This window comes from Lichenibacterium ramalinae, from assembly GCF_004137085.1.
Classification (GTDB): domain Bacteria; phylum Pseudomonadota; class Alphaproteobacteria; order Rhizobiales; family Beijerinckiaceae; genus Lichenihabitans; species Lichenihabitans ramalinae.
The window spans coordinates 56,105-111,620 of the sequence record NZ_QYBC01000004.1; the positions used below are offsets into that span (position 1 = coordinate 56,105).

The following is a 55,516-nucleotide window of genomic DNA, read 5'->3' on the forward strand; positions in this document are numbered from 1 at the left end:
TGGTCGCCGACTGGCTGACGCGCAACGCCCGGCAGAAGGACATGCCGAGCGAGCGCATCGCGCTGCTCTGCGACAAGCTGCTGACGCTCGGCCTGCCGCTCGACCGCTACGGTTCCTCCACCGAGGTGCTCGACGCGGAGCACGATTCGGTGTCGCGCCTCTGGGTGCGGGGCCGGGGCGTCACGACGCGCACTTACGTGCGCAACGGGGACGACGATTCGGGCTACCTCGCGTCGCCCTTCTACGAGGCGGCGCGGACGGGACGGGCGGTCGAGATGCACCTCGCCGAGACGAACCCGTCCCGGTTCGGCATCGTCGAGGAGCTGCAGCGGGACGGCTTCACCCATTACCTCTGCGTGCCGATCCCGCTGATGAACGGCGGGCACGGCTGGGTCACCTTCGCGACCCGCTACCCGTCCGGCTTCACGCCGCGGGACGTGGCCGCCATGGCGCGGCTCCTGCCCGCCATCGCCATCCTGATCGACCTGCGCTCGACGTGGCTGTCGCTCGACAAGCTGCTGCGCACCTACGTGGGCGACGAGCCGCACCGCGCCATCCTGAGGGGCAACACGAAGCGCGGGCAGGTGTCCACGATCCGCTCCGCCATCCTCTTCGCCGACATGCGCGACTCGATCGGCCGAACCGCGGACCTCGACGCCGTCGCGGCCGTCGGCGTCTTCAACGCCCTGTTCGACTGCCTGGTGCCGCCCATCGAGAGCCGCAAGGGCGAGGTGCTGAAATACATGGGCGACGGCCTGCTGGCCATCTTCCGCGACGGCCAGGACGGGGACGCGGCCGACAGGGCTCTGGCGGCCGGCCAGGACGCGCTGAACACGCTGCGCGCCCGCAACCTGAGCCACCCCGAGGAGCCGCCGATCGAGGCCGGCGTGGCCCTGCACTACGGCGAGGCCGCCTACGGCAACGTGGGCTCGGGGCTGCGGCTCGACTTCACCGTGATTGGCAAGGATGTCGGCCTGACGAGCCGCATCGCCAACCTCAACCGCCCGCTCGACCAGCCCGTGCTCATGTCGCGCGACTTCGTCGCCCGCCTGCACAGCGCCACCGCGCCGGTGGGGGCCTTCGCGGTGCGGGGCTTCAAGGACCTCGTCACGGTGTTCCGCCCGGTCTCGCCCGACGAGGCCGTGGCCATCCTGCCCGGAGCCGATGCGGCATGATCGACGGTCGCGACCACGACGCGCTGGACCCGGTGCCGGGCGCCCATGCCGGAGCCCGTCGGCGCCGCTTCCGCAACGTGCCGCTGCGGATCGTGCTGCCGAACCTCATCACGCTGCTGGCGCTGTGCCTCGGCCTCACCGCCATCCGCTACGCCACCGAGGGCTCCTTCGAGAAGGCCGTCTTCGCCATCGTGGCGGCGGCGGTCTTCGACGGCGTCGACGGGCGGCTCGCCCGCGCCCTGAAGGGAACCACGCGCTTCGGGGCGGAACTCGATTCGCTGGCCGACTTCGTCGACTTCGGCGTGGCGCCGGCGCTGACGCTGTATTTCTGGAACATGCACGAGATCAAGAGCTTCGGCTGGTTCGCCGCCATGGTCTTCGCCATCGCCTGCGCGCTGCGGCTGGCCCGGTTCAACGTCGGTCTCGACGACCCCGACAAGCCGGCCTGGGCGTCCAACTTCTTCACCGGCATGCCGGCCCCGGCCGGCGCCATCGTGGCGTTGCTGCCCCTCTACCTGCACCTGTCGGTGCTGGGCTGGAGCTTCGAGCGCTGGGCCGTCGGCATCGAGATCGTATACCTGCTCGGCGTGGCCGGCCTGATGGCGAGCGCCATCCCGCATTATTCGGGCAAGTCGATCGGCCGCGTGCCGCGCGAACAGGTCATCCCGGTTCTCTTCGCCATCGCGGTCTTCGTGCTGCTGCTGGTGACCTTCCCGACCGAGCTGCTGGCGGCGCTCGTTGTGGTCTTCCTCGGCCTGATCCCCTTCAGCATCCGCTCGCACCGCGCCCACCTGCGGCGCGACGCGGAGCGGCTGAAGCCCGCCGCTGTTCCGACCGCGGCAGCGGGCGGGGACGCCTGATCCCGCGTCGGCGCGGGCAGGACGGGCGCGTCGCGCCGACGGGTCTCGATCATGGACCGGAGCGAAATCGCCGAAGGCGAGAGCGCCCCAGTCGTTCGGCATTGGCCTTCACGGTGCGCCGCGCCGGCCGGGATGCCGCCTCGGCGACCGCCACCAGGTCGGCCATGGCGCCGGCCGGCGTCACCGCCTTCGGGTCGGCCATGCGGCGTGCCGCGACCCGGGTGGCCGCCGCCATGCCTGCCGCGGCCCCGTCGATCGCCGCTGCCGCTTTCTCGGCGACCATGCGGGTCGATTCCGCCCGGCTCATCGTGCCGGTGGCGATCCGAGGCAGCCGCACCGAAAGGGTCGCCACCGTGGCGGCGCCGGCCAGCATCATGTCGGCCCAGAGAGCGGGCCCGAACCCGGGGCTGCTGCGTCGGCGTCGGCCCATCGCGTCGACTCCCCGGCGCCCCTTCCGGAAGGGAGCCGCGCTCCCCATCCTCTGTTCCCAAACGCGGCATTCTCGATTAGGGTCCCGCCGCTCTCTGACGCGCCCTCCGGCGCGCCATGGCCTGTCGTCGCCGTGCGGCGGCGCAACGCATCGTGGAGGATTATCCGCGGCGCTCGAAAGATCGGATCATATGGCGAAGGAAGAATTGCTCGAGTTCCCCGGCACGGTGACGGAGTTGCTGCCCAACGCGATGTTTCGCGTGAAGCTCGAGAACGAACACGAGATCACGGCCCATACCGCGGGCAAGATGCGCAAGAACCGGATCCGCGTGCTGACGGGCGATCGCGTGCTTGTCGAGATGACGCCCTATGATCTGACGAAGGGCCGGATCACGTACCGGTTCAAGTGAGGGCTTCGGCGTGATCGGACGTCCGCGCCCCGCAGCCTCCGAGGCGCCGCGTCTGATCCTGGCTTCGGCCTCGCCACGCCGCCTCGCGCTGCTGCAGCAGGTCGGCATCGAGCCCCATGCGCTGCTGCCGGCCGATGTCGACGAGACGCCGGAGCGGGCGGAACTGCCGCGCGTGCTGGCGGCCCGCCTCGCCGCCACCAAGGCGGAGGCCGCGGCCGCCCTGTCCGACGCTCGCGGCGAGACCGGCCCCCGCTTCATCCTCGCCGCCGACACGGTGGTGAGCGTCGGGCGGCGCATCCTGCCGAAATGCGAGACGCAGGACGAAGCCGAGGCCTGCCTCCGGCTGCTCTCGGGCCGCGCCCATCGCGTCTACACGGGCGTCACCCTGCTCACGCCCCGGGGTGCCAGGCGCCACAGGCTGGTCGAGACGCGGGTCCGCTTCAAGCGTCTGTCGCTCCTCGACATGGACAGCTACCTCGCCAGCCGCGAATGGAGCGGCAAGGCCGGCGGCTACGCCATCCAGGGCTTTGCGGCGAGCTTCGTCGTGCGCCTCGTGGGGTCCTATTCCGGGGTGGTCGGGCTGCCGCTGCACGAGACCGTGTCGCTGCTCGCCGGGGAAGGTTTTCCGGTCCAGGCGGGTTGGGCGGAGCCGCAGCGTCTGTGAGACGCATCGCTCCCGCTCGGAGGCGAGGCCTCAATGCGGGCGTGTGGACGGGCGTGCCGCTTTTCAACTGGAGTGTGTCGGCGGCGGCATGACATACTCCGGCGGGTATCGGGCCGCGTGTCGCTCGCGCGCTGCCGGCGGAACTGCTCCAGGCTTTCGACGCCTGCCGGGCTCGATGACCGCAGGGTTGTGATTTTTGCCGGGTACCGCGTCCCGGTGTTCGCGCCGCCGGTTCGAGGGCAGGCACGGGGAGACCGACATGGACGAGCCCGCAAACGATAATTCCGGCCCGGTGCCGGCGTCCAAACGCCGGTGTCCCATCTGCGGCCGGCCGGCGGCGCCCGACATGACGCCCTTCTGCTCGAAACGCTGCGCCGACGTGGACCTGCACCGCTGGCTCGGAGAGGGTTATCGAGTTCCCGTCGAGGTCGACGACGACATGCGGGACAGCCCCGACGGCGAGTGAGCGGCCCGGGGATCTCCCAGGCCGCCCGCCGCGGCGCCGATGGCGCCGCCGCTCAGTCGTCGTCTTGGCCCTGGGGTTTCGCCGCGGTCGCCGGGCGCGAGAAGACCGTGCGGCAGGCGGGGCTGAGCTGCGGCTTATGCTGCTGCAGGCAGGCCGTGATGGCGTCCTCGTCGGGAATAAACGAGCTGCAAAGCCGGTAGACGTCGGGGGTGCAGGCCAGTTGATCGTCGGCACTGCCCCGGTTCTCGGCCCAGGCCGCCGTCGGCAGCGCCAAAGAGACGATGAGCGCCAAGTAAGCTGTTCTTTTCACGGCTACGAAGCCTTCCTGTTGCTGTCGGTCGTCAACGCCGCCTCCGGGGAATGGATCCTGCCCGGTGGCCGGCCCTGCCGCGAGGCCGTCACGACTTGCGGATGACGAAGCGCATCTCGGCGCCGTCCCGCGTCGCCGCCACGAGGTGATCGCCTGTCTCGCGCAGCAGGTGCGGAATGTCGACCCCGGCGAGCGGGTCCGTGCACCGCACCGCCAGCGTCCCGCCGGGCGCCGTCCGCGCCAGGGCCCGCCGCGCATGCAGGACCGGCAGCGGGCATTTCAAGCCGCGCAGGTCGAGCATCTCGGAGGGTTTCGCGGTGCCGTCATCCATGCCCGCCACTGTCTACCGGTGTCCCGGTCCCGTCCAGTGCGGGCCCGGCCCGGCCCTTCCGCACGGGCGGCAGAATCGGCTGGACAAGCCCCGGAACCCTTCCTATAAGCCCGTCAGTCGCGGCCCCGAGGGGTCCCGAGACGCCCGGGTAGCTCAGTTGGTAGAGCATGCGACTGAAAATCGCAGTGTCGGTGGTTCGAATCCGCCCCCGGGCACCATCTCATGGCGTCGTTCCCGAACGACCGGCTCCCATCTAGTCCCACCTCGATCGTTCGTGCCGGCCGTCGCAGGCATGCGCGCCTGGCAGCCGCGGGCCGCGTTCGTTGCTTGGCGGCTGCATGCCGTGCCGGGATCTGTTAAGCCCCGGTCTTCCCCGCGCGCAGGGCCGGGCAGGTGACCGTCGGGGCCGAGCGTCCCGGGTCCGGAGTTCCATGATGACTGCTGATACGTCGAGCCTTCCAGCCCATTTCGAGCCCGAGGCGATCGAGCCGAAGCTCGTCGAGCGCTGGCTCGAGACCGGGGTGGGCCGCGCCGACGTCACGTCGTCGCGTCCGAAGTTCTCCCTGATCATGCCGCCGCCCAACGTCACGGGCCAGCTCCACATCGGCCACGCGCTCGACATGACGCTGCAGGACGTGGTGGTGCGCCACAAGCGCCAGCGCGGCTTCGACGTCCTGTGGCTGCCCGGCACCGACCATGCCAGCATCGCCACGCACTTCGTCGTCGAGCGCGAACTCGCCAAGACCGGCGAAACGCGGTTCACGCTCGGGCGGGACGCCTTCCTGGCGCGTGCCGATGCCTGGCGCGACCAGACGGCCGGCGCCATCCAGGCGCAGTTGCGCCGCCTCGGCTGCACGCCCGACTGGTCGCGCGAGCGTTTCACGCTCGACCCCGTGATCAGCCGGGCCGTGAAGCGGGTCTTCGTGTCGCTGCACCGCGACGGGCTGATCCATCGCGGCACCCGGCTCGTCAACTGGGACCCGAAGTTCCGCACCGCCGTCTCGGATCTCGAGGTCGAGACGCGCGAGGTCGACGGGCACCTCTGGTACATCCGCTACCCGCTCGCCGACGAGCCTGGGCGGCACGTCGTGGTGGCGACGACCCGGCCCGAAACGCTGTTCGGCGACCAGGCCGTGGCGGTGAACGCCGCGGACCCGCGCTACCGCGACCTCGTCGGGCGCCACCTCGCCCTGCCGCTGACCGGCCGCACCATCCCGGTCATCGCCGACGACCACGCCGATCCCGAGCAGGGCACCGGGGCCGTGAAGATCACGCCCGCCCACGACTTCAACGACCACGCGGTCGGCCTGCGCCACGGCCTCGTGCCGCTCGACGTCATGACGCCGGACGGGCGCATGAACGACCTCGTGCCCGAGCCCTTCCGCGGCCTCGACCGGTTCGACGCGCGGGCCCGGGCGGTGGAGGCGCTCGAAGCGCTGGGCGCCATCGAGAAGATCGAGCCCAAGGTCATCGCCCAGCCCTTCGGCGACCGCTCGGGCGTCGTCATCGAGCCGCGCATCACGGACCAATGGTTCCTGAAGACCGAGGGCATGGCCGCCGCTGCGGCCGAGGCCGTGCGCCGCGGCGACACGCGCTTCGTCCCGGCCAACTGGTCCAACGTCTTCTTTCGCTGGATGGACAACATCGAGCCCTGGTGCATCAGCCGGCAGCTCTGGTACGGCCACCAGATCCCGGCCTGGTACGGCGAGGACGGCGAGATCTTCGTGGCCGAGACGGCCGAGGAGGCCGCCGCGGCGGCGCGGCACCACTACGGCCGGGACGTGACGCTGACGCGCGACCCCGACATCCTCGACACCTGGTTCTCCTCGGCGCTGTGGCCCTTCGCGACGCTGGGATGGCCGGACGAGACGCCGGACCTCGCCCGCTACTATCCGCAGGACCTGCTGGTCACGGGCTTCGACATCATCTTCTTCTGGGTCGCCCGGATGATGATGCAGAGCATCGCCTTCGAGACGGTGCCGCCCTTCCGCGACATCTACATCCACGGCCTGGTGCGCGACGCGTCCGGGCAGAAGATGTCGAAGACCAAGGGCAACGTGATCGACCCGCTCGATCTCATCGCCCAATACGGCACCGACGCCACCCGCATGACCATGATGACCCTGTGCGGGCACGGGCAGGACATCCGCATGTCGGCGGATTCGGTCCGGCCGGCGCGGCTCTTCGCCAACAAGTTGTGGAACGCCGCCCGCTTCGCCGCCTTCAACTGCTGCTTCGACGCGCCGACGCCGCTGCCGGCCTCGCCCCGCAACGCCATCGACGCCTGGATCGTCGCGGAACTCGCCGGCGTGGCGCGACAGACGCTGGCCTCGCTCGACGACTACCGCTTCAGCGACGCCGCCACGGGCCTGCAGGCCTTCGTGCGCGACACGTTCTGCGATTGGTACGTCGAGTTCTCGAAGATCAGCATGAACGGCTCCGACGCCGCGGCGGCGGCGGAAACGCGGGCCGTGGTGGGCTGGTGCCTCAAGACCATCCTGCAGCTGCTGAACCCCTTCATGCCCTTCGTCACCGAGGCGCTGTGGGACGGCTGCGGCACCGGCGAGGCCATCACGGCCGCGCAGTTGCCGGACTTCGCCGCCCTGCCGGCCCGGGCCGAGGCCGCCGCGGCGGTCGAGGGGGCCATCGCGCTCGTGTCGCGCATCCGGTCGGTGCGGAGCGAACTCAAGGTCCCGCCCGGACGGCCGGTCCCGCTGCTGGTGTCGGCGCCCTCGACGGCCGCCAAGGCGCTGCTCGACGGCTTCGGTCCCCACATCCGGCGCCTCGCCAACCTGTCGTCGATCGAGGAGGCGGGCGCCCCGCCCGAAGGCGCCGTGCGGCTCGCCGTCGACGGCACCGACTACCTGCTCCCGCTGGCCGACGTCGTCGACTTCGCCAAGGAGCGGCAGCGCCTCGAGAAGGAGCTGAAGAAGAACGACAACGACCGCGCCGGCATCGCCCGCCGCCTCGCCGACCCGGCCTTCATCGACAAGGCCAATCCCGAGGTGATCGAGACCAACCGGTCCCGCCTCGCCGCCGCCGAGGTGGAACGCGAGCGCCTCCTGGCGGCGCTCGCCCTCATCTGACGGCGCGCCGGGGCCGGCCTCATCCGATGCCGGCCCGGCCCTCCCGCCGCCCCGATCCCGACACAGGTCCATACCGGGGCGACATGGCGGGGCGGTCGCCGCCCCGTTTCCGCCCCGGCACGGGTGACGCCGCCCGGGCTCTTCGCTATAAGCGCGGCCGGCGGCTTCGCCCTTCCACCATCACGACCAACAGGCACGAGGGCAGAGCCATGCCGTCCTATCTCGATCTGGCTTTGCTGGGCATCGTCGTCGTTTCGGCGCTGCTGTCCATGGTCCGGGGGTTCACGCGCGAAGTCCTGGCCATCGCCTCCTGGGGGGCGGCCGCGGTCGCCGCCTACCTGCTTTATCCGCGCGTGATGCCCTATCTCGAGCATTACATCGCCAAGGACACGATCCGGATGATCGCCGCGATCGCCATCGTGTTCTTCGCGACGCTGATCCTCGTCTCCATCATCACGGTGAAGTTGTCCGACGCCATCCTGGACAGCAAGGTCGGCGCGCTGGATCGGACCATGGGCTTCCTGTTCGGCGCCGCCCGCGGCTTCCTGCTCGGCGTCGTGGCCTTCCTGTTCTTCAACTGGCTGGTGCCGCCGAAGTCGCAGCCCGAATGGGTGGCGTCGGCGCGCTCGAAGCCGCTGCTGCAGGCGACCGGCGACGAGATCGTCGCCATGCTGCCCGAGGATCCGGAAAACACCTTCCTCAAGCGTTTCAAGCGCGACAAGCCGGCGCCGAGCGAGGACCTCCCCGCCGATGCCGACGCGCCGGGCGGCGCCGACACGGCACCGGCGCCGGCACAGCCCGCCGCCCCGGCCCGCAGGACCGAGGCCGTGCCCGGGACGACGCCGCGGTCGGCGGCCGCCACCCCGGCGCCCACCGTCGATCGCCAGGGCCTCAACGCCATCCTCAACGGCACGCCGGCGGCCAAGATACCCACCAAAAAGCAGTGAGGCGCGGGAACCGGCCTTAAAAAGCTCCGCAATGCGCTCCATCTGAAGACGGGAATGGCGTAGGATCTTCGCTCCCATTCCCCTCGCCGCCCGGCTTCGCCAGCCGAAGGCCAGGGCGTCCCGGCTTGAGGATGGACCATTGAGCGATCTCGAAACCGAATCCCTCCGTGAAAAATGCGGTGTCTTCGGCATCTTCGGCCACCCCGACGCGGCCGCCATCACGGCCCTCGGCCTGCATGCCCTGCAGCATCGTGGACAGGAGGCGGCGGGCATCGTCGCCTTCGACGGCCGCCAGTTCAACTCCGAGCGCCGCCACGGCCTCGTGGGCGACCATTTCTCCAATGAGCGCGTCATCAAGCGGCTCGCCGGCTCGGCCTCCATCGGCCATGTCCGCTACGCCACGACGGGCGAGACCGTGTTGCGCAACGTGCAGCCGCTCTTCGCCGAGCTCGAGGGCGGCGGCTTCGCCGTGGCGCACAACGGCAATTTCACCAACGGCCTGACGCTGCGTCGGCAGCTCGTCCGCGACGGCGCCATCTGCCAGTCGACGTCGGACACCGAGGTGATCCTCCACCTCGTGGCGCGGTCCCGCAAGCTGCGCTTCGTCGAGCGCTTCGTCGAGTCGCTGCGCCAGATCGAGGGCGCCTATGCGCTCGTCGCCCTCACCAACAAGAAGCTCGTCGGCGCCCGCGACCCGCTCGGCATCCGGCCCCTCGTCCTCGGCGAGCTGAACGGCCGCTACATCCTGGCCTCCGAGACCTGCGCGCTCGACATCATCGGCGCGCGCTTCGTGCGCGACATCGAGAACGGCGAGGTGGTCATCATCTCGGAAAGCGGGATCGAGAGCCTGAAGCCCTTCGCCCCCCAGCCGGCGCGGCCCTGCATCTTCGAATACATCTACTTCGCCCGGCCCGACTCGGTCGTGAACGGCCGCTCGGTCTACGACGTGCGCAAGCGGATGGGGGCCGAACTCGCCGCCGAAAGCCCGGCCGAGGCCGACGTCGTGGTGCCGGTGCCGGACAGCGGCGTGCCGGCGGCGCTCGGATACTCGCAGGCTTCCGGGGTCCCCTTCGAACTCGGCATCATCCGCAACCATTATGTCGGCCGCACCTTCATCCAGCCGAGCCAGGCGATCCGCGAGATCGGCGTCCGGATGAAGCACAGCGCCAACCGCGGCGTGATCGAGGGCAAGCGCGTCGTCCTTATCGACGATTCGGTCGTGCGCGGCACGACCTCGGTCAAGATCGTGCAGATGATGCGCGACGCCGGCGCCAAGGAGGTGCATTTCCGCATCGCCTGTCCGCCCATCACGCACCCCGACTACTACGGCATCGACACGCCGGAACGGGACAAGCTGCTCGCCGCCCAGATGGACCTCGAGGGCATGCGGGCCTATATGGGCGCCGATTCGCTCGCCTTCCTGTCCGTCGACGGCATCTACCGCTCCATGGGCCTCGCCCGTCGGGACCCCGTGCGGCCGCAGTTCACCGACCATTGCTTCACGGGCGACTACCCGACCCGGTTGACCGACGTGCTCGCCGAATCGAGCCCCCGGCAGTGGGCCATGCTGGCCGAGGCCAGCTGAGCCTCAGGGACGGCTCGCCGCCGCGGCGGCGAGCGGTTCCGTCTCGTGGAACCGGGCGTAATCCAACACGGTGTGGCCGGCGACGGGCGTCGACAGGATGTCGACGAAGCGATGGTTCCAGCGGATGTCGTCCGGAAGGTAGGATTCCCGCGCCTCGACGGTCTGGCCCGACGTGTCGTCGTGGCCCGTGATGGTCAGCAGGAACAGCGCGTCCTCCCGCTCGAGGTCTTCCGCGCTTCGGCCGAAGAGCGGGCTCGCCGCGTCGATCGGATGCAGGATGGTCCAACTCAGCGCGAAGGCGGGGTTCTCGGCGCGGACGAGCCTCAGCTCGACGTAGCGCCGAAACTTCTGCCCCTCCGCCGTCGTCTCGGACAGCAGCACCCACAGGCGGGCCGTGGCGCTCGACAGGATGTTCAGCCGAGCGTTGGCGACGCGGGCGAAGAGCGTGCGCCCGCCCTCGTAGGGACCGACCGCCAGGCCGCGCGCGAAGACGAGCCGGGCCCGCGGGCGCGACATGCGGGCGAAGATCAGGCCCAGCATCGTGGCGGTGAAGAACAGCCCCGCGAACACCTCGGTGCCCACCACCAAGTGGGCGTAGCGCGTCTGCGGGTAGAACTCGCCGTAGCCGACGGTGGTGATGGTTTCCATGCTGAAGTACAGCAGGTTCTCGAAGGCGCCGCGGCTGTTGGCGATGCCCTGCGGGTCGACGGCGTAGAGCAGGGCGAAGCCGAAGTTGACGAGCAGGAAGGCCGCCGCCAGACCGCCGACGAAGGCGGGAAGGCGGGCCGTGAGGGCGATGTGGTAGGCGTCGTTCCAGAAGCTCGGCTGGAGGCCGGCCGTGAAGACGGCGCGCTTGCCGATCATGACCTTGCGCAGCCGTCGCGCACCGGGGCGCGGCGCCGTGCGGGTGAGATCGAGGTCGGGCCTGGCGTTCATGGGGGTCGTTCAGCCTGTCGCGTGGCGCCTCGGCTTGCCTGCCGAAAGCCTGGGGTCTAGAGCAGTATCGTCTTTCGCGGAATCGTCTCGGCGATTCCAGGCCGATGAAACTGCTCTCGATTCGGAGCCGGAGCACAGTCGCCGAAGGCGACGGCGCTCCAGCAAAGCACATTCCCGCCGATGCCGCGCGGCTCCCGCGGCCAACTCCGTCAGGCAGACCTCATGACTCTCAGCTTGGAGGGCCGGCTGGCCCTGGTCACGGGTGCGTCCCGCGGCATCGGCCGCGCGGTCGCGCTGGAACTGGCCGGCGCCGGCGCCCATGTGGTGGCGCTGGCCCGCACGCAGGGCGCGCTCGAGGAACTCGACGACGACATCCGGCGGCTGGGCGGAGAGGCGACGCTGGTGCCCTGCGACGTGAAGGATTCGGAGGCGATCGACCGGCTCGGCGCCGCCCTGCACGACCGCTGGGGCCATCTCGACATCCTCGTCGCCAACGCCGGCGTGCTGGGGCCCATCACGCCCATCGGCCACGTCGACCCGAAGCAGTGGGACAACGTCTTGGCCGTGAACCTCACCGCCAATTATCGGCTGCTGCGCTCGCTCGACCCCCTGCTGCGCGCTTCCGACGCCGGCCGCGTCGTCTTCGTCTCCTCCGGGGCCGGACACCGGGCCGAGATGCGGCCCTACTGGGGCCCCTACGCCATCACCAAGGCGGCGCTCGACGCCATGGCCCGCACCTACGCGGCCGAGACCGCCACCACGTCCAACGTCGTCGTCACTGTCGTCAACCCGGGCCCGCTGCGCACCCGCATGCGGGCGGCCGCCATGCCGGGCGAGGATCCCGAATCGCTGAAGACCCCGGAGGACCTCGCGCCCGTGCTGGTCGCGCTGTGCGCGCCCGAGCATCGCGACACCGGCAAGCTCTACGACTTCCCCACCGACCGCATGCTGAGCTTCCAGGGCCCGGCCTGACGGCCGGTCCCGGGGAACCGCTCCCAAACCGCCGAGGCGGTTTCGAGACGTCCGACCCGCTCTACACCGCCAGGGCCGCCAGCACGCGCTCGCGCGTCAGCGGCAAGTCGCGCAGCCGTGCGCCCGTGGCGTCCGCCACGGCATTGGCGATGGCCGCCGCGGTGGGGCCCTGGCCGCACTCGCCGCAGCCCAGGAAGGGCTGGCCGGGCCGGTCGACGAGATGCACCTCCACGGTGTCCGGCACGGCGTCGAAGCGCAGGATCGGGTAGGTTGCCCAGTCGACCGACGTGACGCCGGCCGCGTCGAAGCCGACCTCCTCGTACAGTGTCCAGCTCATCGACTGCAGGATGGCGCCCTCGATCTGGTTGCGCAGCCCGTCGGGGTTCACCACCTGCCCGCCGTCGACGGCCGCGACGGCACGGGCGAGGCGGAGGCGGCCGGTGTCCCGATCGACCTCGACCTCGACGGCCACCGCGCAATAGGCGGCGAGGTTCTTGTAGCGGGCGAAGGCGAACCCCCGCCCGCGGCCGGGCACCCGCGGCCGGCCCGTCCAGGCGGCCTCGTCCCGCGCCCGCGCCACCACGTCCCGGGCACGGGGGTCGTCGAGGTGGCGCAACCTGAAGGCGATCGGGTCCTGGGCCGAAGCCCGCGCCAGCTCGTCCATGAAGCTTTCGATGGAGAAGACGTTGGCATAGGCGCCCAACGCCCGCATGGCCGAGACCCGCAGCGGCATGTCGGGCACGAAGTGATGGGTCACGCGGGCGTTCGGCAGGGCGTAGAGCGGAATGGCGTTGCGGTCGCCGCCGCCTTCCGGCTGGGGGATGGGTTTTGGCTCGGGCGGCGCGAAGGGCTTCGCCAGCAACCGGGCCGCCAGCAGCGCGCCGGCGCCGCCCGGCCGCATGTTGTGGGTGTTGCTCCACACGCCGTAGGACCAGTCGGCGATGCGGCCATCGGCGTCGAGGGCCGCTTCCGCCCGGGTCAACATGGCGGGTCCGAAGGGCTCCCAGGCGGCCTCCTGCTCGCGCATCAGCTGCAGGCGCACGGGCCGGCCCGGCAGGGCACGGGCGACCAGGGCGGCGTCGCCGGCCGCGTCGTCGGCGCCGTTGTGGCCGTAGCAGCCCGAGCCCTGGGTGTGGATGCAGCGCACGCGTGCGGGCGGGAAACCGAGCATCTCGGCGATGGCGGCCCGGTCCGGGAAGACGCCCTGGGTGTGGGTCCAGACCGTGAGGGTGTCGCCGTCGAGATGCGCCACGGCACAGGAGGGGCCGATGGAGCCGTGCGCCTGGTAGGGACGCGTGAAATCCGAAGCGAACCGGCGCAGCCCGTCGCCCGCCGGCGGGGCGCCGCGGTCGAGGATCACGGTGTCGCGCGCGGGCAGGGCCCGGATGGCCCGGCCCGCCGGCCGGTCTGTCGGCAGGCTCGCCGCGGGCGTCGACCAGCGCGCCGCTGCCGCGAGCCGGCGCATGGCCTCCACGGCGCCCCATTCCGTCTCGGCCGCCACGGCGAGGAAGTCGCCGTCCCGCACCACCGCGACGACGCCGGGCGTCGCCCGCACCGCCGCGTCGTCGAGCGACTGCAGCCGGGCGCCGGGGGCGGGTGGGCGGATCACCCGGGCATGGACCATACCGGCAGGCCGGAGGTCCTGCACGTAGATGGCGCCGCCCGTGACCTTGGCGGGGATGTCGCGCCGCGGCACGGCCTGGCCCACGACGGCGTAGCGGCCGGGCGGCTTCAGGGCCGGATGCGGCGTGGCTTCGACGTGGAGCAGCGTCGCCGACACGAGGTCGCCGAAGCCGAAACGCCGCCCGTCGGGGGCCAGCACGGCCCCGCCCTCGACCCGCAGGGCCTCGGCCGGCACGGCCCAGCGCGTCGCGGCCTCGCCGACCAGCAGCCCGCGGACCTCGGCCGCGGCGGCCCGGATGGCGCTGCCGCTGTCCTGCATGGAATGGCTGCCGGCCGTATAGCCCTCGTCGGCCGTTGTGGCGGTGTCGGCGGTGCGGATCGTCACGCGCGCGAGCGGCAGGTCGAGCTCCTCGGCGGCGAGCTGCACGAGGGCCGTGGCGATCCCCTGGCCGAGCTCCGCCTTGCCGGTCAGCACCTCGACGTTTCCGTCGGCGGCGACCCGGATCCAGCTGTCGACGAGGGGCGTCGTCTTGAGGCTGCCCGGCAGGTCGCGCGGGCCGGTGGCACCACCGCCCTCTCCGGCGGGTTCGGCGGCTTCGGCGGCTCCGACCGGGCGCAGCGCGAAGCCCAGCACCAGCGCCCCGGTGCCGCGCAGCACGGTGCGGCGGTCGATCACCAGCGGGGCCGTCACCGCGCGTCCCCCAGGCGGACCGGTCGGGCAGCGGGCGGCGACGCCGCCCGCATGGCGTCGGCCCCGCGGCGCACGGCCTTGAGGATCCGCATGTGGGTTCCGCAGCGGCACAGGTTGGTCTGCAGCGTCGCGCGGATCTCGGCATCGGAGGCGTCGGGCCGCCGGGCGAGCAGGGCCTCCGCCCTCATGATCATCCCGGGGATGCAGAACCCGCACTGGGCCGCCTGCTCGTCGATGAAGGCGCGCTGCAGCGGGCCGGGCGCGTCCGCCGTGCCGAGCCCTTCCAGCGTAGTGACGTGCTTGCCGTCGAGCGCCACCACCGGCACCACGCAGGACATGACGGCTTCGCCCTCGACCACCACCGTGCAGGCGCCGCATTGCCCGAGGCCGCAGCCGTATTTGGCACCGTTGAGGCCGAGCGCGTCGCGCAGCCAGTAGAGTAGCGGCGTGGTGGGGTCGACCGCCACCTCGTGGGCGGAGCCGTTCACCGTGATGGTGGTCATCGTGCGATCCTCACCTGGGGGTCGGCCGGAGCGGTGCCGGTCCCGTCGCTCGCCACCAGCGTGGCGTCCCGGGCGCGGACCCGTCGGATGGTTGCGGGAAGGTCCGGCCAGGCCGGCGCCTTGGCGATGTCGCCGCGCAGGTAGGACAACAGCGCCGCGAGGTCGTCGTCGTCGAGCGCCCCGGCGAAGCCCGGCATGATCGGACCGCCGGCGCCGACGGGGGCGGCGAGGCCGTGCAGCGTCACGACGACGAGGTTGGTCGGGTCGGGCGCGTGGAGGGCGGTGCTGAGCGCCAGCGCCAGGCCGCCGTAGGGCAGGGCGCGCCCGGCCTCGTGGCAGGACGCGCAAGCGCCGGCGTAGAGGGCGGCTCCCCGCCCATTCCCGGCCGCCACGGCGACCTGGCTGCCGGCGCTGGCGGGCGGCAGGCCGGGCTTGGCGGCGGGCGGCGCGGGCTCGGCCCCGCGGCCCATCAGCGACACGAGATAGGTGGCCATGGCCCGCGCATCGGCCTCGGGCACGCGGCCGAGGTTGGCCGTCACCAGCGCCATGGGGCCGCGCGCCACGCCGTGTTCGGCCTGCCAGCCGTGGCGCAGGTAGAGCGCCATGGCGTCGACCGTCCAGGGCACGGGGGCCGGCGAGGCGCCGTTCAGCGCATAGGCGGTCCAACCCTCGGCGGCTCCTCCGGCGAGATGCTCGCCGGCCTTCTCCTCCCCGAGCGGGCCGTGGGGCGTGTGGCAGGCCCCGCAATGGCCCAGGCCCTCGACGAGATAGGCGCCGCGGTTCCAGTCCGGTCCCCGCGCCGGGTCGGGCGCATAGGTGCCGGGGCGGAAGAACAGGAGGTTCCAGCCCGCCATCACGGCCCGCACGTTCAAGGGAAAGGGCAGGGCGGGCGACGGCACGGCCGAGTCCGCGGCCTCGCGCGTCATCAGGTAGGCGTAGAGCGCCGCGTCGTCGTCGTCCGTCACCAGCGTGTAATGGTTGTAGGGGAAGGCCGGGTACAGGTTGCGGCCGTCCCGGTCCACCCCGTCGCGCATCGCCCTGCGGAACGCCGCCTCGGACCAGTGCCCGATGCCGGCCTCGGTGTCCGGCGTGATGTTGCTGGCGTAGACGGCTCCGAACGGCGTCTCGACCGGCAGTCCGCCCGCCAGGGGAGGGCGCCCGGGCGCCGAATGGCACCCCGCGCAATTGCCCAGCGCCGCCAGGGTCGCGCCCCGTTTCACGAGCGCGGGATCGAAGCTCGCCGCCGCCGGGCGCTCCGCGGGGGGCAGGGCCGGATGCCACGCCAAGGCGGCCGCGGCCCCGCCGACCCCGATCACGACGAGAGCGGCGAGGGAAACGAGCAGGGACCTTCGAGCCATGGCCGGCCTTGTGCTGGGGGCGCGGGCGGCCGCGCCGGCGATAACGGCCGAGCGCCTATTCCGTTGCGGCACCCCGCCCGTGGAGCGGGCGCCGCTTCGGGCGCCGGGCCGGCCATGGCATTAACCTTCCGTTGACCGTCATCCGTTTAGGTTCTGTTCTCATCGAGCCAGCGAACAGGAGCTGAACATGAGCGGATCGGTCGGGATCGCCGGGGAGCGCATCCGCTCCTTCATCGAGCGCGTCGAGCAGATCGAGGAGGAGCTCAAGGCCCTGAACGAGGGCAAGAAGGAGGTCTTCGCCGAAGCCAAGGGCGAGGGCTTCGACGTCAAGGTCCTGAAGGAGATCCTGAAGCTCCGCAAGCAGGACAAGGACGAGCGCGACGAGCAGGAATCGCTGCTCGACCTCTACATGCAGGCCATGGAACAGGGCGAGGAGCCGTTGCAGAAGGCGGCCTGACCGGAGCGCCGCGCCCGCCCCACCCGCCGCGCACGGCGGGATGGGTGGGCGGGAATCGTGCGTCGCCTGCCCGAGAAACGGGCGGCGCGCCTTCCCCAGCTGCGCCGGATCGGCTACCAGCGGGATCATGCAGCCGATCCTGTCGATCACCGACCTCACCAAGACTTACGCGACCGGCTTCAAGGCCCTGAAGGGCATCAGCCTCGATATCCGCGAGGGCGAGATCTTCGCGTTGCTCGGCCCCAACGGCGCCGGAAAGACGACGCTGATCTCCATCGCCTGCGGCCTGGTGCGGCCCTCGGGCGGCCGCGTCACCGTGGGCGGCCACGACATCACCGCCGACTACCGGTCCGCCCGCGGCATGATCGGCCTCGTCCCCCAGGAACTCACCACCGACGCCTTCGAGACCGTGTGGGACACGGTCACGTTCAGCCGCGGCCTCTTCGGCAAGCGGCGCGACCCGGCCCATATCGAGAAGGTGCTGCGCGACCTGTCGCTGTGGGACAAGCGCGACGCGACGCTGCGCACGCTGTCGGGCGGCATGAAGCGCCGGGTGCTCATCGCCAAGGCCCTGTCGCACGAGCCGCGCCTGCTCTTCCTCGACGAGCCCACCGCGGGCGTCGACGTCGAACTGCGGCGCGACATGTGGCGGCTCGTGCGCGCGCTGCGCGACGACGGCGTCACCATGGTGCTGACGACCCACTACATCGAGGAGGCCGAAGAGATGGCCGACCGCGTCGGCGTGATCCGCGGCGGCGAGCTCATCCTGGTCGAGGAGAAGGCCGCGCTGATGCGCCAGCTCGGCCGCAAGCGCCTCGTGATCGACCTCGCCGCGCCGGTCCCGGGCCTGCCCGAGACCCTGGCCCGCCATCGGCTGAAGGCTTCGGCCGACGGCGCGCAGCTATTCTACACCTACGAGGCCGCGGCTGCCGGGGCGCCCGACCTCGGCGGCCTGATGCAGGACCTCGCGGGGGCGGGCGCCGTCGTGCGGGACGTGACGACGAGCCAGAACACGCTCGAGGAGATCTTCGTGGACTTGGTGAGCCAGCGCGCATGAACATCCACGCCGTCCGGGCGATCTACGGCTTCGAGATGGCGCGCACGCTGCGCACCCTCACCCAGAGCATCGTGTCCCCGGTCCTCTCCACCGCGCTGTATTTCGTGGTCTTCGGCGCGGCGCTGGGCTCGCGCATCCCGTCGGTCGACGGGGTCAGCTACGGGGCCTTCATCGTGCCCGGCCTCGTCATGCTCTCTCTGCTGACCCAGAGCATCGCCAACGCGTCCTTCGGCATCTATTTCCCGCGCTTCACCGGCACCATCTACGAGATCCTGTCGGCGCCGATCTCGGCCTTCGAGATCGTGGCGGGCTATGTCGGCGCCGCGGCCTCGAAGTCGATCGTGCTCGGCCTCATCATCATCGCCACCTCGGCGCTCTTCGTGCCGCTGCATGTCGAGCACCCGGTCTGGATGGTGGCGGCGCTGGTCCTGACCTCCGTCACCTTCAGCCTGTTCGGCTTCGTCATCGGCATCTGGGCCGACGGCTTCGAGAAGCTGCAGCTCGTCCCGCTGCTCGTCGTGACGCCGCTGACCTTTCTGGGCGGCAGCTTCTACTCGATCGAGACCCTGCCGGCGCCCTGGCGGCAGATCGCCTATCTCAACCCCGTCGTCTACCTGGTGAACGGGTTCCGCTGGAGCTTCGTGGGCCGGGCCGACGTGCCGCCCGAGGTCAGCTTCGGCATGACCCTGGCCATCCTGGCGCTCTGCGCGGCATTGATCGCCTGGATCTTCCGCACCGGCTACCGGCTGAAGACGTGACCCGGGACGCCGGACCCGCCGTCTTTCCATCTCTCCTCCGCTGTGGAAGGATGCCGCGACCAGCAGAGGCCGTAGATGATGTCAGGTGAAGAAATCGACGCGCTGCGGCATCCGAGGATCGTCGCCTTCCACAAGTTCTTCTCGGAATACCACCTCTTCTTCGAGGTCGGCCGGGAGCGGTTCCGCGTGGCGATTCGCGTCTACGAGACGGACGACGGGCGTTTCTTCTTCGAGCAGAGCCACTACATCCGCACGCCGGTGCAGGATTCCGCGCATGTGCTGGGCGCCGAGCGCCATCCGCGCCCTTATCTGGCGCTGACCCACGCGGTCGAATCGATCACCACCTATTACGAGGACGCGGTGAGCAAAGGGCACGAACCCCGCACCGACTGGTTCGTGCGCAACGATCTTTACTGAATATTTCCGATCCGCCGCGGTCTCGACGCTCCCGAAGGAACCCCGGACTGCCCGAAAGACTTGACCCGCGCTAACACAGGTTGGAGTCATCGATCGTGTCACGTTCCATCGTCACCGCATTCGCCGCTGCCCTGGCCCTCGGCGCCGTCGCTCTCGCGGCCGAGCCCGCCGCCGCCATGCCGGTCGCCGGAGCCTCGGCACTCGAGAGCGCCGCGCCCGTCTCGGGCGTCGAGGATGTCCGCTTCTTCCGCCACCGCGGTTTCCGTCGCGGCTTCGTGCACCGCGGCTACGGCTTCCGTCGCGGCTACGGCTATCGTCGTGGCTTCGGATATCGCCGCGGCATCCCCGGCCACCCGATCCGCCGCATCCTCCGCGCGCTCTGATCCAGCGGCCCGTCCGGTCGCCGGACGGGACCCTGCATCGCAAAGCTGAAGGCCAGAGCGCCGCCCGGGCCTGAAATGGCCCGGGCGGCGCTTTATCGCGTGCGGTCGGTCGTCGGGCCCCGGACACGCCCCCGCCCTCTGGGCTAAACCCGTGTCATCGCGGATCGCCGTCGAACCTCAAGGCTCGGCGGGGAGGCGATCCTCGAGGCGCAGCAGCGCGATCCGCTCGACTTCGGCGAGCGCGCGGGCGAACTCGGCCTCGGAACTGTTCTCCAGGCGTGCCACGAAGGCCGCCAGGATGTCGTCCTTGCTCCGGCCCCGGACCGCCATGATGAATGGGAAGCCGAACCGCGCCCGATAGGCCGTGTTGAGGTCGGTGAACCTAGCCATCTCGTCGACCGACAGGCGGTCCAGGCCCGCGCCGGCCTGCTCGCCCGCCGAATCGGCCGTCAGCGATCCGGCGAGGGCCAGCCGCCCGGCGAGATCGGGATGGGCGTCGAGCAGGGCCCGCTTGGCACCGGCGTCGAGGTCGCGGACCGCGGCGACCATCGCCGCATGCAGTCCCGCGGCAGTGTCCTGCGCCGCCGTGAAGCCCCGGCGGTGGGCCGTGCGGGCGACCTCCGGCGTGTGTTCGAAGACGTCGCCGAAGCCTTCGACGAAGAGCGCTTCACCCATGCGGCTCGGCCGATAGCCGCCGGCCGGCGGGTGATGGCGGATCCAGTGGCGGGCGATGTCGACCCGTCGCGCCACCCAGACGCGGTCGTGCGCCGTGACGTAGTCGAGGAAGCGCGCCAGCGCGGCGGCCCGGCCCGGCCGGCCGACGAGCCGGCAGTGAAGCCCGACCGACAGCATCTTGGGCGCCGTCTCGCCTTCGGCGTAGAGCGTGTCGAAGGAGTCCTTCAGGTAGGCGAAGAACTGGTCGCCGCTGTTGAACCCCTGCGGTGTCGCGAACCGCATGTCGTTGGCGTCGAGCGTGTAGGGGACGACGAGCTGCGGCCCGCGCGCCCCGTCGATCCAATACGGGAGATCGTCGGCGTAAGCGTCCGAAAGATAGAGGAAACCGCCCTCCTGGCAGCCGAGCGACAGCGTGTTGATCGAGCTGCGCCCCTGGTAGAGGCCCAGCGGCCGCGCGCCGGTGAGCTCCGTCTGGATGCGGACCGCCGCGTCGATGTCGGCGCGCTCCGCTTCGGGGGCGTGGTCGCGGTAGTCGATCCATTTCAGGCCGTGGGATGCGATCTCCCATCCGGCGCGCTGCATCGACGGCACGATGCCGGGGTAGCGCTGGAGCGCCGACGCGACGGCATAGACCGTCACGGGAAGGCCGCGCTCGGAGAACATCCGGTGCAGGCGCCAGTAGCCGGCGCGCGAGCCGTATTCGTAGATCGACTCCATGTTGGCGTGGCGCATCCCCGGCCAAGGCTGCGCCCCGACGATCTCCGACAGGAAGGCCTCGGACGCGGCATCCCCGTGCAGGACGTTGTTCTCGCCGCCCTCCTCGTAGTTGATGACGAACTGCACGCAGACCCGCGCGTCGGCGGGCCAGCGGGGGTGGGGCGGATGCTCGCCGTAGCCGACGAGGTCGCGCGGATAGGCGTCTGGCACGGTGCTCAGGATCCCCGGTAGGTGGAATAGCTCCAGGGCGAGACCAGGAGCGGGACGTGGTAGTGGCCGTCGGCCTCCGCCAGCGTGACGCGCAGCGGGACCGTGTCGAGGAAGGGTGCGCCGGGCGCGACGTCGTCGAAATAGCGGCCGACCGCGAAGGTCAGCTCGTAGGTGCCCGGCACGAAGGCGGGGCCGGCCAGCAGGGGAGCGTCGGTGCGGCCGTCGGCGTTGGTGACGGCCTCGGCGACGGCGATGCGGGCACCGTCCGCGGCGAGGCGGTGCAGCGTCACCGGCACGCCCGCGGCGGGCCGGCCCCGGGCCGTGTCCAGCACATGCGTCGACAGTCTTCCCATGGCGCGGCACTCCCCCGGCGGGCATCGACGCCGCGCCGCCGCCACGATAGGGCGGGCGCCGCGGGGTGAGAAGGGCGGGCGAGCCGCCTCCCGGTGCCGGGCTTCACGGCTCCTTGAAGCCGTAGTCCGGCACGCCGTCCTCGTTGCCGTAGTATTTGTAGGGCAGGAACTTGCCCGACATGCCGAGCTTCACCCGATCCCCCTTGGGGTTGGGCTCGCGCTCCATCGTCATCTCGAAGTCGATGGCCGACATGATGCCGTCGCCGAAATCCTCCTGGATCAGTTCCTTGAAGGTGGTGCCGTAGACCATGATGAGTTCGTAGAAGCGATAGATCAGCGGGTCCGTGGGCGGCAGCTGCGGGATCGAGCCGCGGTAGGGCGCCTCGTTCAGCATGCGCTCCTCGGCGGGGGTGAGGCCGAAGAGTTCGGCCGCCCTGCGCGCCTGGGCCTTCGGCAGCTTCATCTGCCCCATGCAGGCGGCCGTGATGAGGATCGGCGACAGGCCGCCGATCTCGGCCTGGATGTGTTTCCACGTCCACCCGTTCTCGCGCTTGATGTCGAGCAGCTTCTCGGTGAGGTCTTCGCGCTTCACAAATGTCTCCCTCGGCGGCGTCGTCGACCGCCGGGGATGCAGCAGGCAACCTCCGTGCCAGCCGGCCGTCAGCTGCCCTGGGCCGCCAGGAAATGCTCCAGCCAGTGGATGTCGTAGGCGCCGTTCTGGACGTCGGTGTTGCGCACCAGCGTGCGGAACAGCGGCAGAGTCGTGTCGATGCCGTCCACGATGAACTCGTCGAGGGCCCGACGCAGGCGCATCAGGGCCTCGGTGCGGGTGCGGCCGTGGACGATCAGCTTGCCGACGAGCGAATCGTAGTTGGGCGGGATCGTGTAGCCCTGGTAGGCGGCCGAATCGACCCGGACGCCGAGGCCGCCCGGCGGGTGGAAGTAGCTGATGCGGCCCGGCGAGGGCCTGAACGTGTCGGGGTGCTCGGCGTTGACGCGGCACTCGATGGCGTGGCCGTCGAGCCGCACGTCGGCCTGGCTCAGCGTGAGCGGCGAGCCCGCCGCGATGCGGATCTGCTCGTTCACGAGGTCGATGCCGGTGATCATCTCGGTGACGGGATGCTCGACCTGGATGCGGGTGTTCATCTCGATGAAATAGAACTGCCCCTCCTCGTAGAGGAACTCGATGGTGCCCACCCCGCGGTAGCCGAGCTTGCGCATGGCGGCCGCGCAGGTTTCGCCGATGGTGGCGCGCTGTTCGGCGTTGAGGGCCGGCGAGGGGCCTTCCTCCCAGACCTTCTGGTGGCGGCGCTGCAGCGAGCAGTCCCGCTCGCCGAGGTGGATGGCGTTGCCGAATCCGTCGCCGAGGATCTGGATCTCGATGTGGCGGGGCTTCTCGAGATATTTCTCGATGTAGACGGCGTCGTCGCCGAAGGCCGCCTTGGCCTCCTGGCGCGCCGTGGCCAGGGCGTCGGACAGGTCGGCCGCCGTGCGGGCCACCTTCATGCCGCGCCCGCCGCCGCCGGCCGCCGCCTTGATGATGACCGGGAAGCCGATCTCGGCCGCGACCCGCTGCGCCGTGTCGTCGTCCGTGATGCCGCCGTCCGAGCCCGGCACGCAGGGGATGCCGAGCGCCCGGGCGGTGCGCTTCGCCTCGATCTTGTCGCCCATGGTGCGGATGTGTTCCGCCTTGGGGCCGATGAAGGCGATGTCGTGGTCCTGCAGGATCTCGGCGAAGCGAGCGTTCTCGCTGAGGAAACCGTAGCCGGGGTGGATGGCGTCGGCGCCGGTGATCTCGCAGGCCGACAGCAGGGCCGGGATGTTGAGGTAGCTGTCGCGCGCGGGCGGAGGCCCGATGCACACGCTCTCGTCGGCGAGCCGCACGTGCATGGCGTCGGCATCCGCGGTGGAATGGACCGCCACTGTGGCGATGCCGAGTTCCTTTGCGGCGCGCAGCACCCGCAGCGCGATCTCGCCGCGGTTGGCGATCAGGATCTTGTCGAACATGCGCCCGTCACTCGATCACGAGCAGGGGCTGGCCATATTCGACCGGCTGGCCATCGTCGACCAGCACCGCCGAGATCGTGCCGGCGCGGGGCGCCACGATCTCGTTGAAGGTCTTCATGGCCTCGACCAGCAGGATCTTGTCGCCGGCCTTGACGGTGCTGCCGACCTCGACGAAGGCCTTCGCCTCCGGGCTGGCCCGGCGATACACCGTGCCGACCATCGGCGACTTCACGGCGCCGGGATGCTCGGCGGCCGGGATCGCGGGCGCGGCGGCGGCGGCGGCCGGCATGGCGGCGGCGACCAGCATGGGCGTGGTCACCTGGGGGGCAGGGGCGTGGCTCGTCGCGGTGTGACGGACCAGCTTGATGCGCAGGTCGCCCTTCTCGATCTCCATCTCGGCGAGGTCGCTGTCCGAGATGAGGGTGGCCAGGGTTCGCAGCAGGTCGGCGTCGATGGCCGGTGCGGCCGTGCCGGCGGGCGTCGGTCTGGTCCCCTTGGGGCGCGTCCGCAGGCCGTTTCGGATCATGGGCATATCTGTCTTCTGGTCAGGGAGGCACGGGCGGACGAGCCCGACGGGTGCGGAGCGGCGACACCGCCGCGTGCCGGTTCGAAGTCCTCTTAAAGAGTCGAGGCCGACAAAGCCAATGGCCGCCGGCCCGACGCGAGCGTCAGGAGCAGACGGCCCGGCCACATTTCAGCACGCTGTCGACGCGGGTCTTGAGTTCGTCGTAGCCGACGGCGCCCACGATCACGTCCTTGCCGACCACGAAGGTCGGCGTGCCGGTGAGGCCGAGGGCGTCAGCCAGGCCCATTGTGGTCTGGATGGACGTCTTCACCTCGGGGCTGGCGGCATCCTTGGCGAGCTGGTCCATGTTGGCGCCGAGGTCCTTGGCGACCTGGAGCGCCTGGGCCTTACCCACCGGCCCGTGCTGGCCGCCGAGCAGCTTGGCGTGGAACTGCCAGAACTGGTCCCCCTTCAGCTGGTTGCGTGCCGCACCCGCGATATAGGCGGCTTCGACCGATCCCGGGCCCAGGACGGGGAAGTCCTTCAGCACCAGGCGCAGGTCCGGCTCCGTCTTCATCAGCTTGGCGATGTCGTCGAGCGAGCGCTTGCAGTAGCCGCAATTGTAATCGAAGAACTCGACCAGCGTGACCTTGCCCTTGGGGTTGCCCAGCACGACGTCGCCCGGCGCGTTGAACAGCTCCGCCGCCTTGCCGTCGACGGCCTGCTGGCGCTTGGCCTCCTCCTGCGCCTTCTGGCGGCGCTCCAGTTCGGCCATGGCGTCCTGCAGCACTTCGGGGTTCTGCAGCAGGTAGTCGCGGATCACGCCGCCCATCTCGGACTTCTGTGCCGGGGTGAACTCGGCCGCCATGGCGGGGGCCGGCGCCAGGATGCCGGCGCCCAGCGGGCCGAGGCCGAGCCATCCCAGGCCCAGGACGCCGAGGCCCAGCAGCCTGAGACCCAGGAGGGCGGAGCGGGTCGCCGGCATCCACCGGCCTCGACGTTGCACCATGCTGTTTCCTTCACGCAACCCGCGGGCCGGGCCCGATGTCGGGGCGTTCCATGCGGCGGCGATGCGGCCTTTCCAAGGCTCGCCGGACGGGAATCGCGCGAGGACAGGCGTCCTCGCGCGATTCGACCGGTTCAAGACCCGAAGGAGGCCTTGGCGCGCTGCCACCAGCCCGAACGCTTGGGGCGATCGGGGTCGTGGGCCTCGGGATCGGCCGCGGCCGGCGTCTGCTCGGGAGCCTGGGCCGGGGTCGCCTCGGCCAGGGCGGGCGCGTCGCCCACCGGCGCGTCGCTCACCGGCTCGTCACGTGTCGGCGAGGCCGGCTCGGCGGCGCGAGCCTCCGGTGCCGGCACGTCGGCGGCCGGCAGCACCTCGTCCGGGGCCGGTTCGGCCACGCTCTCGGTCGCGGCTTCCGCAGCCGCCGCGCTCCCGGCGCGGGGTCGGGCGGCGGCGCGGCGGCGGCGCGGCCGGGCGGGTGCTTCGGCCTCGGGCGCCGCCTCGGCCACGGCCGCCTCTTCGCCCTCCTGCGCGATGCGGGCCGCGGTGCGGCGCGAGCGCCGACGCTTGGGCGCCTCCTCGGCCACGGTCTCGGCCGGCTCGCTCTCCACCGGCTCGACGCCGGCCTCGGCGGCGACGGGCTGCACCGCGATCGGAACGGACGCCGTCACGGGCACGAGCGCATCCGCGCCGTCGTCCGGCAACGCGGTCCCCGACTCCGCCGTCTCGGCGGCGAAGCCGAGGTCGCGGGTCGCGGGATCGGAGGCATCGGCGACGGGGTCCAGGCTCCCGGCCGCGAAGCCGGGCGCGTCGAACTCCGGCGCGGTGGCGGGGGCGGCGTCGTCCTCGCCCTCGCCGCCCTCCGGAGCCGCGTCGCCGTCGTCCGACGGCTGCGACGCCTCGGAAGCCGTCTCGCCGCCACCGTCCCGGTCGCGGCCGCGCCGCCGGCGGCGACGCTTGCGGCGGCGGCCGTCTCCCTCGCCCTCGCCGCCCTCCGGAGCGCCGGCATCGAGCGCCTCCGTCTCGACCTCGGCCTCGCTCTCGCCGTCCCTGGCGGCCTCGGCCTCGTAGGCGTCGTCGCCGGCCTCGCTGCCGGGCTCGAAGATGGGCGCGATGGAATCGACGCGCACCAGGTCCTGGCGCGGCGCGGGCGCCAGGGGGGCCTGGGCCAGCTCGCCGCGTTCGATCGCGTGGTAGACCATGCCGGTCAGGCTCGGGTCGGCCGCCACCGTGATGCCGACGCCGAACCGCTGCTCCAGCTCGACGAGCTTGGCCCGCTTCTGGTTCAGCATGTAGAGGGCGACCTCGGCGCGGCTGCGCACGACGAGGTCATAGGTCGCGTCCTTGAGCAGCGCGTCCTCGACGAGGCGCAGCACGTGCAGGGCGATGGAGGCGGTGGACCGCACCGTGCCGGCGCCGGCGCAATGCGGGCACACCACGGTGGAGCCTTCGAGCACGCCCGTGCGGATGCGCTGGCGCGACATCTCGAGCAGCCCGAAATGCGAGATGCGGCCGATCTGGATGCGGGCGCGGTCGTTCTTCAGCGCCTCCTTGATGCGGCGCTCGACGGCGCGGTTGTTGCGCCCCTCCTCCATGTCGATGAAGTCGACGACGATGAGGCCGGCGAGGTCGCGCAGGCGGAGCTGGCGGGCCACTTCGTCGGCGGCTTCGAGGTTGGTGCGGAGCGCCGTGTCCTCGATGTTGTGCTCGCGGGTGGAGCGGCCCGAGTTGACGTCGATCGCCACCAGCGCTTCGGTCTGGTTGATGACGAGATAGCCGCCCGACTTCAACGTGACATGCGGCGAGAACATCGCATCGAGCTGCGCCTCGACGCCGGACTTGGCGAAGATGGGCTGCGGGTCCCGGTAGAGCTGCACGCTCTTGACGTTGCCGGGCATCAGCATGCGCATGAAGTCGCGCGCCTCGGTGAAGCCCTCCTCGCCCGACACCACGATCTCCTCGACCTCCTTGGAATAAAGGTCGCGGATCGAGCGCTTGATGAGCGAGCCTTCCTCGTAGACGAGGCTCGGCGCCGAGGACTTCAGCGTCAGCTCGCGCACGCTTTCCCACATGCGCAGCAGGTATTCGAAGTCGCGCCGCACCTCGACGGGCGAGCGGGACGCGCCGGCGGTGCGCAGAATGACGCCCATGCCCTCGGGCACGTCGAGTTCCTGGGCGATGGCCTTGAGGCGCTTGCGATCCTCGCCGTCGGTGATCTTGCGCGAGATGCCGCCGCCCTTGGCGGTGTTGGGCATCAGCACCGAATAGCGGCCGGCCAGCGACAGGTAGGTGGTGAGGGCCGCGCCCTTGTTGCCGCGCTCCTCCTTGACGACCTGGATGAGCAGGATCTGGCGGCGCTTGATGACTTCCTGGATCTTGTAGTGGCGGCGCAGCCGCACCGGACGGGGCGCGACGTCGGACAGGGCGTCGCCGCCGATCTGCTCGACATGCTCTTCCTCGTGGTCGGCGCCGTGATGCTCGTCGTCCTGATGCTCGCGCGTGTCGCGTGCCTCGACGGCCTCGCCCTGCACGATCTCGCCGGCGAGCGGCTCGTCGTCGGCGGTCGCCGGGCTGGACAGCGCCGGGGCGGCGAGGCTGTCACCGGAGGCATCGGCCTCGAAGGCCGCGATGGTTCCGGTCTCGTCGCCCCAGCTTTCGGCGACCGAAGCGTCCCGGTCCGTAGCCGACGGCTCCGACGTCGTCTCGACAACGGCCGAAACCTGCGCGTCCGCGTCGGCCTGCAGGCTCCCGTGATGGGCGTCCTCGGTGGAAGCGGTGGGTTCGGTCGCGCCAGCGTCGCCGTCCTCGGCGGCGCTCGCCGACACCGCGTCCGAGTCGAGCGCGGCGGCGACGTGCTGAGCGGCGACGGGCTCGCCGGCATCGTCCCCGCCCGCCGCTTCGGCCCGCGGCGCGTCGGCGTCGAGGTCGCGGTGCTCGGCCATGTCGACGTCCGAGGCTTCGACCTCAGACGGCCGGAGTTCGGAGGCCCGATCCTCGGTCGCGAGGACCCCGGCGTCGCGGCTGTCGGGCGCGTCGGCGGCCGGGTCGAACGACGTGGGCTCCGTGGTGTCGTGGTGCCCCCCCGTCGCCGCGTCGTCGCTCGCCGTCACGGCGACGGCATCGGCGTCGAAGGCGACCTCGGAGATGCTGTCGTCGCCGGCGTCCCGCCGCTCCAAGGCGGAGGCGGGCGCCCCGTCGCGGCGGTGCCGCCGGCTGCGGCGCTGGCCGCGTTCGTTGCGGTCGCCGCCACGGCCGTTGCGCTCGCCGCGGCCTTCGCCCCGCGCGCTCTGCTCGCCGCCCTCGCCCTGGCTCCTGTTCTCGCCGTTGCCGCGCCCCTCGCCCCGCCGGCCGTTGCGCCGGTTGTCGCCCTGGCTGCGTCCGTCTCCGCCACTGCGGCTTTCGCCGCCGCCGCGGTTCTCGCCCTGGCCGCGGCCTTCGCCCTGGCCGCGGCCGTCGCGGCCCTCGTCGTCCTCGTCGCGGTGCGCCCGGGCTTCCTCTTCCAGCAGCGCCTGCCGGTCGGCGAAGGGGATCTGGTAATAGTCGGGGTGGATTTCCGAGAAGGCGAGGAAGCCGTGCCGGTTGCCGCCGTATTCGACGAAGGCGGCCTGCAGCGAGGGTTCGACCCGCGTCACCTTGGCCAGGTAGATGTTGCCGCGGAGCTGCTTCTTGCTGGCCGATTCGAAATCGAACTCCTCGACGCGGTTACCCTTGAGCACCACGACCCGGGTCTCTTCCGGGTGTGCGGCATCGATGAGCATCTTGCTGTTGGACATGTCGGACTCTGTTCGTCAGGGGGCGCACGCTGAGCCTCGACGGGTCGGTCGCCGACGTGGCGCCGGCGGGATGTCGAGGGGCATGGGGCGAGCGGCGCCGTGTGGGATGGAGGCAGGCGCGGACCTCGACGGAACGTGCCGGCGCCGGTGGGCGGCGGCGTCGAAGGGCGGACTGCCGGACTTGCGCCGGCTGCGACGGTGGCAGCCGGAAGGGGAATGGGGCCGCCGTCGCGGGGCGGCCGAGGGTCCGATGCGCCGTGACGTCGTGGCGACACGCCGTGCCGCCGAGGCGCCCTGGAGCGCTCGGGAGGACGGAACGGGCAGCGTGACGACCCCGATGCGGGCGGACCATGGCGCGGTGACTCTCTCGGCACGGCCGTGCGGTGGGGCCATGCTGCCAAGGGGTCCGACGCGAGCCCGCAGGTTCGGAATGCCGCCGATCGATCCCGTGCCGATAATCGCGTGGAAGCGAATGCCAAGCTGAAAAGGCGAGGCCATCGGCGTTCGGGCCGGTCCTGGAACGGCGAGCCGCCGCGAGGCGTGCCCGAGTCGGGACCCTGACAGTCGAGACATAGCGGCAAATGCGACGCTTTGGCAAGTTCCCGGCCGATCGAGGCTTTCGGGCCACAGCGGCCCCCGATCGGCGCCGGGCGCGCAACGGACCGTTAACCAACGCGCCCCTAGCGGGTAACCTGGAAACGGCGGTCCGGTCCGGGCCACGGCGGTCCGGCGCGGAGGCGGGGGGCGGATGATGCGCAGGGGTGGCGGGTTGCGGATGTGCTGCGCGGTCCTGGTCGCGGCTGCGCTCTGCGGCAGCGGCGAAGCGGCGGCGTCGAGCCGCCATCCGAGCTGGCACCAGCCCGTGGCGGCCGCGCCGGTGGCGACGGCGCCGGGCGGCATCCCGGTCGCCGTCGGGGCGCGGGTCGAGGCATCCGGCGGGACCACGCGCCTCGTCGTCGACCTCGGCGCCGGCGTGGCCATCGTCCCGGTCCTCACCGAAGCGCCGGACCGGCTCATCATCGACATGCCCGAGGTCAACTTCCAGGTGGATCCCGTCGCCGGGCACCTGCCCGCCGGCGGCACGGGGTTGATCCGGGCGTTCCGCTTCGGCCTCTTCGCGCCCGGCCGGTCCCGCATCGTGGCCGACCTCGCCGGCCCGGCCGCCATCCGCCGCGCCGAAGTGGCCAGCATCGCGGGCGGCGCGGCGTCCCGGTTCACCGTCGAACTCGCGCCGACCGACCGCGCCGCCTTCCGGGCGGCGGTCCGCCCGCCGCAGCCCGCACCCCCGCGGCCCGACGATCGCGCGGCATCGACAGCGCGGGACGCCCGCCCCGTCATCGTCCTCGACCCCGGCCACGGCGGGCTGGACCCGGGCGCCACGGGCCTCGGCGGAGTTCTGGAGAAGGACGTGGTGTTGCGCTTCGCCGCGGCCCTGGCCGCCCGGCTCGAGGCCGGCGGGCGCTACCGGGTCGTGTCGACCCGCACGGGGGACAGCTTCGTGTCGCTCGGCGACCGCGTCCGCGTCGCGCGGGACGCCGACGCGGCGCTGTTCATCTCGGTCCATGCCGACTCGCTGTCGGACGGGTCCGTGGCGGGCGCCACCGTCTACACGGCGTCCGACCGGGCGAGCGACGGCGAGGCGGCCCGCGTCGCCGCGACGGAGAACGAGGCCGATGCCGCTGCCGGCGTCGACGAGGCGCCGAAGGCTGCGGACGTGTCCGACATCCTGTTCGACCTGACACGGCGCGAAACCCGGACCTACGCGCACCAGTTCCAGCGCACCCTGACGGGCTATTGGGCCAAGGTGGCGCGGCTGAACCGCAACCCCGAACGTGCCGCCGGCTTCAAGGTCCTGCAGGCGCCGGACGTGCCGTCGGTGCTGCTCGAACTCGGCTACCTGTCGAGCGGTCAGGACGCGCGGGCGATGGACTCGCCCGAATGGCGCGCCAGGACCGTGGACGGCGTCGCCGGCGCGGTCGACGCGTTCTTCGCCGACCGGGGCGGGCCGGCGGGCGCATCGCCCGCCTCGGCCCAAACCCACGCCCCGACCATGGCTCCGACCCAGGCCCCAACCCCGGCCCCGTCACCCGCCCCGGGTCCGGCCGCCATGCGCTGAGGCGGGGTGGCCGTCGGCGATTGTGGCCCGCACGACACAGGTGTGAAAGAACCCTGAAGCCTCGGCCCGCTGGCCCCAGGCAAGGGGCGCCGGTCGCATTGGCACCACAAAACAGCCGCAGCATCCCGGCATCGGATCGGGTATCCAACGGCCGTGGCGACAGCCGACCTCCGGCCGCCGCAACCATTCCAGAGCTCTGCTCGCGAGGCGTTTCCCGATGCGGCATGTCGCCAGGTTCTTCGGTTTCCTGTTCGCCACCGGCGCGCTGATCTTCGTCGTCTTCGCCTGCGTGGCCGCCGGCACGGTGTGGAAGTTCGAGAAGGACCTGCCGGACTACACCCAGTTGAAGAACTACGAGCCGCCGGTGATGACCCGCGTGCAGGCCGGCGACGGCAGCCTCCTCGCCGAATATTCGCGCGAGCGGCGGCTCTACCTGCCCTCGACCGCCATCCCGCCGCTGGTCAAGGAAGCCTTCATCTCGGCCGAGGACAAGAACTTCTACAGCCACAACGGCCTCGACCCCGAGGGCATCCTGCGCGCCCTGAGCGTGCTGGTGGCGGGCAACAAGCGGGCGCAGGGCGCCTCCACCATCACCCAGCAGGTCGCCAAGAACTTCCTGCTCACCAACGAGCGCAGCTTCACCCGCAAGATCCGAGAAGCGCTGCTGGCGCTCCGCATCGAGCAGGCCTACCCCAAGGAGAAGATCCTCGAGCTCTACCTGAACGAGATCTATCTCGGGCTCGGCAACTACGGCGTGGCGGCGTCGGCGCTCAACTACTTCAACAAGTCCGTCAACGAGCTGACGGTGGCGGAGGTGGCCTATCTGGCGGCCCTGCCCAAGGGCCCCAACAACTACCAGCCCTTCCTCAAGCACGACGCCGCCGTGATCCGGCGCAACTGGGTGATCGACCGCATGGTCGAGAACGGCTACGTGCCGCGCCCCGAGGGCGAGAAGGCCAAGCAGGAGCCGCTCGGCGTCAACCCGCGCGTGCTGGCGCCCAACATCTACGCGGCCGGCTACTTTGCCGAGGAGGTGCGGCGCGAACTCGGCGAGCGCTACGGCGAGAAGAAGCTCTATGAGGGCGGCCTGTCGGTCCGCACCACGCTCGACCCCAAGATGCAGGTCATGGCCCGCAAGGCGCTGGTCGACGGGCTGGTGCGCTACGACGAGACCCACGGCTTCCGCGGCGCCGTCCGCCACATCGACCTCACGGGCGACTGGGGCCCGTCGCTGGCCGCCATCCCGGCCTTCGGCGACGTGCAGCCCTGGCGCCTCGCCGTGCTGCTCGACGGCAGCGACTCCACCGTGCGGATCGGCCTGCAGCCGGGTCGCGACAAGGCCGGCGAGGTCGTGCCGGACCGCGACACCGGCCTGCTGACCCTCGACGGCATCAAATGGACGGGCAAGCGCTCGATCCGCTCGATCCTGGCGCCCGGCGACGTGGTCTATGTGGCGCCGGTCGACGGCAAGCCGGGCCAATGGCGCCTGCAGCAGGTGCCGGAGATCTCGGGCGCAATCGTGGCGATGGATCCCTACACGGGCCGCGTCTTCGCCATGGTGGGAGGCTTCTCCTTCGACCAGTCCGAGTTCAACCGCGCCACCCAGGCGCTCCGCCAGCCCGGCTCGTCCTTCAAGCCCTTCGTCTACGCGACGGCGCTCGACAACGGCTACACGCCCTCCTCGTCGGTGCTCGACGCCCCGATCGAGATCGACCAGGGCCCGGGCCTCGGCATGTGGCGGCCGCAGAACGACGACGACAACGGTTCGGGTCCGCACACGCTGCGCTACGGGATCGAGCATTCCCGCAACCTCATGACGGTGCGGCTCGCCAAGGACATCGGCATGCCGCTGATCGTCGAATATGCCAAGCGCTTCGGCATCTACGACGAACTGCCGCCCGTGCTGTCCATGTCGCTCGGAGCCGGCGAGACCACGGTGCTGCGCATGGTCACCGCCTATTCCATGCTGGCCAACGGCGGCAAGCGCATCAAGCCGACCCTCGTCGACCGCATCCAGGACCGCTGGGGCAACACGATCTACCGGCACGACGAACGGGTCTGCGACGGCTGCGACGCCGCGACCTGGAGCGACCAGGCCGAGCCGACGCTGATCGACAAGCGCGAGCAGGTCATCGACCCGATGACCGCCTACCAGATCACCTCCATCCTGCAGGGCGTCATCACCCGCGGCACCGGCAGCGGCATCAAGGTGCTGAACCGCACCTATCTGGCGGGCAAAACCGGCACGACCAACGACGCCAAGGACGTCTGGTTCGTGGGCTATTCGGCCGATCTCGCCGTGGGCCTCTACCTCGGCTACGACCAGCCGCGCTCGCTTGGCGCCACTGCCTACGCGGCCGAATATGCCGCCCCGGTGTTCCGCGACTTCATGGGCGCGGCCCTTAAGGACAAGCCCGACGTGCCGTTCCGCGCCCCGCTCAACATCAAGCTCATCACGGTCGACTACCACTCGGGCATGCGGTCCAACGCGAAGGACGCCATCATCGAGGCCTTCAAGCCCGGAACGGCGCCGCCCGACTCCTACGCCGTGATCGACGGCAGCGCCGGCAAGGCGTCGCGGTCGGAAGCGGCCTCCGCCCCCGCCGATCCCGACCGCGCCGTGGGCTCCGGGACCGGCGGCCTCTACTGAGCGGGCGGCGGCGGCCCGACCCAAGCCAGAGCAGCGCCGGCTTTCTCGGGTCCGCCCTGGCGGTTCCGAGCCGCCGGGACTGCTCTCGCTTCCGGGCCGGAGCGGAGCCGCCGGAGGCGGATTCGGCCTAACCCGCGTGCCCGCCCCCCTCGCCGAGCGCGCGGCGAAGGCGGCCCTCGTCGAAGTCGAACTCCTCCTCGAGCGACTGCAGCAGCTCGCCGTCGATCGTGCCGGCACGGTCCAGCACGGCGCGCCGTGCCGCATGGGCGGCGGAGAGTTCGAGCTGCAGCCGAGCCTCGCGCCGCTTGGCGGCGAGGCCGTGGCCGGCGATCATGGCGTCGGCATTGTCCCGCATGCGGCGGTACTGGCGCAGCATGTCGGCGTCGGGCAGGCCGAGGACGCGGCCGTTGAACAGGCGGTTCTCGATCGTGTCCAGGGCCGCGACGGCGGCCTCGCGGCGGATCACGGCTTCCGGGCTGGCGCCCTCCTCGGCCGGTGCCTCAACGACGCCCAGCCGCCGGATGAGCCAGCCCAGCGTCGTGCCCTGCAGCACCAGCGTCACCAGGATGGCGCAGAAGGCCAGGAACACGATGAGGTCGCGGCCGGGGAACTCGACCGGCAACGCCAAGGCCGCCGCGAGGCTCACGACGCCGCGCATGCCGGCCCAGGAGATCACGGCGAGATGGGTGGACCGCAGCGTGGCGCGGCGGAAGCCGAGGAGGCGCGGCAGGCCCGACGTGCCGAAGACCCAGACGAACCGGCTGGCGATGAGGGCCGCCGAGGTCGCCAGCGCCAGTTCGGCGAGGTTGGCGGCGCTATAGGCGCCGAGCCGCCCCGCCACGTCCCGGAGCTGCAGGCCGATGAGGATGAAGACGAGGCTCGTCAGCACGAACTCGATGAAGTCCCACACCGCCGTGGAGGCGACGCGCGTCCGGGCCGACATGGCCTCGTGCTGGCGCACGCCGATGACGAGGCCGCAGGCCACCGCCGCCAGCACGCCCGAAAGCCCGAAGGCTTCGGCGCCGAAATAGCAGGCGAAGCCCGCCAGCACGCCGGCCGCGATCTCGAGCAGCGTGTCCTCGAGCGCGATGGTGGCGGCGATGGCGAGGCGCCCCACCACGTAGCCGATCGCCGTCCCGCCGATGGCCGACAGCACGAAGGACGAGGCCGCGTCGCCGAGCGCCACCTGGCCGGCGGCCGTCGCCGCGATGGCGGCCCGGTAGAGGATCAGCGACGACGCGTCGTTGAGGAGGCTCTCGCCTTCCAGGATGGTGACGAGGCGGCGGGGGATCCGCGTGGTCTTGAGCACCGCGCTGGCCGCGACGGCATCGGGGGGCGCCACGATGGCGCCGAGCGCCACACAGGCCGCCCAGGGCAGCTCGGGGGCGAGCGCCTTGGTGACGGCCGCGACCGCCGCCGCCGTGAACACCACGGCGCCGAGCGCCAGCAGCAGGATCGGGCGCAAGGCCGAACGGAAGGCCGCCCAGTCGGTGCGGTAGGCGCTGACCTGCAGCAGCGGGGGCAGAAAAAATGCGAGCGCGATATGGGGATCGAGTTCGACCCGCGGTACGTTGGGCACGAAAGCCAGCGCCATGCCCCCCAGCACCAGCGCGACGGCCGACGGCATGCGGGCGTGCCTGGCCGCATAGGCCAGCGCCACGCTGGCCGCCAGCAGACCGATGAGCACCTCGACGAATTCCATGCCGTATTCCCCGTCTGCACTTCAGCGGCTTCAACGCGAAGCCGGCCCTCGATGAAGGCTTCCATGTCAATTATTTCCGCGCCGTGGCGCCGGGGCCGCGCCGCGTGACCGGCCAGCAGACCGCCATCCTGGTCATCTGTGCCGTCGCCATGGGGCTCTTCGCCTGGGGCCGCTGGCGGTTCGACGTCGTCGGCCTGCTCGCTCTTGCCGCCGCCGTGCTGTCCGGCGCCGTGCCGGCGGAGGGCGCCTTCGCTGGCTTCGCCGACCCCGCCGTCGCCGCCATCGCGGCCGTGCTGGTGCTCAGCGCCGCCATCCGCGATTCGGGCCTGTTCTCCGCGCCGCTGCGCGTCCTGTCCGCCCTGCCACGCGTGACCGGGCTCGAGGTCGGCGTCGTGGGGGCCGTCGCGGCCGCGCTGTCGGCGCTGATGAACAACCACGACGCGTATGCGGCGCTGTTGCCGGCGGCCCGCACCTCCGTGCGCCGCAGCCGCCGCTCGCCGGCGCCGCTCGTGGCGGCCCTGGGCGCCGCCTCGCTGCTCGGCGGCCTCATCACCATCGTGGGCACGCCGCCGAACCTCCTCGTCTCGAGCCTGCGCCGCCAGGCGACCGGGACGGGTTTCGGGGTCTTCGACTTCGCCCCCGTCGGCGCCGTGCTGGCCGTGGCCGGCGTGCTGTTCCTGGCTTTCGGCTGGCGCCTGCTGCCGCGCGAACAGCGGCGCGAGCGCGACGCCGAATCGGTGCTCACCGGGGAAAGCTACACCAGCGAGGTGGCGATCCCGACGGGCTCGCCCCTCGTCGGCCAGACCGTGTCGGCCCTGCTGACGCGGGCCGACCGCGACATCGCGGTGGCGGCCATCATCCGCGAGGACTACCGCCGCTTCACGCCCCGCGCCGGTGCCGAGATCGCGGCCGGCGACGTGCTGGTGCTGAACTGCGAACCCGAAGCGCTGCAGCGGCTCATCGAACAGGCCGGCTCCTTCATCGTCGGCGGGCGCGGCACGGCGGGGCTCGATCCCGAGCGGATCGGCGTCGTCGAGGCCGTGGTGTCGCCGGGCTCGGAGCTGGTCGGCGCCTCGCCCGGCGAGATCGGGCTCGACGAACGCTACCGCGTGAGCCTCCTCGCCATCGGTCGCCGCGGCGGCCACCTCGCGGCGCGGCTCCGCCGCACCAAGCTGCGGGCCGGCGACGTGCTGGTGCTGCAGGGCGAACTCGACACGATGGGGCCGACCCTGGGGGCGCTCGGCTGCCTCACGCTGGCGGAACGCCGCCTACGGCTCGGCCGCCGCCGGCGCGTCGCCCTGCCGGCCCTGTTCATGGCCTGCGCCCTCGGCCTCGCCGGCTATGGCCTGTTGCCGATCTCGGTGGCGCTTCTCTGCGCCGTGACGCTGCTGATGGTGCTGCGCATCGCCACCATGACGGAAGTCTACGGCAGCGTCGCCTGGCCGGTCGTGGTGCTGTTCGGCGCGCTGCTGCCGGTCAGCGCCGCGCTGCGCCGCTCCGGTGCGGCGGACCTGCTGGCCGGGCAGATCGCCGGCCTCGTCGGCGGGCTGCCGGCACCCTGGACGGTGGGGGCCACGCTGGTGCTGGCGCTGGCGGCGACGCCCGTCATCAACGGTGCCGCGACCGTGCTGCTGCTGGGGCCGGTCGCCGCCAGCGTCGCCGCCCGGCTCGGCCTGTCGATCGACCCCTACCTCATGGCCGTCGCGGTCGGTGCCTCCTGCGACTTCTTCACGCCGGTCGGCTCGCGCGGCAACATCCTGTCGCTGGGCACGGACCGCAACGCCGCCCGCGGCCCCTGGCGGCTGGCCCTCGGCCTGACGCTGCTGGTGGCGCTGGTCGGCACGCCCGCCATCCTGTCGTTCTGGCCCGTCCGATGAGCCTGCTGTCGCGGTTCCTCACCCTCGCGGCGGAGCGGCTGGGCCTGCGCCGTCCGGCCGCCGTGTCGGAGCCGGTGCCGGGCGCCGAGGCCGGCCTCGGCGAAGCGCCCCTCGACGTGCTGGCGGTGAAGCTCGCCTTCAGCCACCTGCGCAACCGCCAGCAGCTGATGGGGCCGCCCCCCACCACGCTGGGCCACCTCGACCAGAACCAGGCCGAGCTGCTGATCCGCGCCGCCATCACGGCCGCCATGGCGGACGGCCACCTCGACGAGAACGAGGAGCGGATGCTGCGCGCCTCGCTGTCCTCCCTTGAACTCCAGGTCGGCGAGCCGGGCTTCATCACGGCGGCGATCCGCAGGCCGCTGCCGCTCGACGTCCTGCTGCGCGACGTGCGCGACCCGCATCTGGCGTCCCTGGTCTACGCCGCGTCGCTGATGGCGATCGATAAGCACGGCGAGATCAACCGCGCCTACCTCCACTACCTGGCCCTGCGCCTCCGCCTGCCGCCCCCGGCGCTGGAGCGGCTGCACAGCCAATACGGCTACGCCGCCGACACCTGACGGTGCCGGCGCCGCCGCCGGGCCGGTCGCGCGCCGCGGCGGTCCTCGACCGGCGGCCGTCAGGTCCCGGAGAGTTCGGCCACGGCCCGCTGCACCACGCCGCTGTCGAGCAGCATGCGGCGCGACAGGTCCGACAGGGTGACGAGGCCGATGGTGCGACCGTTGAGGTCGAGGACCGGCAAGCGCCGCAGGTTGCGGGCGCCCATGAGGTTCAGCGCCGTGGCGATAGAATCCTCCTGCCGGCACGAGAAGATCGTGGTGGTCATGACCTCGCCCACCGTCACGGCCTTGTTGCTGAGTCCCTTGGCCACCACCCGGAACAGGATGTCCCGGTCGGTGATGATGCCTTGGAGGTCGTCGGCCGTGCCCACCGGCAGGGCCCCGACGCCGAGGTCGCCCATGGCGACGGCAGCTTCCGCGATCGTCGTCGAGGCTTCGACGAATTCGACATCGCGCGTCATCACGTCGGCGACCTGCACGGTTGTGAGCTCCTGTGTGGCGGTAATCCCGGCGGCCCGCGCCGGGCTCAGGCCGGGCGCGGCCCGAACCCGACCAAATGCCGCCGCGCCGCGCCGGTTCCCGTCGCGGTCCTATCACGGATCGCGCGGAGCGCCGCCTCCGCCGCCGCGAGGTCTTCGGGCTGGTTGACGTTGAGGAAGGGGTCGTGCGGCTCGCAGGGCCAGCGCGCCTCCGCCGGGCCGAGGCGGTCGAGGAACACGCCCACGCGCCGCAGCCCTTCGCCCTCCAATGCGGCGCGCAGGGCCTCCCGGGCCGAGACGGGCCACAGGGCCGTGACGCTGTGGCGGCGGTCTCCCGACAGCGCCACCGCGGCATCGGCGCCGGCGGCCGCCCTGGCCTCCGACAGCCGGGCCACGAGGTCGTCCGGCAGCAGGGGCGCGTCGACCGGCACCGTGACGGCGTGGGTCGCGGCGGGGTCGCGCGCCGCCACCCAGTCGAGGCCGGCCAGCAACCCCGCCAAAGGTCCCGCATGGGCCCCGGCGCCGTCCGTCACCAGCGCGACGCCGGGCGGCAGGCCGTCGAGCCCGCCCGCGTGGCGGCTGACGGCGAGGGCGGCGACCTGGGGGACGAGGCGGGCGACGGTCCGGTCGACGAGGCGCAGGCCGTCGAGCCGGACCAGCGCCTTGTCCCGCCCCATGCGGCGCGACTCGCCGCCCGCCAGCACGATGCCGTGGATGCGGCCCGTCACCGCTCGGCCGAAAGACCGTCGAACATCGGCAGCGTCAGCGCCGGCAGCGAGCCGCCGTGCCCGACGAGGACCAGCGGGCCCGCCCAGGAGCCGCGCATGTCGAAGGGCATGGACTGGCCGTCCGGCAGGGGCAGGCCGCGCCGGTCCGTCTGGGCCGCGACGGCGTGCACGTCGATCCGCCCGTCCGGCAGGGTGGTCTCGGCGCCGAACGACATGGCGACGCCGGGCGCCGTCAGTTTGCCGTCGGGGATGCGGATCACGCCGTCCCGGATCGACAGGTCCCACTGCGCCTTGTCGAAGGTCGTCGGCGTCGCGCCGCGGTCCTCGTCGAGCGGCAGCCGGCGCCCGAGGCGCTTCAGCGCCCGAGCCAGCGACAGGCCGGCGAGCCTGCCGCCCTCGATCTCGACCTGGCCCGAGCCGAACAGCTGCCCCACCACGGCGTGCAGGCTTTCGCCGTGCCCGTCGAGGACGGCATGGCCCGACAGGGCGCCGCCGACGCGCTCCCGCCCGCTCAGCGCTTCCGAGACGCCGGCGAGGTCGAGCCGCTGGGCCGTGAGGTCCGCATGGGCATCGACGCCCTCGGGCGACAGGGTGGCGAGCACCCGCGCCTTGACGACGCCGCCATAGGCCTGGGCCTCGTCGAGCGTCAGTTCCAGCCGGTCGCCCCGGACCAGGGCCGCCACGGCGGCATCCGCCACCGTGACCCGGTCCACACGCGCCGCCGTGGCGGAGACCCGCATGTCGACGTCGGTGCCGAAGGGCGAAGCCGTCAGGGGGCGGCGGTAGAGGTCGTCGAAGGCGGCGCGGTCGATGCCCTCGCCGAACAGCCGGTCGACGTCGAGCAGGTCGGTGGCGAGCGTGCCGGCCACGAGGCTGCGACCGGCATCGCGGCGCCAGGCCAGCGTGCCTTCGAAGCGCGCCTGGTCGAGCTTCACGACGGCGTTGGACACCGAAACGTCGTGCGGCTTGGCGACGACGTCGCCGCCGATCTGCGCCCGCCGGGCGTCGACGGCCAGCGGGATGCCGCCGAGCGTCCGGAGCAGGCGCGGCAAGGATGTGGTGGTCAGCGCGGCATGGCCGGCGAACTGCGGCTGGGCGCCGCCCGACAGGATGCCGTCGGCGTTGAAGCCGACGAGCGGCGACTCCACCTGCAGCGTCACCGCCGACCCTTCGGCCGTCAGCCCCCGGGCGGGGTGCTGGAGCTCCCCGGCGAACCGCGCCGTCGTGCCCCGGGCCGTCGCCGTGCCCGACAGCACGAGGCCGTCGCCGTCTCCGGGCCAGGTGGCGGTCGCGTCGATGCCGGTGACCAGCATGTCTCCGCCGGCGGCGGCGGAGCGCGTCCTCAGGAGGCCGGAGCGCAGCCGCAGCTGCAGGGCGGGTCCGGGGGCGGGGGCAGGGGCGCCGGCACCCGGGGGCGGGCGGGGCAACCTGTCGAGGTCGACCGTCGCGGTCGGCTCCACCAGCGTCGCCGAGGTCATGCGCCACCGGCCCCGCAGCAGGCTCGGGATGTCGAGTTCGGCCTTGATGAGGGGGGCGTCGAGCGTGACGGCGCCGTTGTCCGCCGCGACCGTGAGTTGGGTCGCCTGGATGCGCGGCCGCGGCAGCAGCTTGATGGTGGCGGGGCCCGCCAGCGTCGCCCGCACGCCGGTGAACCCGGAATCCAGCGCTTCGGCCACCACCGCCCGCGGGATGCGCCAGGGCGTGGCGGCCGCCACGAGGCCCGCGGCGATCAGGAGGGCGGCCGTCGGCCAAACGAGTCTCGTCATCCGTCTCCGCCGCACCGAATCGTGCATCCCATCCGCGACGGCCCCGTGTTGACCATGCGACACGCGCCGAGCCAAGCCCGGTTAGGCGTCAAACGTGGCGCAAATGTCACGTGGCAACGGCTTGTCAACCGTAACCTCGGAGATGAGCCGCAGGAAAGCTTCGGGCCAGGCCGGCGCCATAAAAAGGTCGAACTGGAACGGCGATTTGCGGGTCGACAACGTCGAACTCCCCTTCGGTCGACAGCCGCGCCGGGGACGATGCGACGCAGGCCGGGTTGGGGTGCGGCGCCCCGTCGCCAGGCGGTCCCGAGGGTTTGGAGCCATGCTGTTGAGCAACTACGACCGACGCTTCCGCGCGCCGAAGGCGATGTCCGCCTCGCTGGCCGCCGTGCTGCTGTCCACCGCCGCCTTCGTGGCGATGAGCGGCGCGGCCCGCGCGGACGACGACACCGGGTCGTCGGCCCCGAGCGGCCAGGCCGAATGGGCGCAGCGCTACGATTCGGACGCGCGCCAGCAGGTGTCGCGCGAGACCACGCCGACGCTGTCGGCCGCGACCGTGACGGCCACCGAGGCGGCCGTGCAGAAGTACCAGGGCATCGTGGGGCAGGGCGGCTGGGGCACGGTCCCCAACGCCGGCAACCTCCATGTCGGCTCCAAGGGCCCGGCCGTGGTGGCGCTGCGCCGTCGCCTCGAAGTCACCGGCGACCTCGATCAGGCGGCCGGCATCTCGCCGGTCTTCGACGCCTATGTCGAGGCGGCGGTGAAGCGCTTCCAGGCGCGGCACGGCCTCGGCCAGACCGGAATCGTGTCGAGCCAGACCGTGGCGGCCCTCAACATCCCGGCCGACCTCCGCCTGAAGCAGCTCGAAACCAACCTCATCCGTCTGCGCTCCTTCGCCGGCAACCTCGGCGAGCGCTTCGTCATGGCCAACATCCCGGCCGCCTCGGTCGAGACGGTGGAGAACGGCGTGGTGTTCAGCCATCACGTCGCCGGCGTCGGCAAGATCGACCGCCAGTCGCCCGTCATGCAGACCAAGGCGATCGACATCAACTTCAACCCCTACTGGACGGTGCCGGCCTCGATCATCCGCAAGGACCTGATCCCCAAGATGCAGGCCGACGCCAACTACCTCACCGACAATCACATCCGCATCTTCAACAAGGACAACCAGGAGGTCGCGTCGAGCTCCATCAACTGGCACTCGATGGACGCCACCAACTATCGCTACCGCGAGGATCCGGGCATCAACAACTCGCTCGGCGTGGTGCGGATCAACATCAACAATCCCTACGGCGTCTACATGCACGACACGCCGACGAAGGGCGTGTTCGGCGACGACTTCCGCTTCGTGTCGTCGGGCTGCATCCGCGTGCAGAACGTCCGCGACTACGTGGCCTGGCTGCTCAAGGACAACCCGGGCTGGGACCGCGACAAGATCGATGCCGCCATCCGCTCGGGCGAGCGCATCGACGTGAAGCTCGCCAACCCCGTGCCGGTCTACTGGGTCTACGTCACGGCTTGGGCCACGCCGGACGGGCTCGTGCAGTTCCGCGACGACATCTACAACCGCGACGGTCTCGGCGCGCCGGGCACGCTGGCCTCGGCCGCCGACCCCAATGCGGACGAGAACGCCGCCGTGGAACCGGCGCTCCAGCAGGATTGATCCAGGCGCGGTCCCGGCAGGGGCCGCGGCATCGCGACCGGAAGGCGTCGGGGGCGGAGAGCCCCCGGCGCCTTTTTCGCGACCGGCCGTGACTAAGCCGTGACGACGCGCTATCACGGCGCCTGTGGGCCACGCGCGCCCCGGGCGGCGGCCGCTCCGGATCTCCAGCGTGGCGACTTCCAGCCCCGGCGCCGCCCGTCGATCGAGATCCCCATGACCGCAGTCCCGACCTTCACCGCCTCCCGGGCGAACCCGGCCCTGTCGAACAGCTTCTTCGGCGCCAGCCTGGCCTCGGCCGATCCCGAGATCGCCCGCGCCGTCGAGCTCGAACTCGGCCGGCAGAGGGACGAGATCGAGCTGATCGCCTCGGAGAACATCGTGTCGCGCGCCGTGCTGGAAGCGCAGGGCTCGGTGATGACCAACAAATATGCCGAGGGCTATCCGGGCAAGCGCTACTACGGCGGCTGCCAGTTCGTGGACATCGCCGAGGATCTCGCCATCCGGCGCGCCACCGAGCTGTTCGGCTGCGCCTACGCGAACGTGCAGCCCAACTCCGGCAGCCAGGCCAACCAGGCGGTGTTCCTGGCCCTCATGCAGCCGGGCGACACCTTCATGGGGCTCGACCTCGCGGCCGGCGGCCACCTCACCCACGGCGCGCCCGTCAACATGTCGGGCCGCTGGTTCAAGGTCGAGCCCTACGGCGTCGACCCCGACACGCACCTCATCGACATGGAAGCCTTGGCCCGCAAGGCGGAAGCCGTGCGCCCCAAGATCATCATCGCGGGCGGGTCGGCCTATTCCCGCCATTGGGACTACGCCCGCTTCCGGGAGATCGCGGATTCGGTCGGCGCCACCTTCATGGTCGACATGGCCCACTTTTCCGGCCTCGTGGCCGGGGGCGCCCATCCTTCGCCCTTCCCGCACGCCCATGTGGTGACGTCCACCACCCACAAGACGCTGCGCGGCCCGCGCGGCGGCATCATCCTCACCGACGACGAGGCGCTGGCCAAGAAGCTGAACTCGGCGATCTTCCCCGGCCTGCAGGGCGGCCCGCTGATGCACGTCATCGCCGCCAAGGCGGTGGCGTTCGGCGAAGCCCTGCAGCCCGGCTTCAAGCTCTACGCCCAGGCCGTGGTCGACAATGCCAAGGCCCTGTCGGACAGCCTGCAGCGCCACGGCTTCGACATCGTCTCGGGCGGCACCGACAACCACCTGATGCTGGTGGACCTGCGGCCGAAGCGCATCACCGGCAAGGCCGCCGAGGCGGCGCTCGGCCGCGCCCACATCACCTGCAACAAGAACGGGATCCCGTTCGACCCCGAGAAGCCCTTCGTGACCTCCGGCATCCGGGTCGGCACGCCGGCGGCGACGTCGCGTGGCTTCGGCACGGCGGAGTTCGAGACCGTCGGCAAGCTCATCGCCCGCACGCTCGACGGGCTCGCCGAAGCGGGCGAGGCCGGCAATGCCGAGGCCGAGGCGGCGGTGCGCGACGAGGTCAAGGCCATGGTGGCCCGCTTCCCGATCTATTGAGGGTTCGCGCATGGAGGCCCTCGTCCCCGACGACGACGAGGGATGTTTCGGCGTTCCCACGGGGCGTCCAGGCACAGGTTCTATGCATCTAGAGGTTCTGAGGGGCGCGCCATGTTCACCGGCCTGATCAGCGACGTCGGCGAGGTCGTGGCGAGCGAGGAGCGCGGCGCCGTGCGACGCCTGCGTGTCGCCTGCTCCTACCCGGTCGACAGCATCGCGCTCGGCGCCTCCATCGCCTGTTCCGGGCCATGCCTCACGGCCGTCGCCACCGGCCTTCGGGACGGCCGCACCTGGTTCGACATCGACGCCGGGGCCGAGACGCTGGAGCGCACGACGCTCGGGCGCTGGACCCCGGGCCAGCGCATCAACCTCGAACGCTCGCTGAAGCTCGGCGACGAACTCGGCGGCCACCTCGTGTCCGGCCACGTCGACGGGGTCGCCACGGTGCTGCGCGTGACCGCGATGGGCGAAACCACGCGGTTCGACATCGAGGCGCCCGAGCGCCTCGCCCGCTTCATCGCCGAGAAGGGCTCGGTCTCGCTCGACGGCACCTCGCTCACCGTCAATGCCGTGACGGGCCGGATCTTCTCGGTGCTGCTGATCCCGCACACGCTCGCCGTCACGACCTGGGGCGAGGTGCGGGACGGCGACGCGCTCAACATCGAGATCGACACGATGGCGCGCTACGCGGCGCGGCTCGCGGAGTTCCCGGCGGCGGCACCGGCCGATGCCGCGGCGGCGGAGGGCCTGGTCTCGTGAGCGACCGCCATCCCGTCCTGGCCCGCTACAACGCCTGGGCCAACCACAAGCTCTACCGGGCCGTCGAGGCACTGCCCGACGCGGAGTTCCGCGCCGATCGCGGGGTGTTCTTCAAGAGCCTGCGCGGGACGCTGAACCACCTCCTCGTCACGGACCGGGTCTGGATGGCGCGATTCACCGGGGCGAAGACGGGTCCGCTGCAGCTCGACACCATCCTGCACGACGATTTCGCATCCCTCCAGGCCGCCCGCGAGGCGGAGGACACGCGCATCATCGGCTACGTCGACGGGCTCGACGCCGCCGCGTCGGCCGGGACCTTCACGTATCAGCGCATGTCGTCCCTCGAAACCTATGTGGCGGAACTCAGGCCCGCGCTCGACCATCTCTTCAACCACCAGACCCACCACCGCGGGCAGGCCCACGCGGTCCTAACCGGGCTCGGCGTCGAAGCGCCCGTCCTCGACCTCGCGCGATTCTACGGCGAGGTCGGCCACGGCGGACTGATCCGCATCGCGTGAGCGACGCCCCGGCTTGCCGGGCGCGCCCGGCGCCTCTATTCACGGCGGCTCCCCGCCGACCCAGCCCGCGAGACCCCCGATGGCCGAACCCCAGCGCCGCACCGACGCCGAGCCGCATGTCGCCGCCCAGGACCACTTCCTGATCGTCGAAGGCCGGTTCTACGATGACGTCGGCGACCGGCTCCTCGCCGGCGCCAAGGCGGCGCTCGAGGCGGCCGGGGCCACCTACGACGTCGTCACCATGCCGGGCGCGCTCGAAGTGCCGCCGGCCATCGCCATGGCGGTCGAGACCGGGGGATCGGAGGGCCGCGGCTATGCGGGCGCGGTGGCGCTCGGCTGCATCATGCGGGGCGAGACCTACCATTTCGAGATCGTGTCGAACGAGAGCGCGCGCGGCCTCATGGCCCTGGGGCTGGAGCGGCGCTTCCCCATCGGCAACGGCATCCTGACGGTGGAGGACGAGGACCAGGCCCTGGTGCGGGCCGACCCGTCGCGCGGCGACAAGGGCGGGGAGGCGGCACGGGCCATGCTGGCGCTGTGGCGCCTGAAGCGTCGCGCCGGGGCCGGCCGATGAGCCGTCAGGAGAAGCGTGCCGCGGCGCGCCTCGCCGCCGTCCAGGCCCTCTACCAGATGGACGTCGCCAAGAAGGGCATCAACGAGATCCTGGCGGAGTTCGAGGCGCATTGGATCGGCCAGGAGGTCGAGGGCGACCAGTACAATCCGGCCGAGGTCGCCTTCTTCCGCAACATCCTCGAGGGGGTCCTCGCCGACCAGGGCGAGGTCGACGTGCTCGTCGACCGCGCGCTCCAGCAGGGCTGGCCGCTGCGCCGCGTCGAGGCCGTGCTGCGGGCCATCCTGCGGGCGGGTGCCTACGAACTCCTGGTGCGCAAGGACGTGCCGGCCCGGGTCGCCATCACGGAATATACCGACATCGCCGGGGCCTTCTTCGAAGGCGAGGAGGTCGGGCTGGTCAACGGCGTCCTCGACGCCCTGGCGCGGCGCCTGCGGCCCGACGAGTTGATGGGAACGGCGCGTTGACGCCGCGGCCGCGGCGGCGCCCGGCGGCCTGACCATCCCGGCATTCCGCCGCTTCCGACGTCGCGCTCCAAGGGAGAAACACCATGCAGGTTCGGACATTCGGCGATGCCGACGGCGTCGACGTCAAGGAGATCACGCTCCGCAACGCCGCCGGCGCGACCGCCTCCGTCATCACCTGGGGCGCCGTGCTGCGCGACCTCGTGGTGCCGGCCGCGACCGGACCGCAGCGGGTCGTGCTGGGCTTGAACTCCCTCGAGGACTATCGGGCCTATTCGCCGCATTTCGGCGCCATCCCGGGCCGCTTCGCCAACCGCATCGCGGGAGGGCACTTCACGCTCGACGGGCAAGACTACACGCTGCCCACCAACGAAAAGGGCAAGAACACCCTGCATGGCGGGCCGAAGGGCTTCGGCAAGCTGCCCTGGCACCTCGATCATGCCGAGGAGAGTGCGGTGCGGCTGATGCTGCACTCGCCCGACGGCGATTCCGGCTTCCCCGGGGCGGTGCGGGCGACCTGCACCTACCGGCTCCTCGACCCCGGCACGCTGGTGGTCGACCTCGAAGCCCAAACGGACGCGCCGACGCTCGTCAACCTGGCCCACCATTCCTACTTCAACCTCGACGGCGGCGCCGACGTGCTCGACCACGAGGTGATGCTCGCCTGCCCGTTCATGACGCCCGCCGACGCCGACGGCATCCCAACCGGCGAGATCCGGGCGGTGGCGGGAACGCCCTACGACTTCACCACCATGCGGCCGATCCGCAGCGCCGCCCACACCACCTACGACAACAATTTCGTGCTCGGGCCCATGCCCGATCCGCGCACCGGCCTGGCCCATGCCGCGACGGTGCGCTCGCCGGCGAACGGGCTCGAACTCCAGGTGCACACGGACCAGCCCGCGCTGCAGTTCTACGACGCGTCCAAGTTGAACTGTCCCGTCCCGGGGCTCGGCGGCGTACATTACGGGCCGCACGGGGGCTTCGCCATCGAGTGCCAGCTCTACCCCGACGCGCCGCACCGGAGGCACTTCCCCTCCGCCGTGCTGCGCCCGGGCCAGACCTACCGGCAGGTCACCGAGTACCGGTTCGCCTGAGGGTTTCGGGCCGGCGGAGCCGCTCATGAAGAAAGGGCCCCGCCGAGCGGGGCCCTTCAGGGACGAGAAAGGGCCCCGCCGAGCGGGGCCCCGTCTTGCCGACCGGTGCGATCCGGGCCGGGGTTCAGCGGCTGATGTCGCCTTCGAAGTCGGCGAGGGCGGCGCCGACCTCGAGGCCGAGCTCGTCCATCGATGTCTCTTCGCGGGCCAGCACCTCTTCGCCCTTGGCCTGGCGCTCGGCCTCCTCCGGCGAGCGGGCGACGTTGATCGTCACCTTGGACTCGACCTCCGGATGCAGCTCCACCGGCACCTCGTGCAGGCCGATGCCCTTGATGGGGCTCCGCAGCGCGATCTGGCTGCGGGCGACCGAGAAGCCGCCGGCCGTGATGGCCTCGGCGATGTCGCGGCTCGACACCGACCCGTAGAGCTGGCCGCTTTCGCCGGCCTGGCGGATCATCGTGAAGCTCTGGCCGTCGAGGCCTTCGGCGACCTTGGCGGCCTCGGCCTTGAGCTCGAGGTTGCGGGCCTCGAGCTGGACGCGCTGCGTCTCGAACTTCTTGGCATTGGCCTCGGTCGCCCGGAGGGCTTTGCCGCGCGGCAGCAGGAAGTTGCGGGCGAAGCCGTCCTTGACGCGCACGCGCTCGCCCATCTGGCCGAGCTTGGCGACGCGTTCCAGCAGAATGACGTCCATGTCAGGGTTTCCTTTTCGGGGGTTTGGTGAAGGCAATGCCCGCCCGCTGCCGGAGGCTGGGGACAAGGCAATCGATGCAGCCCAGGACGACCAGGGCGAGGAGGGGCCACGGGAACACGAAGGCCGTGACGAGGTAGACGGCGCAGAGGATCGCGCCCCGGGCGGACAGGCCGCGGGTGACGGCGTGGACCGTCGCCAGCCCCTCGAAGAGGAAGACCACTGCCAACGCGGCCGCCAGCACGGCGGCGCCGAGCCCGAAGGGCTCCGGCAGGAAGGTGGCGGCGACCAGTACGGCCAGTACCCCGGCGGCGGGCCCAGGCAGGCGGATGGCGTCCGGCAAGGTGGGCCAGGGGCGCGGCAGGCGGTCCGAGATCGCCACCGCCCGGCCGGCCAGCCACAGGTTGACCGACAGCATGACGACGCCCGAGGCCGCGATGAGCACGGGCGCGTAGCGGACGAAGTCGGCGGAGCGCAGTTCGCCCGACAGGGCATCGCGGGACAGGACGACCGACAGGCGCTCCGCCATGGCGGCGGCGGCCGCGTCGTAGCTGCCGTAGCGCCAGATCACGGCGAGGCCGGCGAGCAGCACGGGCGCGGTGGCGAGGGCGGCCAGCCGCAGCAGCAGCGGCGCGACCGGGTACCACTCGGCCGGCGCCGTCCCGCTCGCCGCCGGCGCCGCGGCCGCTCCGGAGGGACGGCCGAGCACCGCCAGGCGGGCGAGGTACCAGGCCGGCAGCGCGAGGGCGAGGGAGAACATCAGGCCGGCGACGGGGCCCAGGGCCAGGCCCACCGTGCCGCCGCCGATCAGCGCGGCCGCCACCCCGGCCGGATGGGGAAAACCGAGGCCGGCGATCATGATGGGGAGGGGCGCCAGATAGGCCAGCACCACGGCAACCGGCGAGGCGGTCGTGATCACGGCGAACAGCACCGCCGACGTGACACCCGCGCCGAGCGCGATGCCGAGAGTCTTCATCATCGTCGAGCTGTCCCGCCGTAGAGCTACGAGGGTTAGGGATGGGCGCGGCCCGTCCCAACCGATCCGGCTTCCCGCAGCGGGAGCGCCGGACGACGCCGGGGCCCGGGATGGACCCCTGCACAGTGCGGGCGGGAGTAGACCATGCCGGTCCGCACCCGCCGCGATCGTCGTCGGTTCCGCCCGTGCCGCCGTCAGGCGGCCGGCCGGAGGGGACCCTGCCTCAGCGGATCACGTAGGGCAGCAGGCCCAGGAAGCGCGCGCGCTTGATCGCCTGGGCGAGCTCGCGCTGCTTCTTGGCCGACACGGCCGTGATGCGCGACGGCACGATCTTGCCGCGCTCGGAGATGTAGCGCGACAGCAGGCGCGTGTCCTTGTGGTCGATCTTCGGCGCGTTGGGGCCGGAGAACGGGCAGGTCTTGCGACGGCGGAAGAAGGGGCGACGGGGAGCGGTGGACATCAGGCTTCTCCAGCGGGTTGGGCTGCGGGCGCCGGGGCCCGGCCCGAGAAGCGGCCACCGCGGTCGCCGCCGCCGCTGCGCTCACGGTCGAAACGGCCGCCGCCGCCGCCACGGCGCTCGCCACGCTCGCCGCGATCGTCGCGGTCGCTGTCTTCGCGCTTGCGCAGCATGGCCGAGGGGCCGTCCTCGTGCGCTTCGACGCGCACGGTGAGGAGGCGGATCACGTCCTCGTTGATCCGCATCTGGCGCTCCATCTCGGCGATGGCGGCCGCCGGCGCGTCGATGTTCAGCAGCGTGAAGTGGGCGCGGCGGTTCTTCTTGACGCGATAGGCGAGGGACTTGATGCCCCAATATTCGGCCTTGGCGATGGAGCCGCCGTTGGCCGTGATGATGGACTTGAGTTGCTCGGTCAGGGTCTCGACCTGTTGGGCCGTGACGTCCTGGCGCGCAAGGAACACGTGCTCGTAGAGAGCCATGAAGCTTTGCCTTTCCTGTTACTCGACAGCGCCCGGCGCGAAGCCCTTCGAGCCTCGGAAAGGCTCGAGTGGTACCGAAGGCGGGAACACGGGATGCGGGGCCGAAGCTCCTGTCCGCGGCATTGGCGCCGGAGGCGCGAACATGCGGATATCCGTTCAGCTCCCGGCCAGGAAGCTGTCGAAGGGCGCTCGATAGAGTGCGGCGGCCGACATGGCAAGCGAAAAGGCGCGGGCGGGTGGCTGGGTGGAGGTGCGACGGGCCGGTCCTCCCGCTCTCGCCGCCCATGGGCCGTCGGCGCCACGCCTGTCGCGCGGCCGGGACGCCGCCGAGTTGACACCCGTCGGCTATTCGTGTTCTCGGGCGCCCTCGCCACGGGGATCCACATGACGACGGCCTTCATCTTTCCAGGGCAGGGCTCCCAGGCCGTCGGCATGGGCAAGGCCCTGGCCGCCGCCCATCCCGCCGCCGCCCAGGTCTTCGCCGCGGTCGACGACGCCCTGGGCCAGTCGCTGTCGCGCCTCATGTTCGAGGGTCCCGAGGCGGAACTCACGCTGACGGCCAATGCCCAGCCGGCGCTGATGGCGGTGAGCCTGGCGGCGCTGCGGGTGCTCGAAGCCGAGGCCGGCCTCGACCTCAAGGCGGGGGCGGCCTTCGTGGCGGGCCATTCGCTGGGGGAATACGCGGCTCTGGCCGCCGCCGGGTCGCTGTCGGTGGCCGAGGCGGCCCGGCTGCTGCGCATCCGCGGCGATGCCATGCAGGCGGCCGTGCCGGTGGGCCAGGGCGCCATGGCGGCGCTGATCGGCGTCGAGCCGGAGGCCGCCGCCGCCATCGCGGCCGAGGCCGCGGCGGGCGAGGTCTGCGATGTCGCCAACGACAACGGCGGCGGGCAGGTGGTGCTGTCGGGCACGGCCGCCGCCATCGACCGCGCCGTCGCCATCGCCAAGGGTCGCGGCGTCAAGCGCGCCGTGCTGCTGTCGGTGTCGGCGCCGTTCCACTGCGCACTGATGCGCCCCGCCGCCGACGCCATGGCGGAAGCGCTCGACACGGCGGAGATCGCCGACCCGGCGCTGCCCCTCGTGGCCAACGTGCTGGCGCGCCCCGTCACCACGGCCGGCGAGATCGTCGGCTGCCTCGTCGGCCAGGTCTGCGGCACGGTGCGGTGGCGCGAGTCCGTGGCCTGGATGGCGGCGGCCGGGGTGACGCGCTTCGTCGAGGTCGGGGCCGGCAAGGTCCTGACCGGCCTCGTCAAGCGCATCGCGCCGGATGCCGCCGCCGAGGCCGTGGGCACGCCCGACGACGTCGCGCGCTTCGCCCGAACCCAAGCCTGAGGGAGCCCCGCCATGTTCGACCTTTCGGGAACCGCCGCCCTCGTCACGGGCGCGACCGGCGGCCTCGGCGGCGCCATCGCCCGGGCGCTCCATGCCCAGGGTGCCCGCGTCGCGCTGTCGGGCACGCGGCGCGACGCGCTCGACGCCCTCGCCGCCGAACTCGGCGGGGACTGCCCCGTGCTGCCCTGCGACCTCGGCGACCGCGGCGAGGTCGAGGGGCTCGTCGGCCGGGCCGAGGCGGCCCTGGGCTCGCTGGACATCCTCGTCAACAATGCCGGCATCACGCGCGACGGGCTCGCGGTCCGCATGCGGGACGAGGACTGGGACCGGGTGCTGGCCGTCAACCTGACGTCCGGCTTCGCGCTCGCCCGCGCCGCGCTGCGGGGCATGATGAAGCGCCGCCACGGCCGCATCATCGGCATCACCTCGGTGGTGGGCGTCACCGGCAATGCCGGGCAGGCCAATTATGCCGCCGCCAAGGCCGGCATGATCGGCATGTCCAAGTCCCTCGCCGCCGAGGTGGCGAGCCGCGGCATCACGGTCAACTGCATCGCGCCCGGCTTCATCGAGAGCCCCATGACGGACGCGCTGAACGAGAAGCAACGTTCGGCGATTCTCGGCTCCGTGCCGGCCGGCCGCCTCGGCACCGGGGCCGAGATCGCCGCCGCCGCCGTCTACCTCGCCAGCCGCGAGGCCGCCTACGTCACCGGACAGACGCTGCACGTCAACGGCGGAATGGCAATGATTTGAACGCTTTGCGGCGGCGCTGCGGCGGCCCGCGCCCGCCGTCCCCACTCTCGCCATCCTCGGCGAAACATGGTAACAGCCCAGTTGTCGTGTTGGTCGCGATCGCCGAGCCGCGGGCCCTGATGGGCCGGCGCCGCGGCATCGGGGCCAGGCCGGGCGGGTCGCCCCCAGGGCGGGCCCGGCGGCAGAAACCCGGCGATCGGGGACGGCGGCCCCAAGCGGGCCGGCGTCCTCCGGCGCGGCGGAACACGAACACCCGATTCCCACACCGAAGGCATGAGGAATATCCAAGATGAGCGATGTCGAAGAGCGCGTGAAGAAGATCGTCGTCGAACACCTGGGCGTTGAACCCGACAAGGTCGTCGACAACGCCAACTTCATCGATGACCTCGGGGCCGACTCGCTCGACACGGTCGAACTGGTCATGGCCTTCGAGGAAGAGTTCGGCGTGGAAATCCCGGACGATGCCGCCGAAACGATCGTGACGGTCGGGGACGCGGTCCGTTTCCTCGAGAAGAACAAGAAGTCCTGAGCCGCGGACGCGCCCGTCCCGCCCGGCCCCCGAGGGGCGGCGGGGCAGGGCGCTCCCGGCGGACGCGGTGGTGAAGGCCTCCGCGGGCTGACCTCCGAGGAAACGCCAGCGATCCGATCCGGCTCCGCCGCCCTGCGGCGAGCGGCCGGCCCGGCGACCGGTTCCATGGGGAGACTCCAGCCCGGAGGCCCGTCAAGGGTTGAGGGTGGGCAGAGTGAACGCAACGCGACGCGTCGTCATCACCGGCATCGGACTGGTGACGCCCCTGGGCGGCAACGCCGAAACGACCTGGCGCCGGCTGATCGCCGGGGAGAGTGGCGCGGCCCTCGTGGACGCGTTCAAGGTCGACGATCTCCCCTGCCGCATCGCCTGCATGGTGCCGCGCGGGCCGACGGACGAGGGCAAGTTCAATCCCGACGATTGGATGGAGCCCAAGGAACAGCGCAAGGTCGACGACTTCATCCTCTACGCCGTCAGCGCCGCCACACAGGCGCTGTCCGACGCCGGTTGGGCTCCCTCCACCTACGAGGAGCAGATCGAGACCGGCGTGATGATCGGCTCCGGCATCGGCGGCCTCGGCGGCATCAACGACGCCGCCCTCCTGGTCGGCGAAAAGGGTCCGCGGCGTCTGTCCCCGTTCTTCATCCCGGGCCGTCTCATCAACCTCGCCGGGGGCTATGTCTCCATTCGCCATGGGCTGAAAGGCCCCAACCACGCGGTCGTGACGGCCTGCTCGACCGGCGCCCACGCCATCGGCGACGCGGCCCGCCTCATCCAGTGGGGCGATGCCGAAGTCATGGTGGCGGGCGGCACGGAATCCGCCGTCAACCGGCTCGGCTTCGCGGGCTTCTGCGCCTGCCGCGCCCTGTCGACCGGCTTCAACGACACGCCCACGCGCGCGTCCCGCCCCTACGACCGCGACCGGGACGGCTTCGTCATGGGCGAGGGCGCCGGCATGGTGGTGCTGGAAAACTACGAGCATGCCGTGGCCCGAGGCGCCCGCATCTACGCCGAGGTGATCGGCTACGGCATGTCGGGCGACGCCTATCACATCACGGCGCCCTCGGAATCGGGCGACGGCGCGTTCCGCTGCATGTCGGCGGCGCTGAAGCGGGCCGGCATCGCCCCCTCGGACCTCGACTACGTCAATGCCCACGGCACGTCGACGCCGCTCGGCGACGAGATCGAACTCGGGGCCCTGCAGCGGGTGCTCGGCGATGCCGCGGCGGGCGTCGCCATGTCGTCGACCAAATCCGCCATCGGCCACCTGCTCGGCGCCGCCGGCTCCGTCGAGGCCATCTTCTGCGCGCTCGCCATGCGGGACAGCATCCTGCCGCCGACGCTGAACCTCGACAACCCGTCCGTCGACACGCCGATCGACCTCGTCCCCCACGTCGCCAAGCCGCGGCGCGTCGACGTCGCGCTGTCGAACTCCTTCGGTTTCGGCGGCACTAACGCCTCGTTGGTCATGCGCAAGGTCGAGGCCTGAGCCTCGACCCGGAGGGCGTGGTGCTCGGGCGCCGAATGAGGTAGGATGCCGTCGGTCTGGCGGACCGCGGGCGGCGGCCGGGCCGGATGCGGCACGCGGCAGATCGGCGGCAGGACGGCGCGGCACAGCCTGCCGCGCGTCGTGCGCCACCACAGCGACGGCGGACGAGCAGATGGCCGAAGGCCCCAACTCCAGCGACGGTGAGACGAGGCCGCCGGATCGCGACGATCCGACGCCCGGTGCGCGTCGCAACCTCATGTCGCCCGGCGAGGCGCTCCAGCCCGACGTCGCGCCCCCGCCGCCGCCGGGGCCCCGCAAGGCGCGGCCCATCGTGGCGACGGTGAGCGGCGTCCTGTCGTTCCTCGGCATCGCGGCCGTGGCGGGCATCATCCTGGTGTCGCTCGCCGTGCAGCGCATCGGCGCGCCCGGGCCGCTGCCGGCCGACAAGGTCGTCATCATCGCGCCCGGCACCGATGTCGGCGAGATCATCGGCCAGCTCGAACAGGAAGGCGTGATCGACAGCGCCCCGCTGATGACCGGCACGCTCTATGCCGAGGGCGACCGCAGCAAGATCAAGGCGGGCGAATACCTGTTCAAGCAGAGCGCCAGCCTGCGCGAGGTCATCGACACGCTGGTGAGCGGCAAGCAGATCCTGCACGCCATCACCATCCCGGAAGGCCTGACCAGCGAACAGATCTGCGACCGGCTGAAGGCCGACGACGTCCTCCAGGGCGAGATCCGCGCGGTCCCCAAGGAGGGCACGCTGATGCCCGACACGTTCAAGTTCGCCCGCGGCACGACGCGCGAGCAACTCCTGCGCACCATGGCGCAGGAACAGAAGAAGGTCGTGGCCGAGGCCTGGGCCCATCGCGCCCAGGACACCACGATCAAATCCCCCTACGAGATGGTCACGCTCGCCTCGATCGTCGAGAAGGAGACCGGCAAGGCCGACGAGCGCCCGCGCGTGGCCGGCGTCTTCGTGAACCGCCTCACCAAAGGCATCCCGCTCCAGTCCGACCCCACCATCGTCTACGGGCTCGTCGGCGGCAAGGCGACGCTGGGCCGGGGCATCCTCAAGAGCGAGATCGAGCAGAAGACGCCCTATAACACCTACGCCATCGCCGGGCTGCCGCCGGGGCCGATCTGCAACCCCGGCCGCGCCGCGATGGAGGCCGTGGCGACGCCGTCGCGCACCCGGGACATCTACTTCGTGGCCGACGGCACGGGCGGCCATGCCTTCGCCGAAACGCTGGACCAGCATCGCGCCAATGTTCAGCGCTGGCGCCAGATCGAGAAGGACGCCAAGGACAAGCTGTCGCCGGACCTCGACAAGGCGCTCGGCGCCGGCCCGGCCGGCACGCCCGCCGCCGCGCCGAAGCAGCGCAGCGACGCGGCCCCCGCGGTGCCGGTCTATGGCGCGCTCACGGGGCGCTTCGAGAGCGTGGCGGCCGGGCCGACGGGGCCGAAGGGGCTGCTGGCCGCCATGGCACCGCCGTCGATCGCGTTGGGCGACGGCGGCGACGCGTCGACGCGCTTCGCGCCGCCCTCGCCGGACCAGACGGCTTCGCTCGACCCGGACGGACCCGGCGACACGGCCGCCGCCCCCACGGACAGCAATGCCTTCTTCGGGGTCGGGGCCGGCACCTCGACTGTCGCCGACGTCGGCCGGGCGAGCGGC

At 71.8% G+C, this 55,516-nt stretch carries 52 protein-coding genes and 1 tRNA gene (2 of these 53 cut by a window edge); 31 read left to right on the plus strand and 22 right to left on the minus strand.

Translation table 11 applies throughout. From position 1 onward, the window contains the following. Together D3272_RS05825 and D3272_RS05830 are read left to right on the plus strand one after the other, a co-directional pair. On the plus strand, window positions 1-1,175 hold the 3' portion of the coding sequence (locus D3272_RS05825; RefSeq protein ID WP_129218217.1) for an adenylate/guanylate cyclase domain-containing protein. Its footprint begins 148 nt before the window's first position; only the last 1,175 of its 1,323 coding nucleotides appear in the window; its start codon lies off the left edge, out of view; the stop codon is at window positions 1,173-1,175. After that, window positions 1,172-2,035 (plus strand): CDP-alcohol phosphatidyltransferase family protein, encoded by an 864-nt coding sequence (locus D3272_RS05830; protein ID WP_129218218.1) that lies wholly within the window; start codon window positions 1,172-1,174, stop codon window positions 2,033-2,035. The genes D3272_RS05825 and D3272_RS05830 overlap by 4 nt, the downstream gene beginning before the upstream one ends. 49 nt (window positions 2,036-2,084) lie before the next feature. Here D3272_RS05830 and D3272_RS05835 read toward each other — a convergent pair whose 3' ends face one another. Beyond that, window positions 2,085-2,408 carry a hypothetical protein gene (locus D3272_RS05835; RefSeq protein ID WP_129218219.1) on the minus strand — a complete coding sequence of 108 codons (324 nt, stop codon included), beginning with the start codon at window positions 2,406-2,408 and terminating at the stop codon, window positions 2,085-2,087. 247 nt (window positions 2,409-2,655) lie between these two features. Here D3272_RS05835 and infA point away from each other — a divergent pair, with 247 nt between their 5' ends. From infA to D3272_RS05850, 3 genes are all read left to right on the plus strand, one after another. Beyond that, complete coding sequence (gene infA, locus D3272_RS05840; RefSeq protein WP_129218220.1) at window positions 2,656-2,874, plus strand: translation initiation factor IF-1; 219 nt, start codon at window positions 2,656-2,658, stop codon at window positions 2,872-2,874. A gap of 10 nt (window positions 2,875-2,884) precedes the next feature. Next, on the plus strand, window positions 2,885-3,538 hold the full coding sequence (locus D3272_RS05845; RefSeq protein ID WP_207210132.1) for a Maf family nucleotide pyrophosphatase: 654 nt from the start codon (window positions 2,885-2,887) through the stop codon (window positions 3,536-3,538). 259 nt (window positions 3,539-3,797) lie between these two features. After that, window positions 3,798-4,004 (plus strand): DNA gyrase inhibitor YacG, encoded by a 207-nt coding sequence (locus D3272_RS05850; protein ID WP_129218221.1) that lies wholly within the window; start codon window positions 3,798-3,800, stop codon window positions 4,002-4,004. A 52-nt stretch (window positions 4,005-4,056) separates the two neighbouring features. Here D3272_RS05850 and D3272_RS05855 read toward each other — a convergent pair whose 3' ends face one another. Both D3272_RS05855 and D3272_RS05860 read right to left on the minus strand, forming a co-directional pair. Further along, window positions 4,057-4,296 carry a hypothetical protein gene (locus D3272_RS05855; RefSeq protein ID WP_129218222.1) on the minus strand — a complete coding sequence of 80 codons (240 nt, stop codon included), beginning with the start codon at window positions 4,294-4,296 and terminating at the stop codon, window positions 4,057-4,059. Between the two features lie 106 nt (window positions 4,297-4,402). Next, a complete protein-coding gene (locus D3272_RS05860; RefSeq protein WP_129218223.1) occupies window positions 4,403-4,645 on the minus strand; it encodes a sulfurtransferase TusA family protein in 243 nt (80 codons plus the stop codon). 142 nt (window positions 4,646-4,787) lie between these two features. On the opposite strand from D3272_RS05860, the gene D3272_RS05865 reads away from it, so the two are divergent. From D3272_RS05865 to purF, 4 genes are all read left to right on the plus strand, one after another. Next, window positions 4,788-4,863 (plus strand) — tRNA-Phe (locus tag D3272_RS05865). 213 nt (window positions 4,864-5,076) lie between these two features. Further along, entirely contained in the window at window positions 5,077-7,731 is a 2,655-nt protein-coding gene (locus D3272_RS05870) for a valine--tRNA ligase (RefSeq protein WP_245496412.1), read from the plus strand. 209 nt (window positions 7,732-7,940) lie between these two features. Next, on the plus strand, window positions 7,941-8,678 hold the full coding sequence (locus tag D3272_RS05875) for a CvpA family protein (protein ID WP_129218224.1): 738 nt from the start codon (window positions 7,941-7,943) through the stop codon (window positions 8,676-8,678). Between the two features lie 139 nt (window positions 8,679-8,817). Next, entirely contained in the window at window positions 8,818-10,263 is a 1,446-nt protein-coding gene (gene purF, locus D3272_RS05880; protein WP_129218225.1) for an amidophosphoribosyltransferase, read from the plus strand. Between the two features lie 3 nt (window positions 10,264-10,266). Here purF and D3272_RS05885 read toward each other — a convergent pair whose 3' ends face one another. Next, window positions 10,267-11,199 (minus strand): ion channel, encoded by a 933-nt coding sequence (locus D3272_RS05885; protein WP_129218226.1) that lies wholly within the window; start codon window positions 11,197-11,199, stop codon window positions 10,267-10,269. Between the two features lie 222 nt (window positions 11,200-11,421). Between D3272_RS05885 and D3272_RS05890 the strand changes: the two genes are divergently transcribed. Continuing rightward, a complete protein-coding gene (locus D3272_RS05890) occupies window positions 11,422-12,171 on the plus strand; it encodes an SDR family NAD(P)-dependent oxidoreductase (protein ID WP_129218227.1) in 750 nt (249 codons plus the stop codon). Between the two features lie 61 nt (window positions 12,172-12,232). Here D3272_RS05890 and D3272_RS05895 read toward each other — a convergent pair whose 3' ends face one another. From D3272_RS05895 to D3272_RS05905, 3 genes are read right to left on the minus strand one after another with little or no spacing between them, the layout of a single operon-like run. Further along, complete coding sequence (locus D3272_RS05895; protein WP_129218228.1) at window positions 12,233-14,485, minus strand: xanthine dehydrogenase family protein molybdopterin-binding subunit; 2,253 nt, start codon at window positions 14,483-14,485, stop codon at window positions 12,233-12,235. Continuing rightward, complete coding sequence (locus D3272_RS05900) at window positions 14,482-14,988, minus strand: (2Fe-2S)-binding protein (protein WP_129218229.1); 507 nt, start codon at window positions 14,986-14,988, stop codon at window positions 14,482-14,484. The genes D3272_RS05895 and D3272_RS05900 overlap by 4 nt, the downstream gene beginning before the upstream one ends. After that, on the minus strand, window positions 14,985-16,346 hold the full coding sequence (locus D3272_RS05905; protein WP_129218230.1) for a c-type cytochrome: 1,362 nt from the start codon (window positions 16,344-16,346) through the stop codon (window positions 14,985-14,987). Before D3272_RS05905 ends, D3272_RS05900 begins: the two co-directional genes overlap by 4 nt. 187 nt (window positions 16,347-16,533) lie before the next feature. Between D3272_RS05905 and D3272_RS05910 the strand changes: the two genes are divergently transcribed. The 5 genes from D3272_RS05910 (at window position 16,534) to D3272_RS05930 (ending at window position 19,418) form a co-directional block, all read left to right on the plus strand. Then, entirely contained in the window at window positions 16,534-16,803 is a 270-nt protein-coding gene (locus tag D3272_RS05910) for a DUF2312 domain-containing protein (protein ID WP_129218231.1), read from the plus strand. A 127-nt stretch (window positions 16,804-16,930) separates the two neighbouring features. Then, window positions 16,931-17,860 (plus strand): ABC transporter ATP-binding protein, encoded by a 930-nt coding sequence (locus D3272_RS05915; RefSeq protein WP_129218232.1) that lies wholly within the window; start codon window positions 16,931-16,933, stop codon window positions 17,858-17,860. After that, window positions 17,857-18,618, plus strand: a complete 762-nt coding sequence (locus tag D3272_RS05920) for an ABC transporter permease (protein ID WP_129218233.1) — start codon at window positions 17,857-17,859, stop codon at window positions 18,616-18,618. Before D3272_RS05915 ends, D3272_RS05920 begins: the two co-directional genes overlap by 4 nt. Before the next feature lie 75 nt (window positions 18,619-18,693). Continuing rightward, window positions 18,694-19,035, plus strand: a complete 342-nt coding sequence (locus tag D3272_RS05925; RefSeq protein ID WP_129218234.1) for a hypothetical protein — start codon at window positions 18,694-18,696, stop codon at window positions 19,033-19,035. A gap of 95 nt (window positions 19,036-19,130) precedes the next feature. Then, entirely contained in the window at window positions 19,131-19,418 is a 288-nt protein-coding gene (locus D3272_RS05930; protein ID WP_129218235.1) for a hypothetical protein, read from the plus strand. Window positions 19,419-19,595: 177 nt separating this feature from the next. On the opposite strand, the gene puuE is transcribed toward D3272_RS05930, so the two are convergent. The 7 genes from puuE to D3272_RS05965 all read right to left on the minus strand — a co-directional run bounded on the left by puuE (window position 19,596) and on the right by D3272_RS05965 (window position 28,661). Then, the gene (gene puuE / locus D3272_RS05935; protein ID WP_129218236.1) at window positions 19,596-21,020 is read right to left on the minus strand and encodes an allantoinase PuuE; all 1,425 of its coding nucleotides are present in this window, start codon (window positions 21,018-21,020) and stop codon (window positions 19,596-19,598) included. Between the two features lie 5 nt (window positions 21,021-21,025). Then, window positions 21,026-21,373 (minus strand): hydroxyisourate hydrolase, encoded by a 348-nt coding sequence (gene uraH, locus D3272_RS05940; protein WP_129218237.1) that lies wholly within the window; start codon window positions 21,371-21,373, stop codon window positions 21,026-21,028. 103 nt (window positions 21,374-21,476) lie between these two features. Further along, window positions 21,477-21,965, minus strand: coding sequence for a cyanase (gene cynS, locus D3272_RS05945; protein WP_129218238.1), 489 nt, complete (start codon window positions 21,963-21,965; stop codon window positions 21,477-21,479). Between the two features lie 68 nt (window positions 21,966-22,033). Beyond that, window positions 22,034-23,380: an acetyl-CoA carboxylase biotin carboxylase subunit gene (accC, locus tag D3272_RS05950; RefSeq protein WP_129218239.1), complete on the minus strand. Its 1,347-nt coding sequence runs from the start codon at window positions 23,378-23,380 to the stop codon at window positions 22,034-22,036. Between the two features lie 7 nt (window positions 23,381-23,387). Then, window positions 23,388-23,906 carry an acetyl-CoA carboxylase biotin carboxyl carrier protein gene (gene accB / locus D3272_RS05955; protein WP_129218403.1) on the minus strand — a complete coding sequence of 173 codons (519 nt, stop codon included), beginning with the start codon at window positions 23,904-23,906 and terminating at the stop codon, window positions 23,388-23,390. Between the two features lie 142 nt (window positions 23,907-24,048). Further along, entirely contained in the window at window positions 24,049-24,870 is an 822-nt protein-coding gene (locus D3272_RS05960) for a DsbA family protein (protein ID WP_129218240.1), read from the minus strand. A 155-nt stretch (window positions 24,871-25,025) separates the two neighbouring features. After that, complete coding sequence (locus tag D3272_RS05965) at window positions 25,026-28,661, minus strand: Rne/Rng family ribonuclease (RefSeq protein WP_129218241.1); 3,636 nt, start codon at window positions 28,659-28,661, stop codon at window positions 25,026-25,028. 748 nt (window positions 28,662-29,409) lie between these two features. Between D3272_RS05965 and D3272_RS05970 the strand changes: the two genes are divergently transcribed. Then, complete coding sequence (locus D3272_RS05970; protein WP_245496414.1) at window positions 29,410-30,777, plus strand: N-acetylmuramoyl-L-alanine amidase; 1,368 nt, start codon at window positions 29,410-29,412, stop codon at window positions 30,775-30,777. A gap of 217 nt (window positions 30,778-30,994) precedes the next feature. Then, the gene (locus D3272_RS05975) at window positions 30,995-33,427 is read left to right on the plus strand and encodes a penicillin-binding protein 1A (RefSeq protein ID WP_129218242.1); all 2,433 of its coding nucleotides are present in this window, start codon (window positions 30,995-30,997) and stop codon (window positions 33,425-33,427) included. A gap of 127 nt (window positions 33,428-33,554) precedes the next feature. On the opposite strand, the gene D3272_RS05980 is transcribed toward D3272_RS05975, so the two are convergent. Continuing rightward, a complete protein-coding gene (locus D3272_RS05980; RefSeq protein WP_129218243.1) occupies window positions 33,555-35,129 on the minus strand; it encodes a Na+/H+ antiporter in 1,575 nt (524 codons plus the stop codon). 104 nt (window positions 35,130-35,233) lie between these two features. Here D3272_RS05980 and D3272_RS05985 point away from each other — a divergent pair, with 104 nt between their 5' ends. Both D3272_RS05985 and D3272_RS05990 read left to right on the plus strand, forming a co-directional pair. Continuing rightward, window positions 35,234-37,006 carry an SLC13 family permease gene (locus tag D3272_RS05985; protein WP_129218244.1) on the plus strand — a complete coding sequence of 591 codons (1,773 nt, stop codon included), beginning with the start codon at window positions 35,234-35,236 and terminating at the stop codon, window positions 37,004-37,006. Further along, window positions 37,003-37,566 carry a DUF533 domain-containing protein gene (locus D3272_RS05990; protein WP_129218245.1) on the plus strand — a complete coding sequence of 188 codons (564 nt, stop codon included), beginning with the start codon at window positions 37,003-37,005 and terminating at the stop codon, window positions 37,564-37,566. Before D3272_RS05985 ends, D3272_RS05990 begins: the two co-directional genes overlap by 4 nt. Before the next feature lie 59 nt (window positions 37,567-37,625). Here D3272_RS05990 and D3272_RS05995 read toward each other — a convergent pair whose 3' ends face one another. The 3 genes from D3272_RS05995 to D3272_RS06005 are packed head-to-tail and all read right to left on the minus strand — an operon-like array spanning window position 37,626 to window position 40,539. Then, window positions 37,626-38,045: a CBS domain-containing protein gene (locus D3272_RS05995; protein ID WP_207210133.1), complete on the minus strand. Its 420-nt coding sequence runs from the start codon at window positions 38,043-38,045 to the stop codon at window positions 37,626-37,628. A gap of 47 nt (window positions 38,046-38,092) precedes the next feature. Then, a complete protein-coding gene (mobA, locus tag D3272_RS06000) occupies window positions 38,093-38,773 on the minus strand; it encodes a molybdenum cofactor guanylyltransferase MobA (RefSeq protein ID WP_207210134.1) in 681 nt (226 codons plus the stop codon). Then, the gene (locus D3272_RS06005) at window positions 38,770-40,539 is read right to left on the minus strand and encodes an AsmA family protein (protein WP_129218246.1); all 1,770 of its coding nucleotides are present in this window, start codon (window positions 40,537-40,539) and stop codon (window positions 38,770-38,772) included. The genes mobA and D3272_RS06005 overlap by 4 nt, the downstream gene beginning before the upstream one ends. A 418-nt stretch (window positions 40,540-40,957) precedes the next feature. On the opposite strand from D3272_RS06005, the gene D3272_RS06010 reads away from it, so the two are divergent. The 7 genes from D3272_RS06010 (at window position 40,958) to D3272_RS06040 (ending at window position 47,141) form a co-directional block, all read left to right on the plus strand. After that, window positions 40,958-42,202: a L,D-transpeptidase family protein gene (locus D3272_RS06010; protein WP_245496425.1), complete on the plus strand. Its 1,245-nt coding sequence runs from the start codon at window positions 40,958-40,960 to the stop codon at window positions 42,200-42,202. A 213-nt stretch (window positions 42,203-42,415) separates the two neighbouring features. Continuing rightward, the gene (glyA, locus tag D3272_RS06015; protein WP_165361245.1) at window positions 42,416-43,732 is read left to right on the plus strand and encodes a serine hydroxymethyltransferase; all 1,317 of its coding nucleotides are present in this window, start codon (window positions 42,416-42,418) and stop codon (window positions 43,730-43,732) included. Between the two features lie 111 nt (window positions 43,733-43,843). Beyond that, window positions 43,844-44,491: a riboflavin synthase gene (locus D3272_RS06020; protein ID WP_129218247.1), complete on the plus strand. Its 648-nt coding sequence runs from the start codon at window positions 43,844-43,846 to the stop codon at window positions 44,489-44,491. After that, complete coding sequence (locus tag D3272_RS06025; RefSeq protein WP_129218248.1) at window positions 44,488-45,009, plus strand: DinB family protein; 522 nt, start codon at window positions 44,488-44,490, stop codon at window positions 45,007-45,009. The genes D3272_RS06020 and D3272_RS06025 overlap by 4 nt, the downstream gene beginning before the upstream one ends. A 79-nt stretch (window positions 45,010-45,088) precedes the next feature. Further along, window positions 45,089-45,583: a 6,7-dimethyl-8-ribityllumazine synthase gene (ribH, locus tag D3272_RS06030; RefSeq protein WP_129218249.1), complete on the plus strand. Its 495-nt coding sequence runs from the start codon at window positions 45,089-45,091 to the stop codon at window positions 45,581-45,583. Next, window positions 45,580-46,047 carry a transcription antitermination factor NusB gene (gene nusB, locus D3272_RS06035; protein ID WP_129218250.1) on the plus strand — a complete coding sequence of 156 codons (468 nt, stop codon included), beginning with the start codon at window positions 45,580-45,582 and terminating at the stop codon, window positions 46,045-46,047. Before ribH ends, nusB begins: the two co-directional genes overlap by 4 nt. 83 nt (window positions 46,048-46,130) lie before the next feature. Then, complete coding sequence (locus tag D3272_RS06040; RefSeq protein WP_129218251.1) at window positions 46,131-47,141, plus strand: aldose epimerase family protein; 1,011 nt, start codon at window positions 46,131-46,133, stop codon at window positions 47,139-47,141. A 124-nt stretch (window positions 47,142-47,265) separates the two neighbouring features. Here the strand turns inward: D3272_RS06040 and rplI are convergent, their stop codons facing one another. From rplI to rpsF, 4 genes are all read right to left on the minus strand, one after another. After that, window positions 47,266-47,832 carry a 50S ribosomal protein L9 gene (gene rplI / locus D3272_RS06045; RefSeq protein WP_129218252.1) on the minus strand — a complete coding sequence of 189 codons (567 nt, stop codon included), beginning with the start codon at window positions 47,830-47,832 and terminating at the stop codon, window positions 47,266-47,268. Between the two features lies 1 nt (window position 47,833). Further along, entirely contained in the window at window positions 47,834-48,808 is a 975-nt protein-coding gene (locus tag D3272_RS06050) for a YybS family protein (RefSeq protein WP_129218253.1), read from the minus strand. 220 nt (window positions 48,809-49,028) lie between these two features. Beyond that, window positions 49,029-49,265 (minus strand): 30S ribosomal protein S18, encoded by a 237-nt coding sequence (rpsR, locus tag D3272_RS06055; RefSeq protein WP_129218254.1) that lies wholly within the window; start codon window positions 49,263-49,265, stop codon window positions 49,029-49,031. Then, window positions 49,265-49,741, minus strand: a complete 477-nt coding sequence (rpsF, locus tag D3272_RS06060; RefSeq protein WP_129218255.1) for a 30S ribosomal protein S6 — start codon at window positions 49,739-49,741, stop codon at window positions 49,265-49,267. The genes rpsR and rpsF overlap by 1 nt, the downstream gene beginning before the upstream one ends. 384 nt (window positions 49,742-50,125) lie before the next feature. Between rpsF and fabD the strand changes: the two genes are divergently transcribed. From fabD to mltG, 5 genes are all read left to right on the plus strand, one after another. Further along, a complete protein-coding gene (fabD, locus tag D3272_RS06065) occupies window positions 50,126-51,070 on the plus strand; it encodes an ACP S-malonyltransferase (RefSeq protein WP_129218256.1) in 945 nt (314 codons plus the stop codon). 12 nt (window positions 51,071-51,082) lie between these two features. Then, window positions 51,083-51,820 carry a 3-oxoacyl-[acyl-carrier-protein] reductase gene (fabG, locus tag D3272_RS06070; protein WP_129218257.1) on the plus strand — a complete coding sequence of 246 codons (738 nt, stop codon included), beginning with the start codon at window positions 51,083-51,085 and terminating at the stop codon, window positions 51,818-51,820. Window positions 51,821-52,109: 289 nt separating this feature from the next. Beyond that, complete coding sequence (locus tag D3272_RS06075; protein WP_129218258.1) at window positions 52,110-52,349, plus strand: acyl carrier protein; 240 nt, start codon at window positions 52,110-52,112, stop codon at window positions 52,347-52,349. Between the two features lie 214 nt (window positions 52,350-52,563). After that, a complete protein-coding gene (gene fabF, locus D3272_RS06080) occupies window positions 52,564-53,838 on the plus strand; it encodes a beta-ketoacyl-ACP synthase II (protein WP_129218259.1) in 1,275 nt (424 codons plus the stop codon). A 172-nt stretch (window positions 53,839-54,010) separates the two neighbouring features. Further along, on the plus strand, window positions 54,011-55,516 hold the 5' portion of the coding sequence (gene mltG, locus D3272_RS06085) for an endolytic transglycosylase MltG (RefSeq protein WP_129218260.1). It continues 303 nt past the right edge of the window; the window shows 1,506 of its 1,809 coding nt (coding positions 1-1,506); it begins with the start codon at window positions 54,011-54,013; its stop codon lies beyond the right edge, outside the window.

Bases quoted from the DNA above. Each gene is read 5' to 3' on its own strand.
- D3272_RS05830 (WP_129218218.1), top strand. From the start codon at position 1,172: ATGATCGACGGTCGCGACCACGACGCGCTGGACCCGGTGCCGGGCGCC.
- D3272_RS05835 (WP_129218219.1), bottom strand. From the start codon at position 2,408: ATGCTGGCCGGCGCCGCCACGGTGGCGACCCTTTCGGTGCGGCTGCCT.
- infA (WP_129218220.1), top strand. From the start codon at position 2,656: ATGGCGAAGGAAGAATTGCTCGAGTTCCCCGGCACGGTGACGGAGTTG.
- D3272_RS05850 (WP_129218221.1), top strand. From the start codon at position 3,798: ATGGACGAGCCCGCAAACGATAATTCCGGCCCGGTGCCGGCGTCCAAA.
- D3272_RS05860 (WP_129218223.1), bottom strand. From the start codon at position 4,645: ATGGATGACGGCACCGCGAAACCCTCCGAGATGCTCGACCTGCGCGGC.
- D3272_RS05870 (WP_245496412.1), top strand. From the start codon at position 5,077: ATGATGACTGCTGATACGTCGAGCCTTCCAGCCCATTTCGAGCCCGAG.
- D3272_RS05875 (WP_129218224.1), top strand. From the start codon at position 7,941: ATGCCGTCCTATCTCGATCTGGCTTTGCTGGGCATCGTCGTCGTTTCG.
- D3272_RS05885 (WP_129218226.1), bottom strand. From the start codon at position 11,199: ATGAACGCCAGGCCCGACCTCGATCTCACCCGCACGGCGCCGCGCCCC.
- D3272_RS05890 (WP_129218227.1), top strand. From the start codon at position 11,422: ATGACTCTCAGCTTGGAGGGCCGGCTGGCCCTGGTCACGGGTGCGTCC.
- D3272_RS05900 (WP_129218229.1), bottom strand. From the start codon at position 14,988: ATGACCACCATCACGGTGAACGGCTCCGCCCACGAGGTGGCGGTCGAC.
- D3272_RS05905 (WP_129218230.1), bottom strand. From the start codon at position 16,346: ATGGCTCGAAGGTCCCTGCTCGTTTCCCTCGCCGCTCTCGTCGTGATC.
- D3272_RS05910 (WP_129218231.1), top strand. From the start codon at position 16,534: ATGAGCGGATCGGTCGGGATCGCCGGGGAGCGCATCCGCTCCTTCATC.
- D3272_RS05915 (WP_129218232.1), top strand. From the start codon at position 16,931: ATGCAGCCGATCCTGTCGATCACCGACCTCACCAAGACTTACGCGACC.
- D3272_RS05920 (WP_129218233.1), top strand. From the start codon at position 17,857: ATGAACATCCACGCCGTCCGGGCGATCTACGGCTTCGAGATGGCGCGC.
- D3272_RS05925 (WP_129218234.1), top strand. From the start codon at position 18,694: ATGATGTCAGGTGAAGAAATCGACGCGCTGCGGCATCCGAGGATCGTC.
- uraH (WP_129218237.1), bottom strand. From the start codon at position 21,373: ATGGGAAGACTGTCGACGCATGTGCTGGACACGGCCCGGGGCCGGCCC.
- accC (WP_129218239.1), bottom strand. From the start codon at position 23,380: ATGTTCGACAAGATCCTGATCGCCAACCGCGGCGAGATCGCGCTGCGG.
- accB (WP_129218403.1), bottom strand. From the start codon at position 23,906: ATGATCCGAAACGGCCTGCGGACGCGCCCCAAGGGGACCAGACCGACG.
- D3272_RS05960 (WP_129218240.1), bottom strand. From the start codon at position 24,870: ATGCCGGCGACCCGCTCCGCCCTCCTGGGTCTCAGGCTGCTGGGCCTC.
- D3272_RS05965 (WP_129218241.1), bottom strand. From the start codon at position 28,661: ATGTCCAACAGCAAGATGCTCATCGATGCCGCACACCCGGAAGAGACC.
- D3272_RS05970 (WP_245496414.1), top strand. From the start codon at position 29,410: ATGATGCGCAGGGGTGGCGGGTTGCGGATGTGCTGCGCGGTCCTGGTC.
- D3272_RS05975 (WP_129218242.1), top strand. From the start codon at position 30,995: ATGCGGCATGTCGCCAGGTTCTTCGGTTTCCTGTTCGCCACCGGCGCG.
- D3272_RS05980 (WP_129218243.1), bottom strand. From the start codon at position 35,129: ATGGAATTCGTCGAGGTGCTCATCGGTCTGCTGGCGGCCAGCGTGGCG.
- D3272_RS05990 (WP_129218245.1), top strand. From the start codon at position 37,003: ATGAGCCTGCTGTCGCGGTTCCTCACCCTCGCGGCGGAGCGGCTGGGC.
- D3272_RS06005 (WP_129218246.1), bottom strand. From the start codon at position 40,539: ATGACGAGACTCGTTTGGCCGACGGCCGCCCTCCTGATCGCCGCGGGC.
- D3272_RS06010 (WP_245496425.1), top strand. From the start codon at position 40,958: ATGAGCGGCGCGGCCCGCGCGGACGACGACACCGGGTCGTCGGCCCCG.
- glyA (WP_165361245.1), top strand. From the start codon at position 42,416: ATGACCGCAGTCCCGACCTTCACCGCCTCCCGGGCGAACCCGGCCCTG.
- D3272_RS06020 (WP_129218247.1), top strand. From the start codon at position 43,844: ATGTTCACCGGCCTGATCAGCGACGTCGGCGAGGTCGTGGCGAGCGAG.
- ribH (WP_129218249.1), top strand. From the start codon at position 45,089: ATGGCCGAACCCCAGCGCCGCACCGACGCCGAGCCGCATGTCGCCGCC.
- nusB (WP_129218250.1), top strand. From the start codon at position 45,580: ATGAGCCGTCAGGAGAAGCGTGCCGCGGCGCGCCTCGCCGCCGTCCAG.
- D3272_RS06040 (WP_129218251.1), top strand. From the start codon at position 46,131: ATGCAGGTTCGGACATTCGGCGATGCCGACGGCGTCGACGTCAAGGAG.
- rplI (WP_129218252.1), bottom strand. From the start codon at position 47,832: ATGGACGTCATTCTGCTGGAACGCGTCGCCAAGCTCGGCCAGATGGGC.
- D3272_RS06050 (WP_129218253.1), bottom strand. From the start codon at position 48,808: ATGATGAAGACTCTCGGCATCGCGCTCGGCGCGGGTGTCACGTCGGCG.
- rpsR (WP_129218254.1), bottom strand. From the start codon at position 49,265: ATGTCCACCGCTCCCCGTCGCCCCTTCTTCCGCCGTCGCAAGACCTGC.
- rpsF (WP_129218255.1), bottom strand. From the start codon at position 49,741: ATGGCTCTCTACGAGCACGTGTTCCTTGCGCGCCAGGACGTCACGGCC.
- fabD (WP_129218256.1), top strand. From the start codon at position 50,126: ATGACGACGGCCTTCATCTTTCCAGGGCAGGGCTCCCAGGCCGTCGGC.
- fabG (WP_129218257.1), top strand. From the start codon at position 51,083: ATGTTCGACCTTTCGGGAACCGCCGCCCTCGTCACGGGCGCGACCGGC.
- D3272_RS06075 (WP_129218258.1), top strand. From the start codon at position 52,110: ATGAGCGATGTCGAAGAGCGCGTGAAGAAGATCGTCGTCGAACACCTG.